56 protein-coding genes and 5 tRNA genes are annotated in these 57,671 nt (G+C 53.7%); 30 read left to right on the top strand and 31 right to left on the bottom strand.

What is annotated here, in order from left to right:
- Nucleotides 1-277 precede the first annotated feature (277 nt).
- From Q7R85_00305 to Q7R85_00280, 6 genes are all read right to left on the bottom strand, one after another.
- Entirely contained in the window at nt 278-958 is a 681-nt protein-coding gene (locus Q7R85_00305; protein ID MDO8584549.1) for a hypothetical protein, read from the bottom strand.
- 156 nt (nt 959-1,114) lie between these two features.
- Nucleotides 1,115-1,735 (bottom strand): hypothetical protein, encoded by a 621-nt coding sequence (locus Q7R85_00300; GenBank protein ID MDO8584548.1) that lies wholly within the window; start codon nt 1,733-1,735, stop codon nt 1,115-1,117.
- Between the two features lie 279 nt (nt 1,736-2,014).
- A complete protein-coding gene (gene upp, locus Q7R85_00295) occupies nt 2,015-2,614 on the bottom strand; it encodes a uracil phosphoribosyltransferase (protein MDO8584547.1) in 600 nt (199 codons plus the stop codon).
- Nucleotides 2,615-2,784: 170 nt separating this feature from the next.
- Nucleotides 2,785-3,138 carry an NUDIX domain-containing protein gene (locus Q7R85_00290; GenBank protein MDO8584546.1) on the bottom strand — a complete coding sequence of 118 codons (354 nt, stop codon included), beginning with the start codon at nt 3,136-3,138 and terminating at the stop codon, nt 2,785-2,787.
- Nucleotides 3,139-3,237: 99 nt separating this feature from the next.
- On the bottom strand, nt 3,238-4,335 hold the full coding sequence (locus tag Q7R85_00285) for a hypothetical protein (protein MDO8584545.1): 1,098 nt from the start codon (nt 4,333-4,335) through the stop codon (nt 3,238-3,240).
- A gap of 91 nt (nt 4,336-4,426) precedes the next feature.
- Nucleotides 4,427-4,744 carry a hypothetical protein gene (locus Q7R85_00280; GenBank protein MDO8584544.1) on the bottom strand — a complete coding sequence of 106 codons (318 nt, stop codon included), beginning with the start codon at nt 4,742-4,744 and terminating at the stop codon, nt 4,427-4,429.
- A 63-nt stretch (nt 4,745-4,807) separates the two neighbouring features.
- On the opposite strand from Q7R85_00280, the gene Q7R85_00275 reads away from it, so the two are divergent.
- From Q7R85_00275 to Q7R85_00265, 3 genes are all read left to right on the top strand, one after another.
- Nucleotides 4,808-4,878 (top strand) — tRNA-Ala (locus Q7R85_00275).
- A 183-nt stretch (nt 4,879-5,061) separates the two neighbouring features.
- The gene (locus Q7R85_00270) at nt 5,062-5,700 is read left to right on the top strand and encodes a hypothetical protein (protein MDO8584543.1); all 639 of its coding nucleotides are present in this window, start codon (nt 5,062-5,064) and stop codon (nt 5,698-5,700) included.
- Nucleotides 5,701-5,827: 127 nt separating this feature from the next.
- On the top strand, nt 5,828-7,153 hold the full coding sequence (locus Q7R85_00265; GenBank protein MDO8584542.1) for an aminotransferase class III-fold pyridoxal phosphate-dependent enzyme: 1,326 nt from the start codon (nt 5,828-5,830) through the stop codon (nt 7,151-7,153).
- A gap of 80 nt (nt 7,154-7,233) precedes the next feature.
- On the opposite strand, the gene Q7R85_00260 is transcribed toward Q7R85_00265, so the two are convergent.
- The 11 genes from Q7R85_00260 to ftsH all read right to left on the bottom strand — a co-directional run bounded on the left by Q7R85_00260 (nt 7,234) and on the right by ftsH (nt 18,975).
- Nucleotides 7,234-8,250: a hypothetical protein gene (locus tag Q7R85_00260; GenBank protein ID MDO8584541.1), complete on the bottom strand. Its 1,017-nt coding sequence runs from the start codon at nt 8,248-8,250 to the stop codon at nt 7,234-7,236.
- Nucleotides 8,251-8,320: 70 nt separating this feature from the next.
- A complete protein-coding gene (locus Q7R85_00255) occupies nt 8,321-8,800 on the bottom strand; it encodes a hypothetical protein (protein MDO8584540.1) in 480 nt (159 codons plus the stop codon).
- A 99-nt stretch (nt 8,801-8,899) separates the two neighbouring features.
- Nucleotides 8,900-9,010, bottom strand: a tRNA-OTHER gene (locus Q7R85_00250).
- A 7-nt stretch (nt 9,011-9,017) separates the two neighbouring features.
- Nucleotides 9,018-9,089 (bottom strand) — tRNA-Gln (locus Q7R85_00245).
- Nucleotides 9,090-9,294: 205 nt separating this feature from the next.
- Nucleotides 9,295-10,020: an RsmE family RNA methyltransferase gene (locus Q7R85_00240; GenBank protein ID MDO8584539.1), complete on the bottom strand. Its 726-nt coding sequence runs from the start codon at nt 10,018-10,020 to the stop codon at nt 9,295-9,297.
- A gap of 56 nt (nt 10,021-10,076) precedes the next feature.
- Complete coding sequence (locus tag Q7R85_00235; protein ID MDO8584538.1) at nt 10,077-13,280, bottom strand: hypothetical protein; 3,204 nt, start codon at nt 13,278-13,280, stop codon at nt 10,077-10,079.
- 126 nt (nt 13,281-13,406) lie between these two features.
- Nucleotides 13,407-14,558 (bottom strand): Glu/Leu/Phe/Val dehydrogenase, encoded by a 1,152-nt coding sequence (locus tag Q7R85_00230; protein ID MDO8584537.1) that lies wholly within the window; start codon nt 14,556-14,558, stop codon nt 13,407-13,409.
- Between the two features lie 139 nt (nt 14,559-14,697).
- Entirely contained in the window at nt 14,698-15,126 is a 429-nt protein-coding gene (locus Q7R85_00225; GenBank protein MDO8584536.1) for a hypothetical protein, read from the bottom strand.
- A gap of 795 nt (nt 15,127-15,921) precedes the next feature.
- Nucleotides 15,922-15,994, bottom strand: a tRNA-Ile gene (locus Q7R85_00220).
- Nucleotides 15,995-16,214: 220 nt separating this feature from the next.
- A complete protein-coding gene (locus Q7R85_00215; GenBank protein ID MDO8584535.1) occupies nt 16,215-16,955 on the bottom strand; it encodes an HAD hydrolase-like protein in 741 nt (246 codons plus the stop codon).
- Nucleotides 16,956-17,139: 184 nt separating this feature from the next.
- A complete protein-coding gene (gene ftsH, locus Q7R85_00210; protein MDO8584534.1) occupies nt 17,140-18,975 on the bottom strand; it encodes an ATP-dependent zinc metalloprotease FtsH in 1,836 nt (611 codons plus the stop codon).
- 208 nt (nt 18,976-19,183) lie between these two features.
- Between ftsH and Q7R85_00205 the strand changes: the two genes are divergently transcribed.
- The gene (locus Q7R85_00205; protein ID MDO8584533.1) at nt 19,184-20,092 is read left to right on the top strand and encodes a tyrosine-type recombinase/integrase; all 909 of its coding nucleotides are present in this window, start codon (nt 19,184-19,186) and stop codon (nt 20,090-20,092) included.
- Nucleotides 20,093-20,097: 5 nt separating this feature from the next.
- On the opposite strand, the gene Q7R85_00200 is transcribed toward Q7R85_00205, so the two are convergent.
- The 9 genes from Q7R85_00200 to Q7R85_00160 all read right to left on the bottom strand — a co-directional run bounded on the left by Q7R85_00200 (nt 20,098) and on the right by Q7R85_00160 (nt 28,573).
- Nucleotides 20,098-21,870 carry an ABC transporter ATP-binding protein gene (locus Q7R85_00200; GenBank protein ID MDO8584532.1) on the bottom strand — a complete coding sequence of 591 codons (1,773 nt, stop codon included), beginning with the start codon at nt 21,868-21,870 and terminating at the stop codon, nt 20,098-20,100.
- A 24-nt stretch (nt 21,871-21,894) separates the two neighbouring features.
- A tRNA-Leu gene (locus Q7R85_00195) sits at nt 21,895-21,980 on the bottom strand.
- Between the two features lie 91 nt (nt 21,981-22,071).
- The gene (locus Q7R85_00190; protein MDO8584531.1) at nt 22,072-22,443 is read right to left on the bottom strand and encodes a hypothetical protein; all 372 of its coding nucleotides are present in this window, start codon (nt 22,441-22,443) and stop codon (nt 22,072-22,074) included.
- A 95-nt stretch (nt 22,444-22,538) separates the two neighbouring features.
- The gene (locus Q7R85_00185; protein MDO8584530.1) at nt 22,539-22,973 is read right to left on the bottom strand and encodes a hypothetical protein; all 435 of its coding nucleotides are present in this window, start codon (nt 22,971-22,973) and stop codon (nt 22,539-22,541) included.
- Nucleotides 22,974-23,027: 54 nt separating this feature from the next.
- Entirely contained in the window at nt 23,028-23,558 is a 531-nt protein-coding gene (locus tag Q7R85_00180; protein ID MDO8584529.1) for a pilin, read from the bottom strand.
- A 90-nt stretch (nt 23,559-23,648) separates the two neighbouring features.
- Nucleotides 23,649-24,938, bottom strand: a complete 1,290-nt coding sequence (locus Q7R85_00175) for an extracellular solute-binding protein (GenBank protein MDO8584528.1) — start codon at nt 24,936-24,938, stop codon at nt 23,649-23,651.
- Between the two features lie 18 nt (nt 24,939-24,956).
- The gene (gene gyrA, locus Q7R85_00170; protein MDO8584527.1) at nt 24,957-27,380 is read right to left on the bottom strand and encodes a DNA gyrase subunit A; all 2,424 of its coding nucleotides are present in this window, start codon (nt 27,378-27,380) and stop codon (nt 24,957-24,959) included.
- A gap of 96 nt (nt 27,381-27,476) precedes the next feature.
- Nucleotides 27,477-27,875 carry a hypothetical protein gene (locus Q7R85_00165; GenBank protein MDO8584526.1) on the bottom strand — a complete coding sequence of 133 codons (399 nt, stop codon included), beginning with the start codon at nt 27,873-27,875 and terminating at the stop codon, nt 27,477-27,479.
- Nucleotides 27,876-27,979: 104 nt separating this feature from the next.
- On the bottom strand, nt 27,980-28,573 hold the full coding sequence (locus Q7R85_00160; GenBank protein ID MDO8584525.1) for an MBL fold metallo-hydrolase: 594 nt from the start codon (nt 28,571-28,573) through the stop codon (nt 27,980-27,982).
- A 200-nt stretch (nt 28,574-28,773) separates the two neighbouring features.
- Between Q7R85_00160 and Q7R85_00155 the strand changes: the two genes are divergently transcribed.
- The 6 genes from Q7R85_00155 (at nt 28,774) to Q7R85_00130 (ending at nt 34,911) form a co-directional block, all read left to right on the top strand.
- Nucleotides 28,774-29,385, top strand: coding sequence for a hypothetical protein (locus Q7R85_00155; protein MDO8584524.1), 612 nt, complete (start codon nt 28,774-28,776; stop codon nt 29,383-29,385).
- A gap of 317 nt (nt 29,386-29,702) precedes the next feature.
- On the top strand, nt 29,703-30,314 hold the full coding sequence (locus Q7R85_00150) for a hypothetical protein (protein MDO8584523.1): 612 nt from the start codon (nt 29,703-29,705) through the stop codon (nt 30,312-30,314).
- Nucleotides 30,315-30,605: 291 nt separating this feature from the next.
- Nucleotides 30,606-31,700: a S1 RNA-binding domain-containing protein gene (locus tag Q7R85_00145; protein ID MDO8584522.1), complete on the top strand. Its 1,095-nt coding sequence runs from the start codon at nt 30,606-30,608 to the stop codon at nt 31,698-31,700.
- A gap of 68 nt (nt 31,701-31,768) precedes the next feature.
- On the top strand, nt 31,769-32,032 hold the full coding sequence (gene rpsO, locus Q7R85_00140) for a 30S ribosomal protein S15 (GenBank protein ID MDO8584521.1): 264 nt from the start codon (nt 31,769-31,771) through the stop codon (nt 32,030-32,032).
- Between the two features lie 36 nt (nt 32,033-32,068).
- Nucleotides 32,069-32,647, top strand: coding sequence for an NYN domain-containing protein (locus Q7R85_00135; protein MDO8584520.1), 579 nt, complete (start codon nt 32,069-32,071; stop codon nt 32,645-32,647).
- Nucleotides 32,648-32,799: 152 nt separating this feature from the next.
- Nucleotides 32,800-34,911, top strand: a complete 2,112-nt coding sequence (locus Q7R85_00130) for a polyribonucleotide nucleotidyltransferase (GenBank protein MDO8584519.1) — start codon at nt 32,800-32,802, stop codon at nt 34,909-34,911.
- A 107-nt stretch (nt 34,912-35,018) separates the two neighbouring features.
- Here Q7R85_00130 and Q7R85_00125 read toward each other — a convergent pair whose 3' ends face one another.
- Nucleotides 35,019-35,363, bottom strand: coding sequence for a hypothetical protein (locus tag Q7R85_00125; protein MDO8584518.1), 345 nt, complete (start codon nt 35,361-35,363; stop codon nt 35,019-35,021).
- A gap of 593 nt (nt 35,364-35,956) precedes the next feature.
- Between Q7R85_00125 and Q7R85_00120 the strand changes: the two genes are divergently transcribed.
- Nucleotides 35,957-37,081, top strand: a complete 1,125-nt coding sequence (locus tag Q7R85_00120; protein ID MDO8584517.1) for a hypothetical protein — start codon at nt 35,957-35,959, stop codon at nt 37,079-37,081.
- Between the two features lie 55 nt (nt 37,082-37,136).
- Here the strand turns inward: Q7R85_00120 and Q7R85_00115 are convergent, their stop codons facing one another.
- Both Q7R85_00115 and Q7R85_00110 read right to left on the bottom strand, forming a co-directional pair.
- Nucleotides 37,137-38,687, bottom strand: coding sequence for a YifB family Mg chelatase-like AAA ATPase (locus Q7R85_00115; GenBank protein ID MDO8584516.1), 1,551 nt, complete (start codon nt 38,685-38,687; stop codon nt 37,137-37,139).
- Between the two features lie 63 nt (nt 38,688-38,750).
- On the bottom strand, nt 38,751-39,095 hold the full coding sequence (locus Q7R85_00110) for a hypothetical protein (protein ID MDO8584515.1): 345 nt from the start codon (nt 39,093-39,095) through the stop codon (nt 38,751-38,753).
- A gap of 139 nt (nt 39,096-39,234) precedes the next feature.
- On the opposite strand from Q7R85_00110, the gene Q7R85_00105 reads away from it, so the two are divergent.
- From Q7R85_00105 to raiA, 6 genes are all read left to right on the top strand, one after another.
- Nucleotides 39,235-39,636: a hypothetical protein gene (locus tag Q7R85_00105; protein ID MDO8584514.1), complete on the top strand. Its 402-nt coding sequence runs from the start codon at nt 39,235-39,237 to the stop codon at nt 39,634-39,636.
- 65 nt (nt 39,637-39,701) lie between these two features.
- Entirely contained in the window at nt 39,702-39,986 is a 285-nt protein-coding gene (locus Q7R85_00100; GenBank protein MDO8584513.1) for a hypothetical protein, read from the top strand.
- A gap of 118 nt (nt 39,987-40,104) precedes the next feature.
- Nucleotides 40,105-40,653: a hypothetical protein gene (locus tag Q7R85_00095; GenBank protein ID MDO8584512.1), complete on the top strand. Its 549-nt coding sequence runs from the start codon at nt 40,105-40,107 to the stop codon at nt 40,651-40,653.
- Between the two features lie 664 nt (nt 40,654-41,317).
- The gene (locus Q7R85_00090; GenBank protein MDO8584511.1) at nt 41,318-41,707 is read left to right on the top strand and encodes a YraN family protein; all 390 of its coding nucleotides are present in this window, start codon (nt 41,318-41,320) and stop codon (nt 41,705-41,707) included.
- A 341-nt stretch (nt 41,708-42,048) separates the two neighbouring features.
- A complete protein-coding gene (murB, locus tag Q7R85_00085) occupies nt 42,049-43,029 on the top strand; it encodes a UDP-N-acetylmuramate dehydrogenase (GenBank protein ID MDO8584510.1) in 981 nt (326 codons plus the stop codon).
- Between the two features lie 61 nt (nt 43,030-43,090).
- Nucleotides 43,091-43,399, top strand: a complete 309-nt coding sequence (raiA, locus tag Q7R85_00080; GenBank protein MDO8584509.1) for a ribosome-associated translation inhibitor RaiA — start codon at nt 43,091-43,093, stop codon at nt 43,397-43,399.
- A 92-nt stretch (nt 43,400-43,491) separates the two neighbouring features.
- Here raiA and Q7R85_00075 read toward each other — a convergent pair whose 3' ends face one another.
- The gene (locus Q7R85_00075) at nt 43,492-44,070 is read right to left on the bottom strand and encodes a hypothetical protein (protein MDO8584508.1); all 579 of its coding nucleotides are present in this window, start codon (nt 44,068-44,070) and stop codon (nt 43,492-43,494) included.
- Between the two features lie 98 nt (nt 44,071-44,168).
- Here Q7R85_00075 and secA point away from each other — a divergent pair, with 98 nt between their 5' ends.
- The 13 genes from secA (at nt 44,169) to Q7R85_00010 (ending at nt 56,971) form a co-directional block, all read left to right on the top strand.
- Nucleotides 44,169-46,652 (top strand): preprotein translocase subunit SecA, encoded by a 2,484-nt coding sequence (gene secA / locus Q7R85_00070; GenBank protein ID MDO8584507.1) that lies wholly within the window; start codon nt 44,169-44,171, stop codon nt 46,650-46,652.
- Nucleotides 46,653-46,905: 253 nt separating this feature from the next.
- On the top strand, nt 46,906-47,148 hold the full coding sequence (locus Q7R85_00065; GenBank protein MDO8584506.1) for a hypothetical protein: 243 nt from the start codon (nt 46,906-46,908) through the stop codon (nt 47,146-47,148).
- Nucleotides 47,149-47,164: 16 nt separating this feature from the next.
- Nucleotides 47,165-47,587 (top strand): NUDIX hydrolase, encoded by a 423-nt coding sequence (locus tag Q7R85_00060; protein ID MDO8584505.1) that lies wholly within the window; start codon nt 47,165-47,167, stop codon nt 47,585-47,587.
- Nucleotides 47,588-47,741: 154 nt separating this feature from the next.
- On the top strand, nt 47,742-48,203 hold the full coding sequence (locus Q7R85_00055) for a four helix bundle protein (protein ID MDO8584504.1): 462 nt from the start codon (nt 47,742-47,744) through the stop codon (nt 48,201-48,203).
- Entirely contained in the window at nt 48,190-48,357 is a 168-nt protein-coding gene (locus tag Q7R85_00050; protein ID MDO8584503.1) for a hypothetical protein, read from the top strand. The genes Q7R85_00055 and Q7R85_00050 overlap by 14 nt, the downstream gene beginning before the upstream one ends.
- A 29-nt stretch (nt 48,358-48,386) precedes the next feature.
- On the top strand, nt 48,387-48,638 hold the full coding sequence (locus Q7R85_00045; protein MDO8584502.1) for a DUF1653 domain-containing protein: 252 nt from the start codon (nt 48,387-48,389) through the stop codon (nt 48,636-48,638).
- A 28-nt stretch (nt 48,639-48,666) separates the two neighbouring features.
- Entirely contained in the window at nt 48,667-49,254 is a 588-nt protein-coding gene (locus tag Q7R85_00040; GenBank protein MDO8584501.1) for an NUDIX hydrolase, read from the top strand.
- Nucleotides 49,255-49,309: 55 nt separating this feature from the next.
- Entirely contained in the window at nt 49,310-50,221 is a 912-nt protein-coding gene (locus Q7R85_00035; GenBank protein MDO8584500.1) for a DMT family transporter, read from the top strand.
- Nucleotides 50,222-50,246: 25 nt separating this feature from the next.
- Nucleotides 50,247-52,871, top strand: a complete 2,625-nt coding sequence (locus tag Q7R85_00030) for a cation-transporting P-type ATPase (GenBank protein MDO8584499.1) — start codon at nt 50,247-50,249, stop codon at nt 52,869-52,871.
- A 1-nt stretch (nt 52,872) separates the two neighbouring features.
- Entirely contained in the window at nt 52,873-53,412 is a 540-nt protein-coding gene (locus Q7R85_00025) for a hypothetical protein (protein ID MDO8584498.1), read from the top strand.
- Between the two features lie 42 nt (nt 53,413-53,454).
- Nucleotides 53,455-54,327 carry an A/G-specific adenine glycosylase gene (locus Q7R85_00020; GenBank protein ID MDO8584497.1) on the top strand — a complete coding sequence of 291 codons (873 nt, stop codon included), beginning with the start codon at nt 53,455-53,457 and terminating at the stop codon, nt 54,325-54,327.
- Between the two features lie 206 nt (nt 54,328-54,533).
- A complete protein-coding gene (locus Q7R85_00015; GenBank protein MDO8584496.1) occupies nt 54,534-55,664 on the top strand; it encodes a hypothetical protein in 1,131 nt (376 codons plus the stop codon).
- 173 nt (nt 55,665-55,837) lie between these two features.
- Entirely contained in the window at nt 55,838-56,971 is a 1,134-nt protein-coding gene (locus tag Q7R85_00010; protein MDO8584495.1) for a hypothetical protein, read from the top strand.
- A 128-nt stretch (nt 56,972-57,099) separates the two neighbouring features.
- Here the strand turns inward: Q7R85_00010 and Q7R85_00005 are convergent.
- On the bottom strand, nt 57,100-57,671 hold a 572-nt coding region (locus tag Q7R85_00005), incomplete at its 5' end, for a sugar transferase (GenBank protein MDO8584494.1).

Genomic DNA, 57,671 nt, shown 5'->3' with positions numbered 1-57,671 from the left:
CTTACAACGACAAAAGCCGCTGTGCGCGGCTCTGGAAATTGTCCTCTTTATGGAGGACTAGGAGCCGCAGGGGTTATGCTTTAAGGTCAACATTTCAGTGTAATCATTAGTATAGCCACCAATGAAAATCTGTCAATAGGGGTGACATGTATAAGGTGTGCATAACCCCGCAAGGTGGGACAAACAAAAACACTCGCCTAGGCGAGTGTTTTTGTTCAATCGTTTGCGCGTGCCGCACCCTCACAGCGCAGCATGCACAAACAATGCAAGCACCATTTTAATGGCGCACTTCGTTTTCCATCTTCGCAATCCAACGCGAGGCCGAGTCTCTGCCGCCAAGGCCAAATGCAAGACCTCCGGCAAGCGCCAGCATCGCGATCATTCCCGTGATAAGCGTATTGATGATCGCCACCGCAATGTTTAATTGCGCAGCAGAGGTGAGAAGTCCAAAGATCATCACCACCCACCATGTCGCTGTTCCCAAGAATTTCGCCGCGTGGAGTTTCGCGCCAAGCACTGATGCAAGCACCAGTCCTTTCAAGAAATTCGCTGCCACCACCGCAACGAGCAGAATGAGCGCCGCGATCAGAACGTTCGGAATGTAGAGGAGCACATCCTGCAAGAATCCGGACAATGCCGTGAAGCTCAAGATGTCTGATGCCGCCAATAAGAAAGCGACAACCATAAACCAATACACAATCTTACCCAAGAAGTGTCCGACGTTCAGCTGGAGATTCGCGCGCTGCAAGTACGCACCGACGCCCATCTTCTCTAGAAGCGCGTCAATGCGGAGATAGAAGACCAATCGCTCTACCAAACGCTCAAGGCCGGCGGCGACAATGAGTCCGATAAGAAGGACCAACAATGCGCCGAGCATGTTCGGAAGGAATCCGATAACCAACGCCCAAAGGTTCTGGAGCGACACCACAATTACATCAACCCATCCTTGTACATACATATATAGTAGTTGAAGAAAATTATTACCTAAAAATCCTCGACCTTTACGGGTTTTCCCCGTACTTTTCTATTATAACAGGCGCCTACTCATTATTGGCTGTGGATAACAAAATGGATCGGGATAGTCACGCATTGCGTGACTATCCCGTGTTCACTTCTACTTCTTGTTCTTCTTGTTGCGCCTGCCTTCGTAGATCTGGGTAGCCGCCTTGCCGAGTTCCCGGCGCACTTCCTTTGACACCTTCGGCTGCGACTTGTGCCGCAGGCAATAGATCGTCCAGTTGAGCTCCTTGAGCTTCGCCTTGTACGCGGCTTCACGCTCCTCGCTGTCGCGCCTGAAAGCATCTACCTTCTGTTCCAACGCGACAATTCCGGCGCCCACCGCCTTCATCACCTCCTTGTCTCGCGCCGCCTTTATGGTGCGCTCATGCTCCGCCTGCGCTTTCCCGTCTTCCACGCCCAACTCGCGAACGTTGAGCAGCAGCCATTCGAGATCGTGCCACACGCCACCCTCGCCATCGATCTTCATCGCGTAGATGCGGCCGAGAAGTTCGCCGGCATATGTATCGCCAGGAATAGTACACCGCACCGTGCAGCGCCTCCCGTCCGGCAATACGTATTCCTTCCCTGCTGCGTACTTTCCGTCCGAATCATGCCGCACATAGACCATGTGCGCCTGCCCGATTTTCTGGTCAGCGATGACCGAGAGCAGCAACCAATTTCCCGCGAACATAAGTCCTCCTTCAAGGAATGTCCAACCACGCACTGCACATAACATAGTATAGAAATCTACAAATGGAAAGGGGCAGGGAACGTTCGCCGTTCCCTGCCCCACCACTTGCTTCCGCGCTATCTATTGCGCGGCTTCGAGTTGATCACCAGCTTCCGCGGCCTCGGCGGATTCAGCTCCACCTTGTAGCGAGTGAGGTCGCCATCCTGCGTGGTGGTAACCTTGCCCAACCGCGGCTTCTCTATCCGAGCCATCTGCTTCCTCCTCTTGGGACTGAGCTTCCCCGTCATGGCGAGGCACAAAGTGAATGCGTTCATGCTGTCCTCCCTACATTGTCCCGCAGTACCGGTCGCCGAAGTCGCCGCAGCCACCGATGATGTAAAACCGCTCATCGAGCTGCGCGCCGTTTGACGCCACCACGATGTTCCCCTCGGGGATTACGTTCTTCAGCCTGTCGAACCCCACCTGCGCCGCGAACATACCGACAAAGAAAACGTTCTTCTCGTCATAGCCCGCGTGCTTCAGGATCTCCACCGTCAGACAGACGCTTCCGCCGGTCGCGAGCATCGGGTCCATGATGACGGCGTAGTGATAAAGCTCCGGCGGCAGCTTCTCGCAGTACACGCTTGCCTCTGCGGTCTTCTCGTCACGCGCCATCCCCAGGTACCCGATCGGCACCCCGGGCAACACATCCATCAACGCGGGAACGAACGCGGTGCCAGCGCGAAGGATAGGCACCCCCATGACGTCGTCGGTGACGTACGCGCCTTGCGCGGCGCCAATCGGCGTCTCAATGGCGCGAGACTTCATAGGAAGCTTCGCCACCACCTTCGGGATCAGCAGTCTTGCCAACCCGTGAGCCGCCCAGCGGAACTCCGCCGTCTTTGTCTCCTTGTCGCGCAGAATCGTGAGGTAAGTTTCCTCCATGATGTTCTCCTTCCTTACATAGAACATTCCGAGTCGTGCTGCACAAAGTATTACGCGGCAACGGAAAAAACGCAAGAAGAAGAAAAACAACCGCAAAAAAATGTTTACATCTTCAGCGCTTAAGCTTTAATAATGTAAACACTTTGCCGGCGCAACAACCCACGAGAGGATTATGAAAGCGGGGGCTGCGCAACAACACTAATCGGATGGCGCACACCGGCAAGCCAATCCTCCAACCGCTTTGCGCTCCGCGCCGAACGCAACGATTCGCGCGGTAATTTTTCAGTTTCTTCGCGCGTGAACCATTTTGCTTCAAGCACATCGTCCGCGAGCGGCGACGTCACCAAACTCTTTGGACGCGCCAAAAAACAGTAGTCAATGATATACTCGTCCGCGCTCGGCCGGTGATACACCGCTTGTATGCCGGTGAGCTCCACGTCGTAACCCGATTCTTCCTTTGCCTCTCTTAACGCACATTCAATAGGAGTCTCTACACCCTCAAGGTGCCCGCGGGAGTATTCCATTTCCCGCGCACGTTCGGGCGAGCCTCTTTAATGAGCAAGAGCTTGCCGTCCCGCTCCAACATAATACTGCACCCGATAGTGACATTGGGTTGAGACATATTAATCCTCTTCTTTAAGGGTTTTTTGGAAATCAACGTATGAAAAGTTAGACTCGCCATCCCACACCTCATCGGGAATAATATTTATCCGCTTCTCGGAACCCAAAAACTCGGCGAGTCCGTTCATGGTGCGGACAAAGTTTATGGTATTCAACACCTCATTCCGCTCCACGTCCGTAATCTCTTCCTTGCGCGCAAGCTTGACAATAGCATTCCGTGCGTCAGCGCTAACATCCACCCCCTCGGGATAAATCGCGTCTACAAACTTATACGTCCAAACCCCTCCCTCCTTCATTATCGCGATGTTATCCTTCCCGACGACGTCAAATATCGCTCCGGTTTTTTCAAAATAAACAATAAGTTTTTCGACGAGATCCTTGAGCATCACGCGAAGCTTGGCGTCCTGTTCCGCGGCCGCGATTAAGTTCTTGAGGTCTCCGCCACCCTCTCCCAGCAATTCCAGCAATGCTTCTTTTCCCGACAATCCCGAATACTCGTCGCCATACAGCAAACACATGGTCGCGGCCTGATAAACTCCGCCGGGTATATCCCTTTGCTCCGGATATCCGTTTGTCGCCAAACTGAAGTGATCCGGCCCCTCCAGCTCGGCGCGCTTCTGAATCATCACCACGCCCCAAACCTCTGCAAGCTCACCGGAAGATTCTTCCCCGATAGCCTTCAATATGTTTTTAGTTATCGGAATCTTCAATAAAAACTTTTTCTGATTCGGCGCGTGTTCAGCGCCAAAATAGGCCCTAACTCCTTGATACTTCTCCGCTTCTTCATGAAGAAAATTATCCATGTATCGCTTCGCGCCATCAGTGAGCGCGTCGGGGCGCTGTAGCGCCCGCCGATTCTCGTGTAAAATCCTGCGCACCGATAGAATGTTCACTTTTGCCACAACGTCGGGATGTTCCGGAATGCTATAAACGATATGCTCGCCGCCCATCGCGATAAATTCCGGCTTAAACTTTTTTACGATCTCATGATCAACGTTTTCGAGATCAAAAAAACTGCGCTCCGCGCCTTTCGCTGCTGCTCCATGCCCTTCTTCTGTGTTCTCCGCGTCGTTTTCTTGTTTTGGATTCTCAGAACTCATACAGATATACGTTCATCACCAATATAGAACGCGCCGGCCGGACGCGCAATTACCACATCGCAAAAACTTCGTGGCGCGGCCGGGGACTGAACTAAAATGCCAGCATCGCCGCCGCAACCACCGCGAGAAAGAACGTGAGCCATACTAACGTGGAGCAAAGAAAAATAAACGCTTCTTTTTTCCGGTGTTCCAGATACAAATAGATTGGTTTCCCGAGCACCAACGATCCGGTAATGGTTGCCGATATAATGAAGAGCAACAGCATAAAGAGCGGCGCAAGAGGGAAAGGCGGGTCCGTGGGACCAAACATTCCTTTCGCGTTGGAGAGTAATCCCACAATCCCAAGGATGTATAAAAATACACCCGAGGCGTGTAGCAAACTTTTTACGATGTGGCTGATTTCTTTCATGCAGATTATAACTGTTGGCAAGACCTTGTCAGTCACGCTGCTTTCCCTTAGTATGTCCTTAATGGGCCCATAGTAAAATGGTATTACGCGGCATTCGCATTGCCGAGGTGGGAGTTCGATTCTCCCTGGGTCCACAAGTTTGTCTGTGGGGTTGCCGAGGCGGAATGCAAGCATATCCCAAAATTTACAAGTTAGACTTTCCGCATCCGATGCGTTACGCATAGGGATACTTCCAACTACACAAATTAAATCGTGGATCTCACATATGGTCGATTAATTCCACAACGAAAGAAATACTAATAAAAAAATAAACTTTTATGACAACGACCTATAACGTCAAACACAAAATCTTAATCAGCGGCATCGCACTTTTAGGTATTGCCTCCCTCTTTTCGGTTTATTCGGTATTCGCAGACACGACCAATGCACTCCTTCCTTCATCCGACGGAACATATCTTCGATGGATGCCAAGCATAAGCACGGCGCGGAGAGGGCATTTCAACAACGTCAATGAGCTGACGTGCGATGGGCTGGCTAGTTACAACTACACGAATGCCGCGGGAAGTCGCGAATCATATGGCATAAGTCTTGCCGCAGTTCCGAACGGTTCCACAATCACAGCAATCACTATCACTCCCTGCGCATCAAAGAACAACAACTACGGGAGTAGCACAACAACACTCGGCGTCTTCTACCGCTATAACAATATGGATAGCACCGTCGCGTGGAATTATAACCTTGCAGGCCTCACCCCGACTCAACTTGCCCCAACGACATTTAACGGATTGTCGCTGGTAAAAAATTCTTCAAGCGTGATTCAAATAGGCGCCGTGATTTCAGTTGGAACTAACGGAGCGCGGCTCAGCCGCATCGCAACCGTCATCACCTACACTCCGCCGGCAACAACAACAGTTGCTACTAGTACAACCACGGTTGCCACCACCACTCCGCGATAATCCGGATACCGGATCAATAAAAATAACCCCGCTTTGTGGGGTTATTTTTATTGATTGACGCACCCCATGGAACCCGTTACCATGGTAGCAGTTCTGAAACGCAAGCGAATACAGATTGGAGGAATAGATGAATAAGTGGAATGATATCGAACGCGCATCGGTGATGCATACATGGACCGCGCAGGAGCAATGGAACGGGCCGACAATTGTCGGGGGGAGTGGCGCCGTGTTTTGGGACACGAACAACAAGCGCTACATTGACATGTCCAGCATGGCGGAATGTTCCAACCTCGGCCATCAGCATCCGGCAGTGGTTGCCGCCATCAAGCGACAGGCCGACAAAATGTGCTTTGTCACCTCCGCGTGGGGGTCTGATCCGCGCGCGGAACTCGCCGCAAAACTACTGGAAGTTTCGGGGTTTGCGGGAGGTCGCGTCTTCTTTACCACCGGCGGAGCCGACGCAAATGAAAACGCGGTGAAAATGGCGCTCTGGGCTTCGGGAAAGACTTCCGGGAAAATCATCACGCGGTACCGCTCCTATCACGGGGCATCATTCGCGACGATGGAGCTTTCCGGCGACGACCGCGGAGCGGAATATCCTCCTGGTGGCCTAAGGGTTGTCCACGTACTGCCGCCCTACTGCTACCGTTGTCCTTTCCACGCGCGGTACAATTCGTGCGGCATCCTCTGCGCCGAGACGATCGATGAAATCATCGCACAAGAAGGGTCGTCTAAAGTTACGGCGGTGCTCATGGAGCCGGCCGCAGGAACAAATGGCATCGCGGCACCTCCGGAGTACTGGCCGAAACTGCGCGAAATCACATCGCGGTACGGCGTCCTGCTCATTGCCGACGAGGTGATGAGCGGATTCGGCCGTGTCGGCGAATGGTTCGCGTGGCAGAAGCATGGAGAGGCCGGACGGCCCGACATCATGACGATTGCGAAGGGTCTGACCGGAGCACATGTTCCGCTAGGCGCCGTTATCGTTTCCAAGGAAGTCGCCGCGTACTTTGATTTCCGCAAGCTCCAAACCGGACTCACCTACAGCGGGCATCCGCTTGCGTGCGCGGCAGGAGTCGCGGCGATAGACGCGTACCGTGACGAACAACTCATCACTCGTTCGCGCGCGCTTGGCGCCAAGATGCACGAAGCCCTGCGCTCACTTGCCACGAAGCACTGTTCCATCGGCGACGTTCGCGGAGAAGGGCTTTTCGCAATTCTTGAACTGGTAAAGAACCGCGAAACCAAGGAACCTCTGTCGACTTGGCCGAAAATCGCGCCGGCGCTGAAGACGCTTGTTGCCGAAGGCCGCAAGCTCGGCGTATCGTTCGCCGTTCGCGGCAACCTCATCGTTATCGCGCCGCCACTCGTGATCAGTACGCCGCAACTGTGCAAAGCGATCGTGACGCTCGATCAGCTACTCGTACTCTGTGACGCGGAAACGCAGCAATAAACACGCCCGCCCGGTTTTCCCAAAAAGGAGAGCTGGGCGGTATTTAATTTCCAACACATACGGAGACGTATCGCTTTCTATTACCTCGTAAAGTATAAAAACTCGAGGATGAGTAGTCCAAACCACCCGACCTGCAAGACGAAAAATAAAATAATTTGGATGAGCTCCAAGAGTTGATGGCGCGTGATACTAAAATTTTCCGCGACGATGGAATACACGTCTTCCAGCGAATCAAGTTTTTCTTTAATATCCGCCTTCCAGGTATCCAGCTTAAACTTTTTCCCGACGAAATCGTACAGGCGCGCCGAATACCAGTCGCCGATGAGTTTGATTTCGCGATCGATGCCCTCAAATTCCGCGACGGAGCGCGAACGCACGGCAATAACGTCGCGAAACGCCTGTGACAGTTCGCGATTGCGGAACATCGTCTTTTTTCCAATGGTCGCCTGCATAAACTTCCCAATTTTCTGAAGACGCGCGTCCAAATCCGAATCCAGAATGCGGTACCGCAATAGCTGCAAGTTGGCGATTTGCAAAAGCTCCACGACCGATTCGTATTCTCCGTTCGGATCAAAAATAAACGCGCCGTCCCAGTCCACGATGACTAAGTCGTCTTTCGCGTATTTCATTTGCGAAGAAAGCGTGTAGGCAACTTCTTTTTCGTCCAGTGGGAGCCGCTCGGATTTCAAAAATCCGGCAATCTTATCGGCGTGCGTAAAAAATTGCTCAGGGTCGCCGGTGTAACCGCCCACCACTGCGACCGAATACTCTTCGCTGAATTCAAATTTTCCCCCACGGCGCTTCGTGATAGCGTGGCACGTATCAATGAGACGCTCGCGGAGTTTAAACGCCTCTTCGCTGAAAATGTCCTCAACTTCGGCTTGTCCTTCCACCAGCAACACGTCCGGACGATATGCCTTCACCTCAAACATCACCTTTTGCCCCTCAACTTCATGTTCTTCTTTATCAAAAAGGACCTGCTTCGGCACCGAGGCGCCGAAATAGTGCGGCGCGCTCTCACTTTGCGGCACCGCGAGCACTTCGCCACCCCTCAAATTTGGCGCTTCGGATAGAATAAATGAGATAATCTTTTGCATACCCTATTATCTTATTCTACCACGAAAAGGATACGGGTCGGTCGCCTGAAGCAACCGACCCGTACTCGCACTAGATCCGTCTCGACGCCTTTTCCCGGCACAATTGCCGGTTCTTCCGGATACACCACCGCTTGTACTCCGTCCAGTCACGGCCCACTTCGGAGAGCTCCATGAAGTACTTGGCTGGCTGGACGTAGATCATGCCGCAACTCCGGCGACTCGGACATCCGTAGACCGCGCGCGGACGACCACGCTCGTAGCACTCGCGCAGCATCTCGAGCAGCGCGCCGCACTTCGGGCAAAAGCGCGGCACACAACGCCGACGCATCCGTTTGCCCGTCCACACATCCCTGCGACGCTTCGCCTCTCCCAATGGCATCACCGGGCTCTTCAGCGTTTCCTTCCACGTACACATGGACTCGCCGAGCTTGAACCGATCATCCATCGTCTTTACGCGTGGCGTGTTCGTGAGGAATGCCCGGTTGCATCGCACACAGCCGAACTCGGAGAATACGACGCCACCCAGAAACACCCTTTCGCGGCTTTCCATCCGGTGTCCACAACGAGGGCAGAACATCATTCGCCTCCTTGCTTGTTACCAAAAAGATCATCGCCCGGAAACCGTGAGGTCCCGGGCGATATCGCGGAAAGCGGGCGGTCGGTCTTGAACCGACATATCTGGGTATCATTACCTTCTCCAGGTCTTAGCTACAAACGAAGAAGGAAGACGCTCAGGTTCTACCAATTGAACTACGCCCGCGGCAGAAAACGCATAGGAGGATTCGAACCTCCATCTCTCCCCGTCAGGAAGGGAGATGCTACCGTTGCACCATATGCGCTCCAAGTAGGACGGTCATGGATCCGGATGGAATTGCACCACCATCCCCTATATGCTTTATACTAGGTACGAATATAGCACTGGTGCTTCGTGGACGTCAAGAGATTAATCTGTCATTCCGGACTTGATCCGGAATCCAGCACGCCAACTCTGGATTCCCGCTGGAGTTTATCCGCCTTCGGCGGGCGGGAATGACACTTAACGTTTTATCGGTTGAGCACTATCCCCGCCGCCACAAGTCCCGCGGTTTCCGCGCGAAGCACGCGTGGACCAAGATTCACAATTTCCAACGGATACCCCTCGCGCATCAGTCCTCGAACCGCCTCAAGCTCTGCCTCATCCCATCCCCCTTCGGGGCCGACAAAAACGTTCAGCGTGTACCGCGTGCGCGCCATTTTTGAGCTTACGATCGATTCACCGCTTGCGTCAAGAATCATCGTCGGCGTATCCGGCGTTACAGCTTTGCGCAGCGCGCTCTCAAATGTTTTTATTTCCGAAAGTTCTGGGATGATCGCGCGCTCGGACTGTTCCGCGGCTTCTTTCAGCACTTTTTTCGCGCGCTCCTCGTTCAAGCCCGTTTTTTCACTGCGCGCGGCTTGCACGGCCACAAAATGCGTAACACCGACTTCGGTGCATTTTTGGAGCACCCATTCAAATTTATCCTTCTTGACCAACGCCTGATATAAAGTAATTTTGAGCTCCGCTTCATTTTTATTCATCTGCCGATGCAAAATTTCTGCCTGCGCTTTCCGCGCGTTCACCTCAACGAGGCGCGCGGCGTATTCAAAACCAAGCCCGTCGAGCAGGATCACTTCATCCCCCGCGCGGAGCCGCAATACTTTGCTTATCTGCCCGCAAACACTTGCGTCCTCAATATACGCAAAGCGTCCTTGAATGGCGCGCGGATCAATAAAAAAACGATGGCGTTTCATAGCCTCTATAATATCTATTTCGCATCAGAATACAAGCTGACCTTTCGCCGCTATCGCTACTGCTCGCCGCCGAAAAGATTACGGATGGCGTTGAGCAACGGACTCACCGGCGCGCCAACCTCGGATGCTTGCCGCAAAATCTGTACCGGACGCGACTGGGACACCATGCGCGATCCCTCTACACTTTCTATAATCGGAGCGGCGTTTTGCGGCGCGATGTAGTTAATGATAAGCGGAGCAAGGTCCAAAATAACCTTTTCAATCACCTCCGGAAAAAGATTTAAATATTTTCCGACTCCAAAAAATGCCGCGCTGGCGCGCGCTTCATTCGCGATCATAACTCCCGTGAAATTACCGAGACCGAATGACGGGTAGCGCGCGCGGATTTCAATATTGGAAAATCCCGCCGCATCCGCCCCGACAAGCATCGGCAATGCGTTTTGCGTATCATACGTCAGCGTGATGCCGCCCGCCTCCGCGCGCATTGTGCCGTCCGGATTTTCTTCAGGCACTACTTCAAGCGGCGTTCCTTGAGGCGCCGCGATCGCGACAATACCGCAAGTTTTTTCGCCTACCTGCGGCGAGGCTTCGCCCGCCTGTGGCGAGGCTTCGCACGAAAGCGCGAATTGTACGCCCGTCCCGTCATCGCGCGCGACGAGCAACTGCACCAACTGCGGAATACTTGCCACTGTACCCTCGACGCTCAATCCTTCCTCGGCGAACGAAAGATTAAGTAGCAATCCGCGCGCGGTGAAATTCGAATAATCAATAACTCCACGCGCTTCCACGTCACCCTCATCGCCCGCGGACGTAACGGTAAACGCGGCAATCGCCGCCTCGCTCCCCGGAATGTTCACCGGCACGTCGCGGATCGCCGCGGTATTTCCAAGTACATCGGCCGCTGAAACGGAAAATGTCGCGGTGCCGCCGCGAAGCGCGTTTAACGCGACGTATTCTTCGCTCCTCAGCCGCTTCAACTCCCCGGTCGCGGAAATGCTTATCTGCGTTATCCCTTCGGTTACGCGCACCGTCGCAATCGCATCTTCCGTTTTCACCGTCACAAATCCGTTGCTGTTTTTCGCAATGGCCGCTCGGTTGATAATATTCCCTTTTTGCGCGGCAACGCTTTTTACCGCGCAGTTACCTCCCCCGGGCGCGCACGCAAAAACAAAATCAAAATGTTCTTCAGCTTTCGCGAGCGCCGCGACAAGTGACACGCGTACCTCAACGGATTTCTCCGTCGAGCGAAACGCGAAGGCGCTTCCTTTACGCTCCGCAATGATGTCTATGCCGGTATTCCCAAGACGATTCGAGGTCGCATCGATTATTGTCCGGAGCGTGCCATCCTCCGCCTCCATGCCGGCCGTAAGTGTCATCGCTTCGCCAAAGGGTTTGAGTGACAGCGGCAGTGTAAGCGGAACACCGAGCACGCCTTTGCCGTTTATGGGAGTCAAGACCATGCGATATTCGCCAGGCGCAAGCATGGTTGCCCACTCGCCGGATCTTTGGAGTAATGTTCCGGGCAAACTCTCCTTCACCGGCACCGGCGACGGAGCTGCTTTTGACGGCACGGAGATTCCGCCACTCCCTGTTTTCGGCGCCGCCTGTATGACGGGAAGTATAGAAATAACATCAAGCGTAGTACGGGGCACGGAAAGTCCACCGGAAGGCGCTGGGGGGGTAATCGCGGTGTTTATGAACGGCGCAACCTGCGTTATTGTCTCGTGCGTACCGATTGTTGTAACGACTTGCGCAAGCGTCGCGGCCGGCACGCGGCCGTTTTTCATGCTCATGGGTTTTACCGCGCCGTTCTCCTCTATCGCAACACGCACGCCGCTCGCATCCACCCCCTCATTCATAAACGGAGGGACTGCCACGCGCACACGATACCGGTCACCCTCAGGCGCGGCGCTTAATTTCACTTTTGCGGCGTCAAGCGACCAGAGCGTCCAGCTTTGGACATTCGCGCAACCCTCACCAGGACTGAACTGCGCGCAAAGCCGTCCGTTTAATGGGCTGTTTTGCGGAAGATTTTTGAGCTCCATAGTGTATGACTTTCCGTTCGCGTACGGCTCGTAGATGCTTCCCAATGTTTTCCCGGATTCATCGATAAACGCGAACGTCATCGGGCGCCCACGATGCACGGAAAGCGCGGCGTATGAAAGCGCGATTGTCGCGCCGCAGGTGCCGTTGCACGGCAATGGCGTCACCACGACATTTGTCGGCGAGGCGGGTGGCGTTGCGCGAGCAAGCGAAAGTCCCCCGTCTTGCCGAGCGGCAAGAAGGAAGCTGCCGGCCGAACTGCCGGTACTCGCCGCTACGACGGAAATGGTATACCGATTGAAATCCGTAGTCGCATTACCGCGGAGCTGATAGAGAAATGTTCCCGATGAATTGGACACATAGGCAAGAGATCCACCTGCGCCGACAGCCGCTGGGGCGACGGTGAGCACCGTCCAGCTGTCGCCGGAGATGCCGTAGCTCCAGAAATCCGTTCGTGGCGTACCGCCCCCTTCACCGCGCAAGGCGTAGATTGTTGACGTGTCGATAGCAACAAGCGAGCCGCCGCCACCAACGGTATCTGGCGCGGCGGTTATGGGTGACCAGTCGTTTTCGGTGATGTGGTAGCGGTAGAATGTTGTGAGGTCACTACCACGGAAAGCGTAAATAAAGTTGCCGCTCCCGGGATATGCAAGTGAGCCGCCACCGGTAACACCCGTCGGCGAGGCAGTCATGGAGTCCCACACATTAGTAGAAATGGTGTAGCGATAAAAAGCAGCCATTGCATCGCCAGGAAGCGCGTATATATAGTCGCTGCCGTCCCATACCGCCGCAGCACCGTTTCCAAAACCAGAAGGCGAGGTTGCGCGCTCCTCCCAATCGGCGCCAGAGATATCATAGCGCACGAAGTCCGTTGTGTCGTTCCCGCCGGGACACGCGGCGTACAAAAATCCGCTATCGCCGCGCACTAAAAATGAGCCGTTGCCGATGCCTGCGCCGCAGTTGTCGGAGGTAAGCGCCGACCACGAATCTCCGGAGATGCTGTAACTATTGAACGTATTATCGTCGCCACGGCGCTGATAGATAAGATTGCCGCTACCCGGGTATGCGAGAAGGCTCGCGGATTGACTCACGCTTGCCGAAACCGCCGCGCGCGAGTCCCACGTGCCGGCGGTCTGGGCGTGCGCAGAGGAAAATAAAAGCAAAGAAGCAAGAAAGCAAAGAAGCAAGAATTTTGACGGACCAAAATATAGCGTCATTGTATTTTCATTATAGCACCACTCCCTGCTTGTCATCCTCGGATGACTTGTCATTCCGGACTCGATCCGGAATCTAGTCCACAAATTCTAGATTCCCGCTTCCGCGGGAATGACAGATGACCAATATTACCGGAACGTCATTTTACGTTTCTTTCCCGCCGCCTCCACTTTCGCCATTGCGAGCTCCACGCCGATGGCACGCGCCGGACGGTGCTCTTTCAAGCTCTTGCCAAGTACTACTTTTGCGGACTTCACAATTTTTCGTTCCACCAACTCAAACATACGCTTCGGGTTATAGCCGCGGTACTCGGCGTATGAAGAAATAACCCCGCCCGCATTTGCCACAAAATCCGGAACAATCATGACGCCTTTGTTAAATAATTCTTCTTCAATGCGTTCCTGCATTGGAATATTCGCGCCTTCCACGATGATTTTCGCTTTGACGGAGTTTTTATTTTTGTCGTTGATGACATCGGTTACCGCCGCGGGAATCAAAATATCCACCGGCAATCCGAAGATTTCGTCATGCGAAATTTTTTCGCCGTTGCCGTAGGCGGCGACGGACTTCCCCGCGTTTTTGAGCGCCATGAGTTTCGCGCCGTCCAAGCCCTTTGGGTTATAGATTGCGCCGTCCTTATCGGAAACCGCGACCACGTTCGCGCCGAGTTCTTTCAAGTACTGAAACGCAAAACTCCCCACGTTGCCGAATCCTTCAATCGCAACGCTCGCTTTTTTGATATCCAAGCCCGCGAGATCCGCCGCCACGCGCGTCGCGTGCACCACACCGAATCCGGTACTGCCGAACTCGTGCGGAATGCCGCACTTTTCTCCTTTCTTCCCGAAGACCGTCATACAATAATTTGCCGGCTTCCCCGTTGCCGTGCGCCAGTTGCCGGTTGCCTCCACAAACCACTGCATTTCGCGCTCGCCGGTGTTCACGTCCGGCCCCGCAATGTACCGCTTCGGCATAAAGGGCTTTAATGCGCGCGCAAAACTTTGAATGAATTGTTTTTTGAGTTCGTCGGAACCACCCGGCCAAACAATCCCGCCCTTCGCGCCGCCGAACGGAATGTCAGCAAGCGCGTTTTTCCACGTCATTGTCCGCGCAAGACGAAACACTTCTTCTACTGTTACATCCGGCGTCATTCGGATGCCTCCCTTTCCGGGACCGATAGCAGTGTTATCAATTACTAAAAATCCTTCCATGCCGATTGCGGCATCATATACACGGAGCACCAACTCGGGACCGAACGTATCTTTTTGTTCAATGAGGGACATGGTTCAATTCCTAATTCCTAATGTCTAATATCTAATTATACCGCGCATACAGCTCATGCCAACTGCATAGCGTAACATTTTTCTAAAAAAGCAACCCAGCGCTCGCCTTTGGCGAGTGCTGGGTCACGCGACTACCGTGTCAAAGAAACCCCGCGGATCGGGAACGAATCGTCGTTCCGGCGAAGAACACCGTGTGGTCGCTCCATCCCTTGAACTCCAGGAGCTCGTAGGTGAAGCCGTCCTCGCCCCCACTCCCTTCCCGCTTGTCCGCCTCGCGCTCTTCGGGAGTCGGCGGGCGCTTCAACACCGCGAACGTGCAGAGCCGCAACTCGCACCCTTGGGGAATGTCGGGAAATTTCTCCTTTGGCAACGGATCGCTCCCCAATATGAGCACCTGCCGCTCCGGGTAACCCGCTCTGCTCGCATCTTTCACGATGCCAAGCACATAGAGCCGCGTATCTTGTCCAAGATAGTAGATCGGCCCATGGAGCCCGCCCGGCTCCAAAAAGTCCTGGGCAAACTGCCGAAGCACCGCAACGGCATGTTTATCCCCGTCGGTGAAACGCATGACGACCTCCGAATTGTCAAAGAACCACAAAATCTGCCCCGAAACGAAAAAGGCCTCCGGTTTCGCGAAGGCCTCTTTCTTGTTTCGTTCGTATGAATCGGCTGCGTTACGAATGAAGAGAAAGCGACCTCCGCGTAAGCGACGTCGTAATCATGACATACGTAAACTGTTGCCGACCATTTTTCATACCATTTATATATAACAAATCGCGACACATAGGCGCAAGAGGGTTTTCCACAGCGCGCCTCCTTCTGGTTTTAAAATTTGTGGGCGTGCCTGGACATCTCACTGCTCAGCCCCGCATTGCGGGGCTTGCGCTTTGAAACCCAGCGGTTCGGACCCTATCGCAATTCTTATCTCTGGCGCGAAGCCGCAGATTGCTAGGCGCAGCGCAAGGCGCGAGGAGTGAAGTGTATCCCCTGGGATACATGAATCGACGAGCAACGTTGCGATGTGCGGCAAGATGCGGCTTCCCGAAGGGTTGCGCACCACGCGCGCGAATCACGGCGTCGCTCCTCCTCGGCGTATGCAAGAGCATACAACCTCGTCGTCGCTTCTTGTGCTCACGCGCGCGGAGCGCAACGCGCCGAGAGCAAGAATTGCGATAGGGTCCACTTCCTCCACGGGAAAACTCCCGTTTTCCCGACCCCTTTCCCATTCGAGTCCGGGCGCAAAATTTTATAATCAACAATTAAGCTGATTATAAAATTTGTGCGCCTGCCTGGACTCGAACCAGGAACCACCGAGGTCCATGCCTTTAGCATGCAATCGGTTCGCTCGGATGTAATAAATTTGTGGGCGTGCCTGGACTCGAACCAGGAACCACCGAGGTATAAGCTCGGTGCTCTAACCATTGAGCTACACGCCCAACGCCACAACTTTACTCCATCCTCGCTGCCGATTGGAAGCTCGGTGCTCTAACCATTGAGCTACAGGCGCATTGCCACAACTTTACTCCATCCTCGCTGCCGATTGGAAGCTCGGTGCTCTAACCATTGAGCTACGGGCGCATTTGCATTCATATCATACTGCTTCGCCGACATATTTTCAAATAGAGCGGACCCGGATGCCTAAGCAAACCGGGTCCATTAGAGATCGTTCAACGCATCAGTGACACACGGGAGCACAAACTGCGCCCCGTGCTCAAAGAAGATGCTCTTGTGCCGCACCGCGCCCGTGAGGACGCCGATGGGCATGAAGTAGTTCTCGCGAGCCGCCACGATATCCGGAATGGAATCGCCGACATGGATGACTTCACCCGGACTCGCACCAAGTTTCGCGATCCACGGGTAAATCGGATCAAATGCCCGCTTATCCGGCTTCGGGAACGCAGCGGATACGTGATGATCGGGCATGTTCCGCATGAGCCACAAGCGCTTCATCCACATAACGCGCCGCGGATGCGGATCGTAGGTCGCGAAGAAATCAAAAAGGTTCAGGTCGAGCCCGGAATTCCAGAACATCCGGAAACCCCGTACCTCCGCCGGACGGTTTGTCATCACTCCGACGCACTTCCCCGCGTCCTTAAGTTTCCGCACGAGTTCGTTCACGCCAGGGAATATCCGCGGACGCCGCTCCTCCTCCATCTTCCGACACTCATTGAGGTACTGCCGGCGCGCGCGGGGCGTTAGCCCTTGCGCTGTAAGCCAAGCCGGAATGGAGCACCCGTCATACGGCGCCGGTGTCGCGAGGCCATACTTCGACGCAAGCTCCGCGTGGATCGGAACCGCGGTTATGCGCGAATCCACCAGTGTTCCGTCGGCATCAAACGAGATAATCTTTGCCTGCCGCACCGCGCGACGAAGCAATCTCCGACGATGCGGACCCACGGGTTACCTCCGTACAAAAACCACCCGAGAAGAACCATATCAAAAGTAACGCAATGCGTTGCGGAAAACAAGCGAGCCATCGATTATGTGTCATTCCCGCCCGCCAAAGGCGGATAAACTCCAGCGGGAATCCAGAGCCTAGCGAGCTGGATTCCGGATCAGGTCCGGAATGACAAAACGCGCACTACACCGTCACCGGCTTCAAGTTAAAAGGCTTAAGCAATGCGTAGAAATCCTCCTGTTCCAAAATTTCCTTTTCCAACAGCCGCTTCGCGATTGCTTCCAGCACTTTCCGGCGCGAGGAGAGAATCTTTTGCGCGGATTTATACGCGCGCGAAATAAACGCGCTCACCTCATCGTCGATTTTTTCCGCGACGGCTTCGGAATAATTTTTCGTGGAAGAGATTTCACGTCCCAAGAATATCAGCTCCTGCATATCTCCGAAGGTCTGTGGCCCGAGCTTTTCGCTCATGCCATACTGCATCACGAGCCGCCGCGCGAGTTCCGACGCCTGCCGCAGGTCACTAGATGCGCCGGTGGACATCTCGCCGAACATCAGTTCCTCGGCGGCATAACCTCCCATCATCATCGCGATATCCGTCAAAAACTGAGTCCTCGTGCGCAAATGCACTTCCTCCAACGGCAACTTCAATGTATATCCGCCGGCATTCCCGCGGCTCACGACAGACACTTTATGCACCGGGTCGGAATCTTTCAAACTCGCGGCGACAAGGGCATGACCCGCTTCGTGATATGCCGTAATCTCTTTTTCTTTTGCAGAAATAACTCGCCCACGCCGTTCAGGCCCCAGCATCACTTTTTCAATGGAATTATACAGTTCGTCCTGCCCGATGATGCGCTTATTTTTCCGTGCCGTGGAAATCGCGGCTTCGTTCACCAAGTTCGCGAGGTCCGCCCCCGAAAATCCCGGCGTGCGGACGGCGATTTTCCGCAAATCCACCATGCGATCCATCGGCTTGTTATTTGAATGGATTTTCAAAATCTGTTCGCGGTCGGCGATGTCCGGCAAGTCCAGCACCACGCGCCGGTCAAATCTACCCGGACGAAGCAGGGCCGAGTCCAGCACGTCAGGCCGGTTGGTTGCCGCAAGCACAATGACTTTTGTGTCTCGGTCAAAACCGTCCATTTCCACAAGAATCTGATTGAGTGTCTGCTCGCGCTCGTCGTGCCCTCCGCCCACGCCCGCGCCGCGTTCGCGCCCAATGGCATCAATTTCATCAATAAACAAAATGGACGGCGCGGCTTTTTTCGCCGTTTCAAACGCGTCACGCGTACGCGCGGCGCCTACGCCAACAAACATCTCCACAAATTCCGAGGCGGAAATATGAAAGAACGGCACACCAGCCTCGCCGCTCACCGCGCGCGCAAGCAACGTTTTTCCTGTGCCTGGAGGGCCCATAAGCAAGACTCCTCTCGGAATCCGCGCGCCAATATCCAAAAACTTTTTCGGATTCTTCAAAAAATCCACGACTTCCTCCAGCTCCTGCTTTGCCTCTTTCAAACCCGCGACATCCTTAAACGTCACGCGATTTTTGAACGGCGAAGATAACCGCAAATTCGCGCGCCCGAAGGTGAACGCCTGGCTTGCTCCCCCTTTCGCCTGGCGGAACATATACCAAAAAATAAACGCGATAATGATGACGGGGAGGAGTGTCGGGATCAAAATGCCCAGCCAAAAACGCGTGCCGGATTCTTCCTGCACCGCGAACGACACACCCTGGAGTGAGCGCGGATCAAGCCCGAAGTTCTTGAGTGTTTCCGTGAGTCCCGCTTCATCTTCTTTGCGCGCCGTCGCTTTGCCTCCGTCTTTTAAATCAACAGCAATATCTTGCCCGTTCACGGTCACCTTCTCCACCGCGCCGGCGTTGAGCTTCGCCACAAGCTGATCCATACTCCACGCGTCCGACTTTTTTCCTGTTTCCGCGAAAAGCGAAAAAACGATCGCGACCGTCAAGAGGGTGGTAATGGACCAGAAGATGTTTTTATAGAGTGAATTCATACGATGACTTCATTATACAACGTGCTTGCGGTATTCCGTAAATTATACGCGATACGCAAAAAGATGCAACTTTGCGAAGTATGCTGTATTGAGTATAGAGAAGACAGTATGCCAAACAAATGCTGAGCGTATGCATCCCATACTCACTTCTCAATACTCGATACTCAATACATGTTCCCCATGTGTCGCACAATGTATACTGAAGATAATGATCGAGATTGAAAAACTTTTAAAAGAATATCTGGACTACCTTGAAGTTGAGAAAAACCGCTCGCCAAAAACGCGCGAGAATTACGAGCGCTATTTGCGTCATTTCATCAAGCAGTCCGGCGTCACGACGTTGCGTAATTTCACCCTTGATAAAATAAAGGATTTTCGCCTCGCGCTCGCCCGCACCAGCGCCCCATCCGGCGAGCCGCTCAAGAAAAGCACCCAAAGCTACTACGTCATCGCTATCCGCAATTTTCTGAAATATCTCGCGAAGCAGGATTACGTTGTTCCCTCTCCCGAAAAAATAGAACTCCCAAAGCTCGGCGACCGGCAAATTGAAATTATTGAATATGCCGAACTGGAACGCCTGCTTGCCGCGCCTTCGGGCACCGATCTCCGCGCGCTCCGCGATCGCGCAATTCTTGAAATGCTTTTCTCCACGGGACTGCGCGTTTCGGAACTTTGCAAATTAAGCCGCTACCTTAACTTCAAGCAAGGTGAAATCACCGTGCGCGGCAAAGGAGACAAGCTACGCGTAGTGTTTATCTCCGACCGCGCAAGGAAAGCCGTTGACACATATCTCGCCGGGCGCGGTGATGCCGACGAAGCGCTGTTTGTCAGCATGAGCAAAGCGAAGCAGCCGAAGGTGTTGGGGCGCATCATTCCGCGCACCGTGCAGCGGCTTATTCATTACTATGGCAAGAAAGCCGGCATTGTCGGGAAGCGACTCACTCCGCATGGCTTGCGCCATCTTTTTGCCACCGACCTCCTCGTGAACGGCGCGGATCTCCGCTCGGTGCAGGAACTCCTCGGACACAGCAATGTTTCAACGACGCAAGTGTATACCCACCTCACCAACAAAGAACTGAAAGAAATTCATAAAAGTTTTCACGGAAGACGGAGATAAGGCGCCTACAACACCGAGGCATCTCTCGTACGGATGTATTGTTCCCACAACTCCTGAAACTCGAGCGATGATTTTTTCAGCTCCTCAAATGAACCCGCAGCGATGATTTTTCCGTCCCGCAAAAAGTAGACGGAGTTGAAAAGCGACAGCAAATGCAGGCGATGCACGGAGGAAATAATCGTTTTATTTGGGAACGCGCTAAATATGTTCTCGTAGATTTGGAGCTCATTATGAAAATCAACGCTGCTCGTCGGTTCATCCAGCAGCACAATATCTTTGTCAACGGACGCCAAAAGTCCGCGCGTCAGTGCAAGGCGCTGTTTCTCACCTCCGGACAAGTTCACCCCCTTCTCCACGATTGACGACTCCAGCCCTTTCGGAAGACGCCTGACCACGTCAGTAAATGCGGCCATGTCGGTGAACGCGCCGACGTGTTCATCCGTGTAATCAACGCCCAACGTAATATTTTCCCGTATGGTGGTTGCGAATATTTCCGGATCTTGCGGAATAAGGGAGATTGAGTCGCTAATCGCGAGAAACCCTTCGGGCATCGGTGTTCCATCCACCGTTAGCGCAAGCGTCCTCGGGTGGTAAAGGTCGCGCATGACCTTGAGGAACGTACTTTTTCCTCCGCCGCTTTCACCGATAAACGCAATGCGTTCTCCCTTGCGCACACTCAAGGAGACGTTATCCAAGTGAAGGGTTGCGCCATCTTCCGCATGGTATGAGAACGATAATCCGTCGACCGCGATAACCGACCATTCTCCAGGAAGTTGTCTTCCCGCGGACACGCCGGCGTCGCGAAAATTTTCCGAAAGCTCTTCGGCGTTACTGACCGATGTCCGATAACGGACAATGTCGTTATAGAGAAATGAAAATTTGAAGAATGCCTCGCGTATCTGATTTGCATAACCATAGAGAATGTAAATCGTGCCGATAAGAATGCTCCCCGTCCCGAGACGCGAAAAGAGATACAGACCGACCACTACAACAACCGCCATCCGCCCGAGGAATGCCGCGGAAAACCATTTCCATTCGTTCAATTTGCTGTTGATATTATACTGCGCGAACGGTTTCCGGATGAATGTGTCGATGGATGCGAGGACAAGCGATTCGACGCGAAGGATAATCACGGTCGTCACGTTACTCAAGACATCAAAAACTTTCTCGGAAATAGTGTTCCCCATACGGTTCACGCGTTTGTATCCCGGCACAAGTTTCCTGTCAAAAAGTGCAATGATATAAAACGTCAGCGCACTAATCGTGAGCGCCACAATTCCCGCGACGCGGTCGTAGAAGAACAGCACGCCAAACGAAACGATTAACATAATAATCGTTTGCAGCACTTCAAACGTCCGTTCTGAAAAACCGAATAGCGCCTCAGTTCCTTTATCAATCTTATCAATCGTATCTCCGGAATGATGGTCGGTATGCCACTCAATGGGCAGAGCGATGACGCCGCGCAAAAGATAGTTTTTATAATTCGCGCGAACAATGAAGGCGTTCCTATTCTCAATCGTTCTCGCCGGTCCGTGCAAAGACCAGAATGTTACTTCAAGAAGCGGGAGCAAGCAAAGGAGAAGAAAAAGGTGTGGGACATTCTCCGCGCGCACTCCCTCCGACTGAACGGCATTCAGAAATACGCCGACGATAAGCGGTTCAAGAGCGCTTATAAGATTCGCCAGCACAAACATGGAGATATACAACACCACGTTGCGCCGGTTATCTTCGGCGTATCGCCACATTTTTCTAAAAAGATAAATCAATGGGATGTTCATATAACGAACGTGTTCTTGGTTTATTGGTGCCCTCGGGAGGATTTGAACCTCCAACCCTTTAGGGGACAGCGTCCTAAGCGCTGCGTGTCTGCCAGTTGCACCACGAGGGCATGCTTTCCCCGCCATCATAACATAATATCACTAAAATCAAAAACTCCCCCGATGAACATCAAGGGAGTTTTTGATTTGCAACACTTGCTACTAAAGGATTCCTGCGCCTCCTTGCCCTTGGCTTCCGAGCAAGTTCTCCACCAACGGTTGAATACCTTTTGCGAGTAACGCGATTGCGATGGCAATCGCTGCCGCGATAAGACGCTTTTTCGCCTCTTCAATTTCCGCCTCTTCTCCTTTCAAGTACAAATACGCCGCGTAGAGAATGTACACCACCGCGACGGCAAGGAAAATGGCGAATATCCAGTTGGCAATCGTGCCAATGAGAGTCGTTACCTTTCCGAGAGTGAGATCAGCCGACGGGAGCGTCGGGTTGACGCCGACAATCGCGAAGCTCGCGAGCGGAGCAAGCGCCATCACCACCACCCCCGCGACAGCCAATTTATTTAATGTATTTTTCATGTTGAATGTTGTGAATAATCGACCTTTCGGTAAAATGCTATGGTTTCAATATAACATATCCGTTTCTAAAAAACAGCGAAAGTGCCCGGGATGCGTTATAAACGCAATGTAGAACGCTCATCTAATGACGGTATTGGGAAGTCATTACCCCACAACGGATTACGTTCCGGAACGATGGGAACGGGGATATTTTGTGTCGGCGCGCCCCGTCCGCAGCTGAAGATTCCCGTTTGTATTCCGGCGTCACCTAAAATATTTCCTACCAGCGAAACAATGCCGCTCGCAAGAAGTACCACCGCGAGACCGATCGCGGCGTAAATAATGGTGTGCCTGCCTTCCTCGAACTTTTTTGGTTCTCCTCCGGCGGTCAAAATCTGGAACGCGCCGTAGAGCACCATAATCACCGCTATAGCTCCGGCAATCACCGCCAACGCGGCAGCGATGCCGCAAATAAGATCGGAAATCGTATTGTATCCCAACGGGTTAGCGATAGTAATCGCGTGCGCAGTTTTGACGAGAAGATTAAGCATGATTTATTTTACCCTAACACATTGTTCTGCCGCCGTTAAGCAAGCGTGCGGGCTTTACAAACTCCCGCCGCCCCCGGGCGCGCGAAAACGCTGATTGATTTCGTCGTTCGGGTTAGTCATGAGATCGCTCGATGGACCCTGAGGCTCCAACGCGCCGGACGCCCCAACCACCGGCGGCGCCGACATCGTATTCACTACTCCGGGCAATCCGCAATCATCGGGAATATCATTCCATGGCCGCGGTGACGGCGACTTAATGAGAATCTGAAACATGGTATTGATAAGCACCCAACCCGAGAGCACGATGCCCAGTCCCACTACCGCGTACCATACAATTTTTCTCCCTTGCGTCACTTTTTCTTCCGAACCGCCGGCGGTAATCAGATAATAGCCACCAAGCACCACCATTCCCACGGCGAGCGCGAACGAAAGTTGAATAGCATACTGAATCACGTTATGCGCGAGCTTAATGAGATCGCAGATGGAGCAGGTGACGCCTTCGCACTGCGGAACGATTCCGGCAGCGGACACGATTGACGTGTTTGCGAGAAAGGCGATGCTTGATGTGATAAAAAATTTTTTCATAAATATACGCATGCTGTGTCATCCTGAGCGGAGCGAAGGATCTCTGAGATTCTTCAGCCGATGGCTATCGGCTTCAGAATGACAAGGGGATTACTTCGCCCGTTCCCTAATCAGCGTCGTTATCGCATCCTCTGCCTGCCGCAAAGCCCGGTCCTTCGGAAGTTTTCCGTAAATGGCGTTCTCAATCAACTCGCCCATGACGCGCTCCACTTCGGTATTGTCAATTTGCGGATATGACCGCGCGGTCAATGCCTGCCTCGCGAACACGCCGGCGTCGGACTCATCGCTCTGCGCGTCAATAAGCACACGAAGCGCCGGCGCATGGCCGTTTGCCCGAAGATACGCCGCGGAAACATTTTCGTTTGTCGTCAAAAACTTGATGAAATCCCACGCCGCGGCTGCGTTGCGGCTACGTCCCGAAACCGCAAGCCCAAAGTAGTTCGCGTAATCAACGCGATTCGCGGCGGTGCGTGGCTGCGGCATTCCGGCGACGCCGAACATCAAAAACGGATTTTTCTGCTTCAACGCGGCGATGTTGTACTGATAGTTAAACATCATCGCCACGCTCCCCTCCGCGAATGCGTCCAGTGAATAGTGCAGTTGGTCATTCCATGTGTAGAGCGGGCTTTTTGGATCAACAAACTGCGTATAGAAATCCAACCCAGCCGCCCCTTTCACGGCAAACTGCGCGCCGCCGAAACCCTCGGAGACCATCGGCGCGCCGCCCTGCATCATAATAAGCGAAAGCAGATCCGTCGCGCGGTTGATGCTCTTAGGCGAACCGCCGATAGCAACCGCGGCTTTCGTAATTTTTCCGCTCCGGTCAATGGCGCGGAGTTTGGGAATCAAGGCATTTACTTGTTCCCAATTTTTCGGCGGCACGGCACGGCCCGCGTTATCAAACGCGTCCTTATTATAGAAGAGCGCCAGAGAGTCTACATATAAAGGAAGGGCATAGATGAGGCCGTCCGGCGCGAAGTCCTGCTCCACGACACGCGGGAACAGATTCCGAAATGTCGCGATGGGTAGCGATTCGCCGGTCAGCGGAAGCATTTTGTCATAGTGTTTCGGGAGCCAGGTGTTATGCGCCATGAACATATCCGGCCCCTTCCCCGCCGCCAACGCATTCACCAGTTCACGCTCATAATCCTCCGGAGCAAATTGCTTGTACGCGATTGACACATTCGGCGCTTGCGCTTTATACGCGTTTATTACCGCGCTGAATGCATCCGGCGCGTCAAACACGCCCCACATGGAAAGCGCGACTTTATTCGCGGTGATGTCCTTTCGGAGACCGGGGATGACTCCGGTAAACACCAATACAAAAAGGACGACGATGAGCGCCAAAACTCCCAATGTAATCAAAAGCCGACGAGACATACTACAATATTACCACAACTAAAGGCAGATGACTCCTATCAAATGATCTCCCGCGTTCAAGCTCATAATCCGGACGCCTTGCGTGGCGCGGCCGGCTTGGCGGACGCTTTCCAATGACGTGCGAATGATTTGTCCTTTTGCTGAAAGTACTAAAAGTTCCGTTTCGTCTGAAACAAGATGCGCGGAAATCAGCGGTCCGGTTTTTGCCGTAATTTTCGCGGCGCGGACACCCGATCCTCCGCGATTCTGCGTTTTATATTCCTTCACCTCCGTTTGCTTGCCATAGCCGTTTGCCATGACGGTTAAGAGACGCGCGTCTTTTGTTTCTTTCTTCACAATTTCCAATCCGCTCACGTGGTCGCTCCCCTTGAGGCGGATACCGCGAACGCCGCTTGCCGTACGGCTCATCGGCCGGGTTTGTGATTCTTTGAAACGAATACCCTGACCATTCGCGGTTGTGATCAGCAACTCATCACCACCCGACGAAAGCATAACCCAATTCAACTCATCGCCTTTTTTGAGGCGAATCGCGATGATGCCGGTGCGGCGGACATTGCCGAAATCAGTAAGCGCGGTCTTTTTGACCATGCCGTTTTTCGTCGCCATTACCAGGTAGCCCTTGTCGTCGTTGGTGTAACTGATGACCGCGCTGATTTTTTCTTCCGGAGAAATTTCCAAAAAGTTATGCACGGACTTTCCCTTTGACGTGCGCGAACCCTCAGGAATTTCATACGCTTTTGTCTGAAATACTCTTCCGCGATCCGTGAAAAAGAGCATGTTGTCGTGCGTGTTCGCGGAAATAAAATGCTGGAGGAAATCTTCCTCGGCAACGTCCGATCCGATGAGTCCCTTGCCCCCGCGGTGCTGGCTCTTAAACGCCTCCGGCAGCACGCGCTTGATGTAGCCGCCATGAGAAAGCGTAATCACCACGTCTTCCTGCGGCACGAGGTCTTCCTGACGGAATTCTTTGAGTCCCCCGACCACCACTTTCGTGCGCCGTTCGTCGCCGTATTTTTCCCTCAACTCGGTCAATTCTTTTTTAATGACGCCCAAAATTTTTGCCGCGCTTTTTAGGAGAAGTTGCAGTTCCGCGATAAGCGCTTTCTTTTCTTTCAGTTCGGCATCAAGTTTTTCCCGTTCCAACGCGGCCAGCGTCTGCAAACGCATTTCCAAAATCGCGTTCGCCTGAATCTCTGAAAACTTAAACTTTTTCATCAGGTTCGCGTGCGCGGCGTTCCGATCTTCGGATTTCTTGATGGTGTTAATCACCGCGTCAATGTCGTCCAACGCCTTCACGAGACCGGTCAAAATATGCGCGCGCTCCTCGGCTTTCCGCAAATCAAACTCCGCGCGGCGGCGCACCATGTTTTTCCGGTGAGCAATGTATGCCGCGATGACGTCCTTGATGGACATGACCCGCGGTTGCAGGCCGTCCGCTAAGGCCAAGAGGTTCAAATGGAAATCTTTTTGCAGGTCGGTGTATTGATAGAGCTGGTTTAATACCTTTTGCGGAGGTACGTCGTTTTTCAATTCAACAATAATGGACATACCGTCCTTGTCGGACTCGTCGCGGATGTCGCGGATACCGTCAATTTTTTTCTCAGTCACGAGTTCCGCCATCTTTACGATAAGCTCGGATTTATTCACCTGGTACGGAATCTCCGTGATTTCAATGTTGTACTGCTCGCCTTTCGCGCCTTTGCGCTCCTTTACTTCCGCAAGCGCGCGGATGGTCATGGCACCCCGGCCGGCGATGTAAGCGGCGGTGATTGCTTTGCGGTCGTAAATAATTCCGCCCGTCGGAAAATCCGGCCCTTTCACAAAGTTCATCAGGTCTTCAGCGGTGGCATCGGGATTATCAATCGTGTGCAGCGTCGCGTCCACCACTTCCGTCAAATTGTGCGGGGGGATGTTGGTTGCCATGCCGACGGCAATACCAACGGCGCCGTTTAACAGCATGTTCGGCAATCTCGCCGGAAAATATTTCGGCTCCATGCGCACGCCGTCATAGTTTTGCTGCCAGTCCACGGTTTCTTTATCAATATCGGTAAGCAATTCGTCCGCGATTTTGGAAAGTTTCGCCTCAGTGTAACGTTCAGCCGCCGGCGGATCGCCGTCGATCGATCCAAAATTTCCCTGGCCGATAATCAGCGGGTAACGCAGCGAAAAATCCTGCGCCATGCGCGCCAAGGCGTCGTAGACCGCGACCGTGCCGTGCGGGTGGTAGTTGCCGGTCGTGTCGCCGCTGATTTTCGCGCACTTTCTGAACTTCGCGGTGGAGGTAAGTCCCAGCTCGTGCATGGTGTACAAAATACGCCGCTGTACGGGCTTCAAACCGTCGCGCACATCCGGCAGCGCGCGCGACACAATGACCGACATCGCGTAATCCAAATACGAATCGCGAAGCTCCTGGGTTATTTCTCGTTTTTCTACGTTGTCCATGAGTTTAAGTTGGATGACGGATGTTCGATCGCTGCGCTTGACCGAAGACGAGGCGGCTGACTCGGCTGCCGGTCTTCGGACGTCCGACTACGGACATTACGGAAACTCCGTCTCCGGCACAGCTTCCACGCCTTTCAGTATAAAATCTTGTTTTACTCCGCGCACCTCGATGGTGTTTGAGGGACCAAGAATCCCTTTCACCATCGCGATGCCGCGACTCAACCGCAAACCGATGCCGTCCGCGATGGCACCCGCTCCCGCCGTAAATGTTTCCGTGACGCCCGCTGTTTTAGGCGGGGCGGTTATTGTCCGCGCCGCTATTCCCGCGTTCGCAAGTAATCTCGCTTTCGGTTGCGTGATGTCCGGAACTTGCAAGGCAACGTATCCCATCCACAATGCCACAACGATGCTTGATGTCGCAACCGTAAACCCAATAACCCAGCGCTGCTTTGTCGCCTCATCGGAATTTCTTATGTCTTCTATCCAACGCCTCATGTTATTGTATTCCTTCGATTCCACTCAGGAAATATTTATGTGCTGAGCCCGTCGAAGCGCTACCGTAATTAGAAATTAGTTATTAGGAATTAGACATTTCATTGCTATAGCTTCATAGCAATGAGCCGCAACCCCTCGCCGATTTCTTTCGCTTTGATGGTCAGCTTATCAACAATTTCAAATTTTTGCCCCATCGATTTTTCAAGCTCTTTCAAATCTTCGGCCTTGCGCTTTAACTCCGGAATCCTGAAAAATGACGCGATGACGATTTTCGGCTCAAGTTTTTTGATGAGCGTCGCGACATCCTTCGCTTCCAGCTGCGGAGAACCTCCCGCGGGAACAAATAGTATATGCGCGCCGATGAGCTGCTCCTGGACGTCGGCGGTAAGTTCGGCTGACAGTCCACCAAGAAACACAAGGCGCATTTCTTCCATGCGTACCATATATACTGCGCCCACCCCTGATGGGTAGCCGGAAACCTCAATCCCCTTCACCTCGTATTCGCCAGGGCCTGAAACCAACCGTGCTTCCGCGTCTTTTTCCGACGCGTACGCGCCGTAGCCGCCGGTCTTCAACACCAAGTCGGTCTTAAACCGCGGCGGTGTTAATCCGTTACCGGATTCAAAGGGATCGGAAACCAGCGTCAGCGGGCCGCTCGCAACCTTGAAACATCCTTCACCGTACCAGTTGATGACCATATATATAGAAGCCACTAGCGACTAGGGTTTAGCCACTAGTATATATGGAAGAGTAGCAAAATTTTTTCGATTAAGCAACGCACGCAATGCGAGATTTCACGGCGCTTGACAAATCAATATATTGCGTGCTATTATGCCAGCATCGTTAGATGTTCTAACGAGGCGCATTTGGGAAGACCCTCTTTTGAGGAGATCTGGCGATGAGTGAGAACAAATCCGCTGACATCATCGCAGTCAGCTTCGCTGAGATGAAAGAGTTCGGCTGTCCCTACTGCGGCTACCGTTCCGGCTACAGCATGGCGTCCGGCGGTGGCGCGGCAACGTGGAACTGCGGGGAGTGCGAGAAGGGTTGTGTCATTCTGGGGGAAGGCATCACGAAGTCGCCCATCGGATTCGGCAACGACGCCGAAAAGACAATCTACCCCGAACTCCAGCCGCATCCGCGTCGCGGCACCCCTTCCCACGGCAAGCCGGACAAGCGGCCGGATGGCGAAGGCGAGTTCTTCTGGGTGAGAGGCATCGGCCTCGACCAGACCCCGGGTTGCTTCGTCTGCGGCGGACCGGAAAACCTCTACAACAACATCGCCGCGTTCGTCCAGTGCAAGGCGGCGGGCGAACGCGTCGTCGCGATGTTCAAGAGCGGTGCCCGGCTGGACTACCGCAGTTACGAACCCGACCGCATACAAGCGAAGATCGGCGGCTGCGACCAGCACAAGGGTAGCCTCGATCAGCTCTTGGATGCCGTCGAGGGAGCGAAGGGCATCATCACCACACAGATGATCGAGAAGATCGTCGGCAACGCGCAGTCATAGTGCGCAACGCGCACGACGCAAGCACCGTGGCCGCAGGTTCCTGAAACCTGCGGCCGCTTCCTTTTATATACGATTCCTTTCTGATGCCGACCCTGCCGCTTGTGGGGCAAAAGGTACACTAAGAAGCCGCTTAGTTCCTCAATTTTTAACGGCTCAACGGGGCATACGCCGTTGAGCCGTTAGCGCGACGCCTATGGGGGCTTGACTTTTTCCGGCGAAAGAGTATACTGTATCTAATTTCGCGTTAGTATCCGTCGTTCGGCGGGTTGCGCGAAAGATCTGGTTTCACCCATTTTGGTGGAAAGGAGCGGGTCGTGATGAAGAGTTTGGTTGGACGGTTCCTAGTGGTGGAGACGGGCTGGTGCGAGGCCCACAAGCAGTACGAGGGCGGCCGGTTGCTGCAGTTTGTGCCCACGATGACCATCGAGAATCCCGCGCACAAGTACGTGCCGGGGAGCGAGATCACGATGCTCGACGGGAAGAAGGCGAAGGTCATCCGCCAGGTCGGCGACTACAACGGTCTCCTCTCCTGGCTCATGAGCCAGACGATCAACACCAACACGGGAGAGGTCCCGGCCATGCAGAGCCTGTGGGACGTCATGGACGAGGCCTACCAGCACGGCAAGGACGACCAGCGGCTGAAAGCGCAGCAGACGATTCAGGCGCTGAAGGACACGAACTTGCGAGCGGAGGACGACTTGAAGAACAACCTCAGCGAGGCGCGCAGGAAGCTCGCCGAGGCGAACGGACGCGCGGCGAACGCGCAGAAGACCATCAAGGCGCTCCAGGCGCAGATCGCGGCGGCAACGCAGCCGCCCACGACCACGCCGGCGGCGGAACCGGCTCTGGCGACGACCGAGCCGGCACTCGAGCCCGTGACCGCGGCGACGAGCGGCGGGAACGGTGAGTCCGGCAACAACGGCCAGTAGAACAGCAACGGGGGCGGGTGAGTATAATGCTCACCCGCCCCTAATCCATTTTTAGGGTTTTTATAATGTAAGATTGCCACAGGGCCGATGGCTATCGGCCCTTCGCAATGACAGAGTACGCGCTTGCATTTTTGAGCGGACTCCGCTATCATTTGGAGTAATTGCGGATCGGCTGCCGGGGATGCGCCGAAAAGCGACATTATAAGTAAATTTCATCCTCACGGTTGTAGTGGTTCGACAAGCTCACCAACTATATAGTTCCTGAGCAAAGTCGAAGGACTACATATATATATGCCCATTACCATTCCGAAGAAGTTGAATTCGCCCATTACGCAGCTCTTGAAAGGCGATTCTGGCCTGCTCGCTACATTAAAGCACGGCGACCTCGTTGAAGCAGTATTTTTAAGCAAAGGAACCAAGTCCGCCTATTTTGATCTCGGCAGGTTCGGCACCGGCATTGTGTACGGCGCCGAATATTCCAACGCCGCGGAAGCCGTGAAAGCACTGAAGCCGGGCGATAAAGTCAGCGCGAAGGTCGTTGATCCGGAAAATGACGACGGCTATATCGAACTCTCGCTCGCCGAAGCCGGCAAGCAACGCGCGTGGCAGGACATCAAGAATCTGTTGGAGCGCGGGGAAATTGTTACCGTCAAAATTACGGCGGCGAATTCCGGCGGACTCATTGCCCCCATCGGCGACGTCAAAGCGTTTTTGCCGGTGTCGCAATTGACCCCGGACCACTATCCGCACATTGAGGACGGCGACAAAGGCAAGATTCTTGAGGAACTCAAAAAATTCATCGGTCAGGAATTGAAGGTGAAAATCATTGACCTCAATCCCCGCACCAACAAGCTCATCATCTCCGAGCGCGAGACTATGAGCACGAATGTGAAGGAGCTTTTGGAGAAGTATAAGGTGGGCGACATGGTGGAAGGCATTGTTTCGGGAGTCGCGGACTTCGGCGCGTTTGTACGCTTCGCGGACAACCCGGACATTGAAGGCCTTATCCACATTTCGGAATTAAGCCATCGCCTCATTGAAAACCCGAAAGAAATCGTGAAAGTGAATGATTCCATCAAAGCGAAAATCCTTGAAATCAAGGACGGCCGCGTTTCGCTTTCACTCAAAGCCCTTCAGGAAGACCCGTGGCTCAAGGTGCCGGAGAAATACAAAGATGACACCGATGTGCAAGGCACCGTCACGAAGTTCAATCCGTTCGGCGCGTTTGTTGCGCTGGATGCGGATATCCAGGGCCTTATCCACGTGTCGGAGTTCGGAGGCGTTGATGAAATGAAAAAGCAACTTGAATTGGGCAAGTCGTACACGTTCCATATTGCAACAGTGAAACCCGCCGAGAAACGCATTATTCTTAAACTTAAAAAGTAGAGTATTCCTTCGACAAGCTCAGGAAATATTTATTTGGTGAGCACAGTCGAACCATTACCAAAACTCATATGTTAACTCCAAGAAAAAAGAAAATCATCGTAAAAGAGCATGCCATACACGACACTGATACCGGTTCTTCCGGCGTGCAGATCGGCATTCTCTCCCGCCGTATTGACGAACTCGTGGCGCACTTGAAAAAGAATCCGAAAGATAACACCTCCCGCCGCGGACTCCTGCAGATGGTCGGCAAGCGCCGCCGCCTTTTGGCCTATCTCGCAAAAAATGATGCCAAAGCGCACACTGCGACAGTAAAGAAGCTGGGGCTTAAATAAGAAATAAGACGTAAGAAGTAGGACGTAAGAAATTTTATGGCAGCAATCAAAAATAAAGAGCAGCGCGTCGGAATCTTTATTGATATCCAGAACCTTTATCACTCGGCGAAGAATCTTTACAGCTCACGCGTGAATTATAAGGAGCTCTTAAAGACGCTGCTTGCCGGGCGGAAACTCATCCGCGCCATCGCCTACGTGGTGAAATCCGACGTGGAAGGCGGACACGACTCGCATCCCGTGCAAGCTCCAGCGGAGGGACGAGGCAGCTCCGGACTCACCCCCGAGGCGTCGTTTTTTGACGCGCTCCGCCGTGTGGGCATTGAGCTGCGCATGAAAGACATCCAAATTTTTGCCTCCGGCGCGAAAAAAGCGGATTGGGACGTTGGCATGGCGGTGGATGCCATTCGCATGGCGGAATTTTTGGACGCAGTGGTGCTTGTGACCGGTGATGGCGATTTTGTGCCGCTCGTGGAATACTTAAAGTGGGGCAAAGGACGCACGGTGGAGGTTGCCGCATTCAGCCGCAGTACAAATGCGAGAATAAAAGAGGTAGCGGATGAGTTTATCGCCCTTGAGGACATTCCGAAGATATTATTAAAAAAAGGTCAGGTATAGGTCATACATTAAAAAATTAAAAAATAACTGCGCGAGCGGAATTGCCGAGATAGCAACGGTCGGAGCCAGGAATAAGTAATCGATTGTGAATTGATTCTTTATTCTTGATTCTTGACCTGCGAGATCCGGTGAGACGCCAACGCGCTCAAACCATGGATCTCAATAAAAAATCGTTCACGATAGATTTTCAGGGCCGACCGCTCACGCTTGAAGTTTCACGGCTCGCGGAGCAGACAAACGCCGCGGTCATTTGCCACTATGGCGACACCGCCGTTTTGGCGACCGCTGTTATGAGTAAAAATTCCTCAAAAGGAGATTATTTGCCGCTCACCGTTGACTACGAACAGCGTTTTTATGCCGTCGGGAAAATTCTCGGTAGCCGCTTTATGCGCCGCGAAGGCAGGGCGCCGGACGATGCCATTTTGGCCGGCCGTCTCGTTGACCGCACTATCCGCCCGTTGTTTGACCAACGTATCCGCCGTGAAATCCAGGTGATTCTCACCGTGCTTTCTTTTGACGGAGAAAACGACCATCCCTTCGCGGCGCTCATGGCCGCGTCTGCCGCGCTCGCCATTTCGGATATTCCGTGGGGCGGACCGGTCGCGGGAGTAAACATCGCGCGTCTTGGCGGCGCCTTGCAGGTCAACCCAAAGCTCCCCGACGTGATTGAGCCGGAATTTGATGCATTTGTTGCGGGAACGAAAGACCGCATCAACATGATTGAGCTTGAAGGCCGCGAAGCATCGGAAGACGCGACCGTGGAAGGATTCACCCTCGCGCAAAAAGAAATCGCGAAGCTTGTCGCGCTGCAGGAAAAAATGGTGAAAGAAATCGGCAAACCGAAAGCGGCGCTTCCGCTCGTGGAACCGGACGAGGAGTTGAAAAAGAAAGTCGCGGCATACCTGAAAGATAAAATTGAAACCGCGGTATACACCAAAGAAAAGGTTGCCCGCCAGGAGCAAATGGCGACTGTGCACGACGGACTCATGGAGCATTTGAAAGAAGGCGAGGCGGACGCTGCGGCGCTCGGCATGGCGGAGCACTTGTTTGAGGACATGGTTGATGTACTTGTCCATGAACAGATTTTGACCAAAGAGCGCCGTCCGGACGGCCGCAAACTGGACGAGGTGCGCGAACTCTACACCGAGACACACGTGCTTGAACGCCTCCACGGTAGCGCGCTCTTCATCCGCGGCAACACACAGGCATTGGCGGTTGTGACGCTTGCGCCGCCGTCCGGCGAGCAGCTTGTTGAGACGATGGATTTCTCCGGAAAGAAGCGCTTCCTTTTGCACTACAACTTCCCGAAATATTCCGTCGGCGAAACGGGCCCCATGCGCGGACCTGGACGGCGCGAAATCGGGCACGCCGCGTTGGCGGAAAAAGCCATCGTGAATTTGCTTCCGTCAAAGGAAACATTTCCGTACGCCATCCGTTTGGTTTCGGAAATTCTTTCGTCCAACGGCTCATCGTCCATGGCAACGGTCTGCGCCGGCTCAATGGCCTTAATGGACGCGGGTGTGCCGATGAAAAAACTCGCGGCGGGTATCGCGATGGGACTCATGACCGGAGCGAACGGCGAATATAAAGTGCTGACGGACATCCAGGGGCCGGAGGACCACTATGGCGACATGGATTTCAAAATCGCTGGTACACGCGACGGCGTGAACGCCATTCAGCTTGATGTGAAAATCCAGGGACTCACGGTGGAGATGGCGGCGAAGACCTTGGCGCAAGCAAAAGCCGCGCGCTTGCACATCTTAAGCGCGATGGAGAAGACAATTGCGGCGCCACGCGCCACGCTTTCCAAGTACGCGCCGGCAATCATCATCATGCCGATGGATCCGGAGAAGTTCGGGCTCATCATAGGGCCTGGCGGCAAAATGATTAACGGCATCATCGCCAAGACCGGCGTCATGTCTATTGACATTGACCAGACCGGATTCGTGTACATCACTGGTGCTTCCAGCGAAATCGCCGAAGCCGCGAAGCGCGAAATTGAAGGCATCACCAAGGAATATAAAGTCGGTGATATCGTGGAAGGCAACGTGGTGCGGATTCTGGAATTCGGCGCGATTGTGGATTTGGGTGGTGACCAGGACGGCATGATTCACGTCTCCGAATTGAAAGAGGGGTTCGTGAAAACAGTGACGGAGGTATTGAAACTTGGCGACCACGTGCGCGTGAAAGTTGTCCGCTCCGAACATGGGAAGATCGGGTTATCCTTGAAAGCCATGGGGCAGGAAGAGAAATCGCGGGGATAGCGCGTGGATGACAGCCCTAGTTGATCCGTAAAACGTAGAAGGCCTCGATGGATTTACCACCGGGGCCTTTGCGTTTTCGCGTTGTACTACTACCAACCGTCGGCTGCCTACGGACAGAGGATCTTCGCCTGGCGGTCGGCTTCAGGAGGAGAGATCTCCACCTCACCACCACCAAAATGAAATAGCACCGATCCGTCTTCCTTCTTCTCCGGGTCGCCGACGACCTGGAAGATGGGGTCGTCCAGGTTACCGCCCCTTTCCTCGCCCACCTTCCGCCACGGCGCTGTCACGTCCCAGCGCATAGCGGTGAGGCGCCAGTACACAGAGACGACCCCGGTCCTGGCGTAGTAGATGATGTTGTCGATGCACCCGCGTTCGCCAGACCCGACACCCCATCGGATCTCGGCCTCGCGCCCTTTGAGATCCGGCTTCAGAAATTCTTCCCACGTCATCGCTCACCTCCCGTTGCTGCCTGCACTGCATAATAATATAAAGGAATAGAGGGTTGGCGTCAATTAGAACCCATCTCAAAATATCCCTGAGCCGCGTTGCGAGGAGTTTTTGCACGATGCAAGGCGCGACGAAGGAGTTTGTAGCCCCAGCGCTACAACTCCGAGGAGTAACGCCGCATCGTGCAAAAACTACCGCAACCCTTCGGGATACGGCCAATTTCGCCCGTCGCAGTGTCGCAACGGACTCGGAGTATCACAGTGGATACACTCTCGTCCTCGCTCCTTGCGACGGGCGAAATTGACCAGTATCGCGGCCAGGCATATTTTGAGATGGGTTCTATGTTACAATAAAAAATATGCCCCGTGCGACAACTTCGATCGTAGGGCACGCCAAGGCGATATTTTGGGATTTATAACAAAGCGTTGATATCTCAAAAATGCTTGAAGTATATTACAAACTTAAACCCTGTGCCACAACAAATCATACGTGATTGAGGAAATGGCCATTGCGAACGCCTCAATAGGTAAGGTATCTTCCAAAAATTGCGTATGTAAGTTGTGGCACAGGGTAAATCGAAGTTGTAGCACAGGGTATGGACAACCTCCCATCAAATCTTAATAATCTTCCGCCGAAGTCATTAGCAAATAATCAGCCGTCTTTCCCGCCTCGTCCTATTCCGCCTCCGCTGGTTCCTCCGCGACCCACTCCGCCTCCGCCGCCGCCGATGACGCGCGACTTTCAGCACGTGGCACCCGTTGCCCCGTCCGGAATGCCTTCAACTGTTCCGACGCCGATGGCGCCGTCTGAAATGAAAACCCCTCCCCCGCCGGGACCGGAAGTACGCATTCGTTCGCTCACCTCGGACGCGGAAACGCTTTCGGCATCAGGAGGTGCCGGAGCTGAAGCAAAAAAAATCCGATTGGAAGACCTGGACGATGAAACGCCCGTGTTTGCGCCGGGAACCATTGGTCAACTTCCCGATGGCGTTGCGATCTCAGGGAACCCATCCGGAAAACTTATCGCCATTATCGGCGGAAGTATTGTTGGCGTCGTCGTGCTGGGACTCTTGGGTTATTACGTCGTCTACCCGCTTATATTCACTCCGCAAGCGCCGGAACCCGAGCCCGTTGTGACGCCGAGGGTTTCAGCGCCACAACCGCTGCCGCATGTTTCCCTTTTTCCCAATCCGCTACCATCACAAGCACAGCTCGACCTTCCTTCAATAACCGCCGAGGCAATTATGGCGGCGACAGTCCGCGAGGTGACGAATCACACCGCACCGCACGTGATGGACGAACTCGCTGTTTTTTCAAATGGCGGCCAAGTTCCGTTCGGTGATTTCTTGAACGCGCTCGTACCCGAACTTGCCGCCAACACCATCAAAGATCTTATCGCCGACGATTTCTCCGGCTTCGCGTATTTTGACAACAACGGCCATTGGCCGGGGTACGTTGCCGCGCTGAAGCCCTCGGCAATCCCGAGCGACGCGCAAACCACCTTTGCCCGGCTTGAATCGGCTAACCTTGCTCCTTTCTACATTGAAGATCCGGGCGCGAAAGGCGAATTCAAGGCCGGGCAAGTAAATGGTGTTCCTACGCGCTATGCAACATTCACAAAACCCGGAGCGTCATTCAACTACGGCATCTTCGGCAACTACCTCATCATCTCCACATCATTCAACGGACTGAAAGCAATTCTGCCGTTTTTGGGAATGTAGGTAATGTTATACATCAAATCAAAAAGCCCCCGATAAAACATCGGGGGCTTTTTGATTACATCTCCTGATTCCGTAGCCGGTACCCGAATGCCTCCGCGAGGTGTGCATCGGAAACTTTCTCAGCGTTTTCCAAGTCCGCGATGGTTTGCGCCACCTTCAGCACGCGGAAATATCCCCGGGCGGAAAGCTGGGCGCCTTTGAGCGCGGTGTTTAAAAACTTTTCCGCTTCGGCGGTAAATACAATATAGTCGTCGCACTGTTTTGAAGTCATCTCCGCGTTCACGCGAGGGCGGTGTTTTGCCTTCACTGCCAGCCGCGCAAACCGTTCAGCTTGCACTCCGCGCGCGGCAATGACTTTTGCGCGGACCTCCGCGCTTGTTTCGCCGGACACAAGTTTTGCGCGCAGCTCCTCCGGTTTCACTCTCGGCACGCGGATTTGGATGTCAATGCGGTCAAGCAATGGACCGGATACTTTTTTCTGATAGCGGAGCACTTCATGCGCGCCGCAAGTACACGCCTTTTCTTCGTCGCCATGGTAGCCGCAAGGACATGGGTTCATTGCCGCGGCAAGCGTGAACCGCGCCGGAAACACGGTGTTGCCGTTGGCGCGGGCAATATGCGCTTTTCCGGATTCCAGCGGCTGGCGCAATGCCTCCAACAAGTCACGGCGGAACTCCGGAATCTCATCAAGAAAAAGCACGCCGCGATGCGCCAAGCTGATTTCACCCGGGCGTGGGTTCGTTCCCCCGCCGATGACAGCCACGGGAGATGCCGTGTGATGCGGCGAGCGGAACGGCCGCGCGGAAATGTATGGCGCCTCACGAAGCATGCCGGCGGCGCTGTATATTTGCGTCACCTCCAGCGCCTCCTCGGTCGTGAGCGGAGGCAAAATTCCGGCGAACGCTTCCGCGAGCATGGTCTTTCCCCCACCGGGAGCGCCGACCATAAAAATATTGTGTCCACCGGCCGCGGCAATGGTCAACGCGCGCTTACCGTACGCTTGGCCTTTAATTTCCGCGAAGTCCACCATACCCGTGGTCGCGTCCATGATTTCGGTTTTCGGCTGCGCCTCAATCCCCGCCTTCCCTTCAAGATGCGAAACGAGCTCGCGCAAGGCAACAACAGGGTACACGGCGATGCCTTCCACAATCGCCGCTTCGCGGGCATTCGCGCTTGGCACAAAAACTTCATCAAACCCTTTCGCTGCTGCCGCGCGCACCATGTTCAGCACCCCGCCGACCGGCCGAAGATTTCCTTCAAGTGAAAGTTCGCCAAGAAAAAGTTTGCTCTTCGTATCAACGGGCGCAATCTGACCGGTAGCCAAAAGATACCCAAGGGCGATCGCAAGGTCGTAGTGCGAACCGACTTTTTTTACATCCGCCGGCGCGAGGTTCACAACGATTTTCCGATTTTCGCGGTTCGGAGCTTTGGCACCGATATTTTTTAACGCGGAGTTCACACGCTCTTTTGCCTCAGAAATGGATTTATCCGCGAGTCCGACGATGGCAAAACTATGGAGCCCCACATTCACGTCTGTCTCCACTTCAATCAGCCGCGCGTCAATGCCGTCAAGTTCCGCGGAATACAGTTTTGAAAAGTTTTTCATCTTCTTGTATAGAAAAAACGAAAGGCGTTTTGCACCTTTCGTTTTCTCCTATAATTTTTAAAGCTATTTCGCGCCCTCCTTACAATGCTTGCAAAGTCGCGATTCAGGGTCGGCCATGAGCACGTCCATGCCGATGTCCATGCCACACTTCTCGCATTTCCCATATTTCCCTTCAGCCATTTTCTGGAGCGCGACTTCAACATTCTCGCGACGATCCTTTAATCCACCCGCAATCGCAACGTTTACGGAAAACTCCTCGGCCTCATCCTCTTCTTCTTCAAGATGATCGTTGTCACTGCCCATATCCGTCACTTTCCCATCAACGCCTTTCAGCTCGTCTTTAATATCGGCAAGCGTCTCCTCCAACTTCAACCGTAAAATTGCAAATTGTTCTTTAGTGAATGCCATATATCGTTTATATTATTGTCCACGCCAAGCGAAGTCAATATTGACAAAATGCTAATGAATTGCTATACTACTTCCTAGTAATCGGTTGGCTTGTGTAAGCTGACTATAAACAGCAGGTTCTCATTTCAGGGGAATCGCGATGATGCAACGGATTACCGGAGCTGTCGCGATTTGCGTACAGCTCAACAGGGATGTGGTGACCGACAATGGGCCGCAGCACCACGCAACGAAGGGCATCCTGCGGCGCACGTTCACCGTGGAACGTCACCGCGGTGATGCACACCGGTGCGTACTCTACCTTGACGTCGTTGGGGTAAATCCCACTACGCTCAGTGAGAAGCTGGCGTGGGACGCAACTCGGGAGGCATGGCAGCTGCTCCTGAGGGTCTTCCACGACCTGAACGAAAACCTCAGCGCCGACTGGAGCTTCAACGAAGTGCGCTTCGACATCCCATTCGCACTGGAGAATGTCTACGGCTTCCTCAAGGATGCCGAGAGCATCGTGAACCTCGTGGCGCCGGATGTTACTGCGGTCGCCTAACAGAAAGGAGTAAACAGAACTGTCCGGAGTCCTCCGCCATTCGGTTTGTCAGAAGGAGAAATGGGATGCCCAGAAACGCCGTTCCTAACCCGACCAAGATCGGCCAGAGCATCTTCACCTGGCGCGGAGTACGGGAGCGTCTGAAGGACGGGCTGACGCTCGTGGAGCACGAGCGGTTCAACCTCCCTCCCGGTCAGTGCAGCAGGGCGCTCCTTGCCCAGTGCAAGTTCCAGGAGCGCGCCGCGTGGCTTGTGGAGAAAGGGTTCCTCCCCTGCTTCCATCCCGCGGATGGCGCCATCGTCATCTACAAGCTGGAGCCGCTGACGAAGTGGTCGCCCAGCGGACGCTAGCACCCCACGAACGCACCGATCGCCGACTCCCCTTCCCGGGAGCCGGCGATTTTCTTTTTTTAAATAATAGCGTTATACTGTAATCAGTTATTCACCGCCATTCCATTACGGAGGTCACATGGATACCTTGTATCGGCTCCTCACACCGTTCGGACAGACGGTCGTCGGGCTCGCACTGCTCGTGCTCGCGATGAGCGGTATCTACTACTGGTGCCAACGCGCTCACTGGTGGCTGTACAAACGGCAGAATTCGCTCCAGCACATGACACACGAGGAACTTCATGCGTACGTCGGAAATATCATGTCGCCGCCGGATGTCCTCCTCAAAGGCGCGCAGCTGCAGGGAGACCTTGACGCGATTGCGTGTGTCCACAATCTGCGCATCGGCACGATGCTGGAATCATCCATCTGTGCCTATGGCGGTGTAGACGAAAAGGATGCGAGCGTTGTCGCAGATATGATTGCCGGAGCGCTACGCGTCAAAACGATCGCCGTCGAAGAGTTTGACGGCGAAACACGCCGAGAGCTCATCGCCGCGTTAAAGCGCATCCTGGACTGCCGGCCCGGCGGCAGCGACGATACCGCGGAACTCATGCAGTATTGGCTTTCCATCCTTGCTGCCGCCGAACGGCTCGAGCAGCACCGCATCGCGAACAGCAAGAAGTGATCTACACGACGGCCAGCCCGACAACCTCGAGCTGGCCGTTACACTTTACATATCTGTCGCACAATATTGTTTTACAGTATAATTTGTTTCACGGGTGTTTTTTAATCCAATCGGTTGATTAAACCTATCCGATTGACTTATTTACATGGCGTTAAACAATCTGTTAAACATTTTATAGCCTACTTTCTAGGCAATTTCTCCATAATCCAATCGGTTGATTAAACCTACACTTTTGTCATTTTTACCAAAACAATTGTTTGACGGCAAACACTTTATCACGTTTTTTCGATGTCCTCCACCCAAGACAATTGTTTACCGTCAAACAATTGTTTGACGGCAAACATCTGTCGCTTCTTTGATTTATTGCTTTATTGTTTTCTTGTCTGCGTGTTTGACGTGAAACAATTTCACCGAAAATATAAAACAAATACGGCAAAGTAGCATGTTTTGCCGTATTAACAGTACTCTTGCCGTATTTTTAGTGGCTTTTGATACATTTCAAATGTTTGCCGGCAAACATCCTCGCCTGAAACAATGTTTGACGGTAAACATTGTTTGACGGTAAACATTGTGTTGCTTTTTTGATTCATTGCTTTATTGTTTTATTTATCCTGAGCTTGTCGAAGGATTGTACGAGTGTTTGCCGTCAAACACTGTAACGCATATGACATCAACCAAAACCATCGGTGATCTCGGCGAGGAGCTTGCCGTAGAGCACCTCGTAAAAAGTGGCTGCAAAATCATCGCAAGAAACTACCGGCAAAAATTCGGTGAAATCGACATCGTTGCAAAGGCGAAAGATGGGTTGCTTCTATTTATAGAGGTAAAGACCTTGCTTACTGGCGGGGGAGCCGCGTTAAAGCCGGAGGACAATATGACCTCGGCGAAGGTAAAGAAGTTCAAAAAGATCGCGGAATTCTACGCATTAAAGTACCCGGAGCAAGTAGGGGAGAGGGGATGGAGGGCGGACGTCGCCGCTGTTCAGCTTTTTCCGGAGTACTTGACAGAGTTGGGAAATAATTTTCTAATAAATTATTACGAGAATATTTTCTAGCTATTGACAATGCACCCCTTCCTCTGCTATAGTACTTTTGAATGAGTGTCGTGTTCCCAGGCGATGATATCAACTCGGGAATCGCACCAATCTATTTGGCTAAAAACCTGTCGCAAGACAGGTTTTTAGTTTGCTTCGCACGGTGTTCGTGCATTATAATATAAATGAACGCATTGCGTTCTTGATTCCGTCTCCCGAGCGATTGCCGGCTGCGCACTCGTTCAACACAAATAGAATTGGAGGTCACCACTGGCAGTCGCTCAGGGCATAGAATCAACGCGCGTACATTGTAACTGTCGCACGAAGGAAGCCAGTGCTTCTTTTTCTTTTTTATTTCAATCATGTTCCGTCACGACGTAAAATTAAGCCTCTATAGTAATTACAAAATCGGCGGCATCGCGCGGTACTTTTGTGAACCGGCATCGGCCGATGAAATTATTGCCGCGCTCAAAGAATGGAGAAAAATCAAGAGAAAAAAACGCGACATTTTTATCCTCGGTGGGGGAACAAACCTGCTCATCAATGACGGAGGATTCGATGGCTTGGTCATCAAGCCCGCCGTTGGGCACATCTCCGCCGATGAAACAAAAATCCGTGTCGGCGCGGGTGTCCTCATGCGCGAACTTGTAGACTTCGCTGCCATCCACGGACTCGCCGGGTTGGAGTGGGCGGGCGGGCTTCCCGGCACCGTTGGCGGCGCCATCCGAGGAAACGCCGGCGCATTTGGCGGGGAAACAAAAGATGCGGTGTTTGAAGTCGCGAGTTTGAACATTGCAAAAAAAGAACCGCGCCTCATGAACCGCATGGCAAATGAATGTGCCTTTGGCTACCGCAACAGCATCTTCAAAATTAACGACGGCGAAGAAATAATTTTGGAAGCAACGCTGCAAATGAAGACGGGGGACCCGGCTGTCATCGCAAGGACAGTTGCCGAAAAAATCCGCTACCGCGAAGAGCGGCATCCGATGGATTATCCGAACATCGGCAGTATATTCAAAAATGTCCCAGTGACGCAGATTTACGCGGAACGCACGCGGAACTACGCGGAAGCTCTGCGTAAGTCAGCGTTTAGTCTGCGTGGGTCGGCGATTCCAGTAAAGAATGATCCGTTTCCTGTAGTACCTGCCGCGTATCTCATTGCAGCCAGCGGCGTCAAAGGCGTAAGCTATGGCGGCGCGATGATTTCACCCAAACATCCGAACTTTATCGTGAACGTGCTGGACGCTTCGGCAAGCGATGTGAAGTCGCTGATTAAACTTGTAAAGTCGCAAGTAAAGAAAAAATTTGGTATAGTTCTTGAGGAAGAAGTCATTTACGTATAGTGTTCGCGAATATCGCGAATTGGACGATAAAAATAACGCGAATAAAAGCACCCACCACTCCATGAAAATAAACATCAAAGCAACCAACCTTGACCTCACGCCCGCGATGATCGAGTACATCAACGAAAAAATCGGGTCGCTTGATAAGTTCGTGCAACGGCACGAGCGCAACGGCACGAGCGTGATTGCGATTGTTGAAATCGCGCGCACCACAAAACATCACACGAAGGGCCCGGTGTATCGCGCGGAGGTGAATCTGGACGCGACGAGTAAAAACATCGCGCGCGCCGAGCATGAAGATTGGGACATCCGTGTCGCGGTCACCGAAGTAAAGGATAAGTTGAAAAATATACTTTCTAAACAGAAATAATCCCGTAGGGGATTACGCGAAAATGAGTAACGGGAGTGGTCGCCTGAGGCGACCACTCCCGTTTCAGTTTCTTGCCCCGTCTGACAGGGGCGCTAACTGTGCGGATGCCAGTTCCATTCTTCCTCGGTCTTCGGAAGGCCGTAGGTCTCCAGACCATACCCTCCGTCTTCCTTCTTCCAGATCCGCAGCGTGCGGGCAGGACCGAAGAACACCGCGAGCACCCGCCAGCTCTTATTCAGCGCGAACTTCCGGAGGTTGTATTCCAGCACGTCGACGCCAGAAGAAGACAGAAGCTCAACCTCAAATCTCAGCTTCCGCGTCCTACCCACGAACCAATCCGGCCGTTCGTCGTTCATCGGCTCACCGTAGGCGATGTACTCGCCATCACATCCCACGTGCCGACGCAGCTTCAACGTGATAGGGCCGAAGACGATGTGCGGAGCGGGGAGCTCGTCGAAGTTGCCGGCGAGCAAGTTGTCCAGAAAATAGACAATGGCATGCTTCAGGCCGTATTCGCCCCACTCTCCGTAGAGTCCACACCCCGGGCGCGAGCGGTCTTCACCGTTGACCTTCACGAGCCGCGGCGGCTCGTCCAGCTTCGGCCGCGTCATGGCCATCTCCTCCGGTTGTGTCACCGCGCCTTCCGGCGTCATAGGTGTTTCCTCTGCCATGATGTCCTCCCGAACATAGCCAATACTAAGGAACATATTATACCAACAAAACCTCACCGTCAATAGCAAAATCGCCTTTTTAGTGTTAAGCTCGTGCTATGAACTTTTTTGGTTTGTTTAGCCCAATAAAAAAACTCAAAAAAACCGTTGCGGAAATCAACGCGCTGGAAGCGGAGATCGCTCCGCTCGGTGATGAGTTTCTGTTGAATGAAAGCAAAAAACTTCGAGAACGCGCCCGGAAAGGAGAACCCATAGAGGCACTTCTACCCCGCGCGTTCGCGCTTGTGCGCGAAACCGCAAAGCGCGCATTGAAACAGCGCCATTATGACGCGCAGCTCATGGGCGGCATCGCGCTTGCCCAGGGAAAAATTGTTGAGATGCGCACCGGTGAAGGAAAAACTTTGGCCGCAACCGCACCCGCGTATCTGCACGCGCTAAAAGGGGAGGGCGTGCATGTCGTTACCGTCAACGAATACCTCGCAAAACGCGACGCCGTTTGGATGGGACAGATTTATCGTGCGCTCGGAATGAGTGTCGCGTGTCTTATTCACGAAGGCGCCGTGATATACGACCCCACATATTTGCACGCAAAATCCGAAATCCGAAATCCGAAATCCGAAACAAATTCAAATGATCAGAAACACGAACACGCGGAGTCGGCCTTGTTAGATAAAGAACGCGACGTAACCGGCGCGTACTTGGTGCAAGAGGCATATCTCCGGCCGATTTCACGGCGTGAAGCATATGCCGCCGACATTACCTACGGCACCAACCACGAATTCGGTTTTGACTATCTCCGCGATAATCTGGAAAACAACCTTTTGCGGCAGGTGCAGCGCGGCTGGCACTACGCCATTATCGACGAAGTGGACAGCATTTTAATTGACGAGGCGCGCACTCCGCTTATTATTTCCGCGCCCGACAGCGAATCAAGCGAGCTTTACAAAACATTCGCGCGCGTTGTCGCACGCCTCGAAAAAGGCGTGGACTACCTTGTTGACGAGAAAATGCACTCCGCCGACATCACCGATGCCGGCATCGACAAGGTGGAGCAGGTGATGAATATCAAAAATATCTACGCGCCCGAAAACCTCCGCCTCACGCACTACTTGCAAGAAAGCTTAAAAGCGTACGGCCTTTACCTTCGCGACCGTGACTATGTTTCAAAAGACGGAGAAATTATCATCGTTGACCAGTTCACCGGACGGCTCATGCAAGGACGGCGTTTTTCCGGCGGATTGCACCAGGCAATAGAGGCGAAGGAAGGCGTACGCGTGAACCAGGAATCACGCACCTATGCGCAGATTTCCATTCAAAACTATTTCCGTTTGTACAACAAACTCGGCGGCATGACCGGTACCGCACAAACATCCGCCGAAGAATTTGATAAGGTGTATAAACTGGAAGTGGTCACCATTCCGACCAATCGCGAAATGATACGCAATGACGAGGCGGACCTTATTTACAAAACCGTTGAAGCGAAACACGATGCGATTATCGCCGACATCAAAGCGCGCCACGAAAAAGGCCAGCCGGTATTGATCGGCACAGTCTCCATTGAAAAGAACGAGGAGCTCTCACGCCGCCTGAAGCGCGCCGGCATTAGCCACGAAATGCTGAACGCCAAAAATAACGAGCGTGAGGGCGCCATCATCGCGCAAGCGGGACGGCTCGGAGCAGTTACGGTTGCAACAAACATGGCCGGCCGTGGTGTGGACATTATTCTGGGCGGAAACCCGCCGGAGATTTTAGAAGCGCAGAAAGCGCGCGACGCGGGGGGGTTGCACGTCATCGGCACCGAACGGCACGAAGCGCGCCGCATTGATAACCAGCTCCGTGGACGCGCCGGCCGGCAAGGGGACCCGGGCTCCTCACAATTTTTCCTTTCACTGGAAGATGACCTGATGCGCATTTTTGCCGGCGACCGCTTGAAGCGCCTTATGGAACGCCTCAGCGTTCCCGATGATATGCCCATCAGCGCAGGGCTTATCTCCCGAGCCATCGGCGAGGCGCAATCCCGCGTTGAAGGATTTCACTTTGATTCCCGCAAACACTTGCTGGAGTACGACGACGTCCTAAACCGCCAGCGGCTTACTATATATAGGAAGAGGCAGGAGATGCTGGAGAAGCATGAATTAGGAATTATAAATCACGACAGCGAAACGCCCGCGGCTCCTGATTCATTATTCAAAATTCCTGATTCCGCATTGCCAACCGTGTTGGCAATGCTGGACATGATTTGGATGAACCATCTCTCCGACATGGAAGCATTGGGCGACGCCGTGCGTCTCCGTGCCTACGGTCAGCACGACCCACTTGTTGAATACAAACGGGAGGGGCACATTATGTTCAAACAGCTGCTCGCCACGTTTGAGGAGTGGGTGAGTGCGAATAGAGAGCGTTTAGCGTCTAGCGTTGAGGGTATAGTAGAAAAAAAGATTCAGAGCCCTGCAGTTATCCCAAACGCTAAACCCTATACGCTCAACCCTGGTCAGAAAATCGGGAGAAATGACCCGTGCCCGTGCGGAGCGAAGGATGCGAGCGAACATCCTATTAAATATAAGAAGTGTCATGGGAAATAGAAACGGTTACCTTGTCTTTCGACTCGGCAACCGTTCTGCTTGGGATCAAGTCGCCCGGGATTGAGCACCCAAGCGTGGGAACGTCTGGAAGGGCTGAGTTCCCCGCATCAAGCGGTGTCCATTGCGCACGTTGCGCAACCTCCGGATTTGGCCCAATAGCCAACGCTTGAATCAATGGTATTATAGCAAGTATATTGAGCCCGTCAAGTTCACGTTGATGGAAAGGAATATAAAAAATACCACGGAAAATAATATGGAAAACGAACCAAAATTCGAGCAAGAAGGCGAAACAAAGATTGTTGAAGGCATAACGTACCGCAAGGTCTTTTCCGGCTACACGTTACGGCAATTTTATTCTCATGAGACGCCCGAAAAAGGGCCCGGCCCCGGATGGGATACAAGATGGGGCATCCTTGAAAAGTATAATGTCAGACACCCCTCCGAGTTGCCCGACGAACCATATTACCAATGGGAACCGGTTGAAGACAGGAGCTAGTACGACAAGTAAAATTATGGACAGTGAACTCATCGCAATTGCGTTAATAAAGAATGACCGTGGGGAAGTACTCATCCAGAAAAGAAGGGATGACGAGTTCCCTTTGGAGGATGGCCTGTGGGAGCTGCCCGGCGGCCACGTGGACGAAGGAGAAAGTTTGGAGGATGCCGTGCGGCGTGAATGCAAAGAAGAAGTCGGTTTAGACGTCGCCGTGCTGGAAGAACTCCCGTGGGTGTCCGAGGTGACGAATGTCAATAAAAACGGCAAAAAAATCCATTTTGTCGTGCATTGTTTTCTGTGCGTCATAAAAAGCGGGGAGGCGAAGCCGTCCAATGCAGAGGTTGCGGAAGTCCGATGGGTGAACGACTCCGGACTCAGCGCATTTCAAATTTATGGAAGCAATAAAAAGTTTTTGCGCCTCGGCGGGTTTCAATGCTAATCGAAATCAGTTTAGGCGACTTTGACGAGGACGACATCGTTCGCCACGAGGATGATTATGGGAGAGTGTGAGTTAGTATTACTTGTTGCGCTTGAGCTTGAGAATGTTTAAACCTTTTCAAGTGTTTAAATATTGAAATATTTAAATATTTCCCATGGCTACCATCCAACAATTTGAGGACCTACTCTGCTGGCAACGCGCGCGAGCGCTCACAAAAGGAGTTTATGCTGCTTTGAGGCAATGCAACGACCGCGGCTTTACGGACCAAATCCAGCGCGCGGCGGTATCGGTGATGAGTAATGTAGCGGAGGGGTTTGAGCGGGGGACAAAAGCAGAACTACTCAACTATCTTTTTATCGCCAAGGGCTCGGCAGGGGAAGTGCGCGCGCAACTCTACGCAGGGTTAGATGTCGGGTATTTAAATATTGAAACTTTTAAACATTTAAACGGTTTAGCCGTTGAATGTTCGTGCCTGCTCCAGAGTTTTGCCGAAAAAGTCCGGGGTGGCGCACGGGCCGGTTCGCAATTTAAGCCCGCACCACAGAAAGATTCCTATCAAGAATTTCTCAAAACAAACTACCCGCATCTGCATGCGCAAATCAATGAAAAAACATAGCATGAAGCCGACGCGTTCCGTTGAGGAGCTTCATCACTTTTCCTGCGCCGCGTGTAAAAAATGGTGGACGGTGGCTGATGCTCCAGAAAATAAGCGCGAATGGTTTTGCCCGTGGTGTGGAAACGTGCAACAATTTGAGAGTAATCGCGAATAATGCGAATTGGGCTCGGTAATAATGCGAATATGAACTGCGACGAAGAAACTTTATCCGCCGACGCGCTGTCGCTTAAGCCCGGCATCTATGAACATTTCAAAGGCAATCGCTATGAAGTGTTGGGTGTTGCGCGGCACAGCGAAACGCTTGAGGAGCTTGTGGTGTACCGCGCGCTTTATGGCGATCATGCCTTATGGACTCGTCCGCTCGCTATGTTTTTAGAAAACGTTGAACGTGATGGAAAAACTGTGCCAAGATTCAGATATGCGGGAGAGAAGTAGGACGTAAGAAATAAGAAGTAAGATTTATATGAAAAAACTCCCGAGACCAAAATCGCAACGTCCGGTGCCAGACAACGCCAAATGCGTTTTTCGCGGCGCGTTGTTTGACGTCTACCAATGGAAGCAAAAACTTTTTGACGGAACGTTCGCGACGTTTGAAAAAGTGAAACGCCGCGAAGACACGGTGACGATTATTCCCATTACCACCGACGGGAAAATTATCTCAACGCGCGAGGAACAGCCCGGGTCCGAAGTTTTTGTGAGCGTTCCGGCAGGGCGAATGTATGCGACCGAGGACCCGCGCGATGCCGCAAAACGCGAACTGCTTGAAGAAACCGGCTACGCGCCAAAAAAACTCGTGCTTTGGGATTCGCTCCAACCATCACGGCACATTGACTGGGCGCACTACATCTTCATCGCGCATGGCTGCGAGAAAATCCGCCCACAACATTTGGACGCCGGCGAGAAAATAGAAACGCGCAATATTTCATTCGCGCAATTCCTCCGCCTTGCCGCGCGCGACGACTTCCGTGCGAAAGATGTGGCGTTGAAAGTTTTCCGGACGCTCACATCGCCGAAAGGGGAGCAGAAGCTCCGGAGGATGTTCGGCATCTAGCGATTCTGCATTCGCATTATTACCGAGCCCAATTCGCATTATTCGCGATTACTCCATGTCCTGGTTCTACCTCGCCCTTATCCCTCCCGCGCTCTACGCGGCGGTAAATCATTTAGACAAGTACCTCGTCAGCCGCTATTTCGCGAATGCCGGCGCGGGTTCGCTGCTTATTTTTTCATCACTCATCGGCGCGGTGCTTTTTCCGTTAGTGTATCTGTTTCATCCTGAAGTACTCGCCGTCCCGCCGCTCGCGGCGCTTATCATGATTGGAAACGGCATTCTGTATATTGTCGCCTTGCTCCCCTACCTTGCGGCGATACAGCGCGAAGAAACCTCGGTTGCGACACCGCTATTCCAGACCATTCCCGTATTCGGCTATGTCCTCGGTTACGTTTTTCTCGGCGAAACACTCACGACTCCGCAGCTTTTCGGTTCTCTGCTCATCATCTTCGGCGCGCTGATTATTTCGCTGAACCTCACGCCGGGACAGTACGGTGTGAAACGCACCGTGCTTGGCCTCATGATCCTTTCGTCGTTCCTCATCGCCGTTATGGGCGTTGTGTTTAAGTTCGTCGCCTTGCAAGAAAGTTTTTGGGCCGCGACGTTCTGGAGCTATGTCGGCCTCGCGCTCACCGCGCTGTTTACACTCATCGCAATTCCTTCCGCGCGAAGGGAATTTATCGCCTCCATCCGCGCCAATGGCGCGCGCTTTGTCGCGCAAAATGCCGCCGGAGAAATAATGAATATATGCGCCGTGCTTATCTCAACCTATGCGACACTGCTCGCGCCTATCGCGCTCGTCTGGGCGGTCAGCGGCTTTCAGCCGGTGTTCACTCTCGCCTTTGGCGTTCTTTTAACGCTCTTTATTCCTCGCTGGGGAAAAGAACGCATCGGATCCCGCGACCTCACGCAGAAAGCGCTTGCGATTGCCCTTATGATTCTCGGCACTTATTTCATTCAGCGCTAGCAAATGGCGTGATACAATTGCAGTAATGCCTCAACAACGCCAACAACTTACGCGCGCGATACTCAACCAGCCGTTTTGGACATTGACACCCGAGGAAACACTTACGGCGCTCACTACTTCCTCCGAGGGCCTCTCGACCGATGAAGCCGCAAAACGTCGCGCGATGTTCGGCGAGAATGTTTTAAACGAACACGCGCGGACTCCTCGCTTACATGTCCTACTCAACCAATTCCGGAGCCCGCTCATCCTCATCCTCATCGTCGCGGGCGTCATCACGGCGTTCCTCGGCGAGCGCATTGAAACGGCCGCGATTTTCACCGCTGTCGTCATCAATGCCGCGCTCGGTTTTTATCAGGAGAACAAGGCGGAAAACGCGCTGGAGCTTTTGACCGCCTACGTGCGCACGTTCACGCGGGTTCGCCGCGACGGCCGTGAAGTTGAAATTGACGCGTCGTGGCTTGTTCCGGGCGACATCATCCGCATCCGCCAAGGGGACCGCATTCCGGCCGACGCACGTCTCGTGTTCACCAACAATCTGGAAGTGGACGAGTCGCCGCTTACCGGAGAATCGCTTCCAATCGCGAAAGACCCGAAGCCGCTCCACGCAAGCGCGTCACTTCCGGAGCGTACCTCAATGGTGTTTGCCGGCACACTTTCCGTGCAGGGATTCGCGGACGCGATCGTCGTGGCAACCGACGCGGACACGGAGTTCGGAAAAATCGCCCGGCTTGTCGGCGGCATGGAACGCGAAGAGACGCCGCTACAACTCGCCATTAAAACATTGGCGCGCTGGATCAGCGCGGCCGCGGTTGTACTCGCTGTTGGACTTTTCGCCTTAGGTATTTCCGCCGGATACGGCGCGGCTGAGATGTTTGTCATGACTGTCGCCGTCGCCGTTTCCGCGGTGCCGGAAGGATTGCCAATCGCCTTGACCGTCGTCCTCGCCATCGGCGTACAACGGCTTGCCGCAAAAAAAGGCGTGGTGCGGAAACTGCTCGCCGCGGAAACGCTCGGTTCCACAACGCTCATCTTAACCGACAAAACCGGCACGCTCACGCAAGCAAATATGGAACTTGTGCGCGTACTGCCGCAAGACGGTGCTGCCGCCTCTGAACACCGGCTGTTGCGCCTCGCGCTCGCTAACACCGATGTTATTGTAGAAAATCCCGGAGACACGCCGGAGGAGTGGAAGATGTTTGGCCGTCCGCTTGAAGTCGCGCTCACGCGCGGCGCGGCAAAACGCGGCGTTATGCCGACCCATCACAAAGAGGCAATGCGCGACCGCCTGCCGTTCACTTCGGAACGGAAATTCTCCGCGGTGTTGCTCGCGCCTGCCGAAGGCCCTTCCCAACTTGTGTTTCTCGGTGCTCCGGACATATTGCTCCGCCACACCACACTTCCGGAGCATGAGCGCATCGCTCTCGCCGAACACATCAACACGCTCGCGTTGAACGGCGAACGCGTGCTTGGTGTCGCGACGCGGATCCTTGAAGCGGAAGGCGACAAGCGGCTTTCTCCGTCATCATTTTCGGCGACCATGCTCGCGCATCTTACCTTTGAAGGACTCATCGCGTTCCGCGACCCGTTGCGACCCACGGTGAAAGATGCCATCCGCCGCGTCGCTAACGCGGGAGTAAGGACCGTCATCGTCACCGGCGACCACCGCGGCACCGCGGAAGCGGTCGCGCGAGAGCTCGGGCTTATTGAGGGAAGTAACGCAGTGCTTGACGGCGAGGACCTGCAACACCTTACGCCCAGTGAACTCGCCTCGCGCGCGAAGCAAATTTCCGTCTATGCCCGTGTTACTCCGGAACAGAAAATGATGTTGGTGCAGATGTACCGCCGCCAAGGCGAAGTGGTGGCTGTGACCGGCGACGGCATCAACGACGCGCCGGCGCTCAAGGAAGCGGACATCGGCGTCGCCGTCGGCTCCGGAACCGATGTCGCGAAAAGCGCCGCGGATCTCATTATTCTGGACGACAACTTTGAAACCATTGTTGCCGCCATTGAAGAGGGGCGGCGCATTGTGGAGAACATCCGGAAAATCATCGTATACTTTTTCTCCGGCATTCTTGACGAGCTCATTCTTGTCGGCGGTTCATTTCTCGCCGGCTTCGCGCTCCCTATTAATGCCCTGCAAATTCTTTTCATCAACTTTATCTCCGACAGCTTGCCCGCGGTCGCCTTCGCTTTTGAGCATCGTGCCGATGGCACCTCTGCGAAACCTAAGAACATCCGCCGGCATATGTTTGATAAGAAAATACGCTTTCTCATTCTCACGACCGGCGTCCTTACTTCGCTCGCGCTATTCCTCCTTTACGCAATTCTTCTTCGCCTTGATGTTGCCGAGGATGTTGTACGGACATTTATTTTTGCCTCATTTTCCACATATACCTTATTCCTCGCCTTCGCGCTGCGCAGTCTGGAAAAAAGCATCTTCAGCTACAACCCTTTCTCCAACCATTATCTGAACATCGGCGTCGGCGTCGGCATCGCGCTGACACTCGCGATGCTCTATATCCCCGCGGCAAATGGCATCTTCCACACCGTCCCGTTGCCGCTGCCGTGGCTACTTGGTGTTTTCGTTGTAGGGTTACTGAATATCACGGCGGCTGAGCTTGGAAAGTGGCTCTTCCGGCGCGAGGGGTAATATGAAGCACAGTATCGCTCACGACATCGGCATTATTGCATTAAGCATTATGGTTGCGGCGCTTTTGGCGAGTACCGGCGCATTGCAAACGCTATTGACATCAACAAAAGAAGTTGAGTTTTTGGGAAGTTTTATCGCCGGCATATTTTTTACCTCTATTTTTACGACCGCGCCCGCGATGGTGGTGCTGGGACAAATCGCGCAGGCGAACTCGCCCTTACTTGTTGCCTTGTTTGGTGGACTCGGCGCTCTCCTCGGCGATCTCATCATTTTCCGTTTCATAAAGGACCGTTTGTCGGAGGATATTTTAGCCCTTCTTCATGAACGCCGGCGCATCCGCGCCATCCTTCATCGCCGCGCATTCCGCTATCTCACCATGTTTTTGGGCGCCGCTATCATCGCTTCACCGTTGCCCGACGAGCTTGGCCTTGCGCTCCTGGGATTTTCAAAAATTCGTATGTCGCTTTTTGTGCCATTCTCGTTTTTTGCAAACGCCGCCGGCATCTACATCATCGGGCTTGTTGCGCGTGCGCTACTCTAGAACGTGATCTTATTTAGTGCCTGAGCTTGTCGAAGGCCCACCATGATTCCAAAAAGGAAGTTTAATGCCGTTCTCTTTCGCTGGTACAAAAAATATGGCCGGCATGATTTGCCGTGGCGACACACGAAAAATCCCTATCATATTTTAGTTTCAGAGATGATGCTCCAGCAAACGCAGGTGAGCCGCGCGCTCCTTAAATATCGTGAGTTTTTGCGCCGATTCCCGACCGTCGCCGCGCTTGCGAATGCGCCGCTGGGCGACGTGCTTCGCACATGGTCGGGGCTTGGATATAACCGCCGCGCGCGCTATCTTCATGATTGCGCGAAAGCCATTGTCGCGCGCGCCAGTGTCTGGCCAAAAACCTTTAGCGAACTGCTTGAGCTTCCGGGGGTGGGTCCATCCACCGCCGCGGCAATTTCATCATTTGCTTTCGGCGCCGATGAACCGATGATTGATACAAACATTCGCCGGATTATTGCCAGAGTGTTTTTTCGCCCCCTTGTCATTGCGAGCGAAGCGCGGCAATCTTACAAACTCCCTAGCGATAAAACAATCTACGCGCTCGCCAAAACCCTCATCCCACGCGAAAAAGGGCGTGAATGGAACTGGGCGATGATGGATGTGGGCGCCTTGCTCTGCAAAGCGCGCATGCACAATGCGCGGTGCCCATTCCAAATACTGCACGGGCCAGTAGCAGATTTCGTCTACAAAAAACCGCAGACAAAATTCGCGGGGTCAGATCGTTACTACCGTGGACGCATTTTGGCGCAACTCGTCGCGACGCCTAAAGGGCTGCCAACCGCGACACTTCGGCGCATGCTCGCATTGCCGCAAAAAAAGCTTACTGCGCTCATCGCACTATTGATGCGCGAATCGCTCCTAAAAAAATCCGGCAGGCGATTTTTACTTCCATAGCCATCACTTCAGTCTATTTGTCATTCCGGGTTAAACCCGGAATCCAGTTGCATACCTGGATTCCCGCATACGCCGGGAATGACAATGTTACCTCTTGCGCTATCCAAAATTTTTTCATATACTTTTCCCTAGTATATCCGAGCTTCCACTTGTGTGAGCGGAAAGCCTCGGGTGGTTGAAATTGTTCCAATAAAAGGAGGTGCGCAATGACCTGCGGCGATGGCATGGCCGAAGGGTTGGGACGGGTACTTAAGGTGGCGGCAATTCCGCCAACGCCCGCAACCAACGATCCCGAAGAACCATTCGATCCTACGATCTCGGACATCTACCGCATGGAGGATCTGGTGAGGCCGAAGAGTCTCGAGAATCTCCCGATGCAGATCGTGGAGCCGCGCGAAGAAGAGCGGTCGAAACTGCCATGGACGGAGCACAACCCGGCGTCGGCAGGCACTATGCCCACCGACAACATCACGGCATCGGAGGCGGAGATCGCCTTCGCAGTCAAGGAGAAGTCCATGAAGTGGTCAATCGGCGTCATGTTCGCGGCGCTCGTCGTCGCGGTCGGATTCCTTGGGTACGACAAGCACCAGGCCGACCAGACGCAGGTGGAGATGACCAAGAAGATCGATGGCCTCACCACCTACTTCATCCAGAAGGAGTTCGGGAACCCCGAGGCGCTGAAGGGCAAGACCTACCTCGAGGTGACACCGGAGATGCGGGAGATCGGGATGGACAAGTTCGCCCCGATCGCGGAGCGGCTGCCATACGCGCCGGCCGAAACCATCAAGGGGCTCCTCACCGGTGGCGTGAACAGCGTTGCGCGGGCGTGGAACCTGATGCCCTACAACAACCGCGCCGTCGTTTGGCTGGAGAGTGCCGAGGGCGCGATTCCGCACTGGTCCGTGCTCGTACACATACACCCGACCTCGGTCTGTGCGTACATGGATGCGGCGACGAACCCCTACGACAACGAGGTCTACCACCACTCCTTCAGCTACCGCGAGGATTACTTGCTCGGAGACGAGAATCATCGCTTAGTCGCCTACGCGGCGACCATGCCCACGCTGAAGCGCGAGGAGCTCATGGAACTCGGCGACATGAACATCCTGGAGAAGTACGACGCCGAGCGGGTGCTCTTCCTCGTCGGGGAGTATGGCGTAGGCGAACGGTTCATCCACTTGAGCGATGAGGACTACAACGTGCTCGCGCTGGGCAGGAACCACTCCTCGTATGCTGGCCTGCTGAGCCCGCTGGAGGTTGCGAACTACACCTGGTGGCGCAAAAACGTCAAGGACTACGCCGAGAAGATGGAGCGGGAAAGCACGGCGAAGAAGTAGCCCCGCGCCAAAGCTCACGCGTTGGCACAGGGCAAGTCCCGCACACAACGCAAACGATCGCCCCGGTATCCCAAAAGGATGGCGGGGCGATTACATTTCTAGTGCTTGATTTTTATGAAGTTATTTTATATACTTGTCGCTAGTATACCCAAACCAACAAAAGGAGGTGCCCAATGGTGGATGTGGAGCGGTTGCTCAAGGGACAGGCGTCATTGCCGCCGGCTCCCGCGGCCGCCGATGAACCGTTCGATCCGACAATCTCGGATGTCTGGCGCGCAGAGGACCTGGGCGTCCAAAGTCCCGAGAACGTACCGTGCGAGGCCGTGAACAACACGGTGTCTCGCGCACTCCCAGCTGTGGAAACCCCGTGCCAAAGCTCATGCGTTGGCATAGGGCAGGCCCGGCAACTCGCCGTTTGTTGCGGCGGGTCCATACAGCAACAGAAGGCCCCGGAGGCGAAACCTGCCTCCGCAGTCAAGGAGAAATCCATGAAGTGGCAGAAGTGCTCCATCGCGATGCTCTGCATCGCGACCATGATCATGGGCTACACCGGCGTCCAGATGGACAAGCAGGTGAACTCACTCACGAGCTACTACCTCGAGAAGGAGTACGGCCCGAACGCCATGAACGGCAAGACCTACGTGGAAGTGACGCCGCAGGTGGAGGGCATCGGCACGGACAAGTTCGTGCCTATCGTGGCGCGACTCCCGTATACCGACTCCGCGACCCTGGAGCGCCTCTTCAATGAAGAGGACTGGGTCGTCGCGAAGACATGGGGTGAGGGCGCGGGTACCGTGGTGCAAATGAGCAACTGGTACTACGACTTCCTCGGATGTCTGGACAAGGAGATGGCGGGACTCAACAACGAGAATCGGCCGTCGCGTTCGGTACTCATCCATCCGAACCCCGCGTCCCTCAAGGTGTACACGGACGCGAAGGAGTGTGCGTTCCAAGGCCGCATCAACGCCGAGGACTTCGCCGAACGCAAGCACTATGCCGTCGCCGGAATTGACCGCCTCATCGCGGCCGCGGCAATGCAGCCCCCCGCGACGTACGAAGAACTCGCAACGCTCGGCGACATGTACGTCATGAACTGGGACGGCAGTAGCCATGTGCTGCACCTCGTCAACGCGTACGGCAGCGGCGAGCGGTTCGTGCATCTCTCCGGCGATGACTACCTCGCCGCGCGTGCCGAAACACTGTCGGACAACGACGCGGAGACGCTGAAGAGAGTGATGAGCTACACCTGGTGGTATGACCACATCGCGAAGCGTGCCACGAAGGAGGAACAGACGGCGGTGAAGTAATCCTTCCCACCAACAACGCGAACGATCGCCCTGATATCCGAAAGGATGTCGGGGCGATTACATTTTTAAATAGCGGTAACCCTTCGACTTCGGTCCGACGGACATCGGACCTTCGCTCAGGGAATAAACTACACAGCGTTTGGATCGGTAAAAAGGATGCGCGCAGTTTTCAAAAGAATTTTTGCATCGGCGACCAGTGACGGTGTTTGAATGTAGGCATAATCAAGCTCCACTTCTTTTAAAAACGGCAAACCCGATGCGCCGCTTACCTGCGAAAGGCCTGTGACGCCGGCTTTCACGAGCATCAACGGCTTATATGGCTCGGGATACATCACCACTTCTTCGGGTTCGTGCGGACGCGGACCAACGAGTGAGAGGTCGCCGAGCAGTACATTCACCAACTGCGGGAATTCGTCCAACCGAAACTTGCGGAGTACTTTGCCGACTCGTGTGAGCCGCGGGTCGTTTTTGATTTTGAAAAATGGGCCATCCGCGCGTTCGTTCAAATGCGCATGTTCCCATTTTTTCGCGTGCGCACCCGCGACCATTGACCGAAACTTCCACACATACACAATTTTCCCTCCGGAAACGCGCGGCAAGCGCACCAACACCGGTCCGTGGCTTTCTAATTTAATAGCAAGAGCAATCAACGGCGCGAATGGAGCAATAAGTAAAAGTCCCACCGTGGCGCCCAACATAT

Source organism: bacterium (genome assembly GCA_030649055.1).
Lineage (GTDB): Bacteria > Patescibacteriota > Minisyncoccia > UBA6257 > JAUSGH01 > JAUSGH01.
This window is presented reverse-complemented; position numbering and strand designations above follow the sequence as displayed.

Bases quoted from the DNA above. Each gene is read 5' to 3' on its own strand.
- Q7R85_00145 (MDO8584522.1), top strand. From the start codon at position 30,606: ATGCCCATTACCATTCCGAAGAAGTTGAATTCGCCCATTACGCAGCTC.
- Q7R85_00280 (MDO8584544.1), bottom strand. From the start codon at position 4,744: ATGAAAGAAATCAGCCACATCGTAAAAAGTTTGCTACACGCCTCGGGT.
- ftsH (MDO8584534.1), bottom strand. From the start codon at position 18,975: ATGAATTCACTCTATAAAAACATCTTCTGGTCCATTACCACCCTCTTG.
- gyrA (MDO8584527.1), bottom strand. From the start codon at position 27,380: ATGGACAACGTAGAAAAACGAGAAATAACCCAGGAGCTTCGCGATTCG.
- Q7R85_00305 (MDO8584549.1), bottom strand. From the start codon at position 958: ATGTATGTACAAGGATGGGTTGATGTAATTGTGGTGTCGCTCCAGAAC.
- Q7R85_00095 (MDO8584512.1), top strand. From the start codon at position 40,105: ATGGATACCTTGTATCGGCTCCTCACACCGTTCGGACAGACGGTCGTC.
- Q7R85_00060 (MDO8584505.1), top strand. From the start codon at position 47,165: ATGGACAGTGAACTCATCGCAATTGCGTTAATAAAGAATGACCGTGGG.
- Q7R85_00260 (MDO8584541.1), bottom strand. From the start codon at position 8,250: ATGCAAAAGATTATCTCATTTATTCTATCCGAAGCGCCAAATTTGAGG.
- Q7R85_00035 (MDO8584500.1), top strand. From the start codon at position 49,310: ATGTCCTGGTTCTACCTCGCCCTTATCCCTCCCGCGCTCTACGCGGCG.
- Q7R85_00100 (MDO8584513.1), top strand. From the start codon at position 39,702: ATGCCCAGAAACGCCGTTCCTAACCCGACCAAGATCGGCCAGAGCATC.
- Q7R85_00165 (MDO8584526.1), bottom strand. From the start codon at position 27,875: ATGAGGCGTTGGATAGAAGACATAAGAAATTCCGATGAGGCGACAAAG.
- Q7R85_00020 (MDO8584497.1), top strand. From the start codon at position 53,455: ATGATTCCAAAAAGGAAGTTTAATGCCGTTCTCTTTCGCTGGTACAAA.
- upp (MDO8584547.1), bottom strand. From the start codon at position 2,614: ATGGAGGAAACTTACCTCACGATTCTGCGCGACAAGGAGACAAAGACG.
- Q7R85_00110 (MDO8584515.1), bottom strand. From the start codon at position 39,095: ATGGCATTCACTAAAGAACAATTTGCAATTTTACGGTTGAAGTTGGAG.
- Q7R85_00290 (MDO8584546.1), bottom strand. From the start codon at position 3,138: ATGGAATACTCCCGCGGGCACCTTGAGGGTGTAGAGACTCCTATTGAA.
- Q7R85_00105 (MDO8584514.1), top strand. From the start codon at position 39,235: ATGATGCAACGGATTACCGGAGCTGTCGCGATTTGCGTACAGCTCAAC.
- Q7R85_00130 (MDO8584519.1), top strand. From the start codon at position 32,800: ATGGATCTCAATAAAAAATCGTTCACGATAGATTTTCAGGGCCGACCG.
- Q7R85_00150 (MDO8584523.1), top strand. From the start codon at position 29,703: ATGAAGAGTTTGGTTGGACGGTTCCTAGTGGTGGAGACGGGCTGGTGC.
- Q7R85_00190 (MDO8584531.1), bottom strand. From the start codon at position 22,443: ATGAAAAATACATTAAATAAATTGGCTGTCGCGGGGGTGGTGGTGATG.
- Q7R85_00160 (MDO8584525.1), bottom strand. From the start codon at position 28,573: ATGGTCATCAACTGGTACGGTGAAGGATGTTTCAAGGTTGCGAGCGGC.
- secA (MDO8584507.1), top strand. From the start codon at position 44,169: ATGAACTTTTTTGGTTTGTTTAGCCCAATAAAAAAACTCAAAAAAACC.
- Q7R85_00025 (MDO8584498.1), top strand. From the start codon at position 52,873: ATGAAGCACAGTATCGCTCACGACATCGGCATTATTGCATTAAGCATT.
- Q7R85_00040 (MDO8584501.1), top strand. From the start codon at position 48,667: ATGAAAAAACTCCCGAGACCAAAATCGCAACGTCCGGTGCCAGACAAC.
- Q7R85_00015 (MDO8584496.1), top strand. From the start codon at position 54,534: ATGACCTGCGGCGATGGCATGGCCGAAGGGTTGGGACGGGTACTTAAG.
- Q7R85_00125 (MDO8584518.1), bottom strand. From the start codon at position 35,363: ATGACGTGGGAAGAATTTCTGAAGCCGGATCTCAAAGGGCGCGAGGCC.
- rpsO (MDO8584521.1), top strand. From the start codon at position 31,769: ATGTTAACTCCAAGAAAAAAGAAAATCATCGTAAAAGAGCATGCCATA.
- Q7R85_00185 (MDO8584530.1), bottom strand. From the start codon at position 22,973: ATGCTTAATCTTCTCGTCAAAACTGCGCACGCGATTACTATCGCTAAC.
- Q7R85_00075 (MDO8584508.1), bottom strand. From the start codon at position 44,070: ATGGCAGAGGAAACACCTATGACGCCGGAAGGCGCGGTGACACAACCG.
- murB (MDO8584510.1), top strand. From the start codon at position 42,049: ATGTTCCGTCACGACGTAAAATTAAGCCTCTATAGTAATTACAAAATC.
- Q7R85_00200 (MDO8584532.1), bottom strand. From the start codon at position 21,870: ATGAACATCCCATTGATTTATCTTTTTAGAAAAATGTGGCGATACGCC.
- Q7R85_00230 (MDO8584537.1), bottom strand. From the start codon at position 14,558: ATGTCCCTCATTGAACAAAAAGATACGTTCGGTCCCGAGTTGGTGCTC.
- Q7R85_00155 (MDO8584524.1), top strand. From the start codon at position 28,774: ATGAGTGAGAACAAATCCGCTGACATCATCGCAGTCAGCTTCGCTGAG.
- Q7R85_00205 (MDO8584533.1), top strand. From the start codon at position 19,184: ATGATCGAGATTGAAAAACTTTTAAAAGAATATCTGGACTACCTTGAA.
- Q7R85_00055 (MDO8584504.1), top strand. From the start codon at position 47,742: ATGGCTACCATCCAACAATTTGAGGACCTACTCTGCTGGCAACGCGCG.
- Q7R85_00300 (MDO8584548.1), bottom strand. From the start codon at position 1,735: ATGTTATGTGCAGTGCGTGGTTGGACATTCCTTGAAGGAGGACTTATG.
- Q7R85_00180 (MDO8584529.1), bottom strand. From the start codon at position 23,558: ATGAAAAAATTTTTTATCACATCAAGCATCGCCTTTCTCGCAAACACG.
- Q7R85_00090 (MDO8584511.1), top strand. From the start codon at position 41,318: ATGACATCAACCAAAACCATCGGTGATCTCGGCGAGGAGCTTGCCGTA.
- Q7R85_00265 (MDO8584542.1), top strand. From the start codon at position 5,828: ATGAATAAGTGGAATGATATCGAACGCGCATCGGTGATGCATACATGG.
- Q7R85_00115 (MDO8584516.1), bottom strand. From the start codon at position 38,687: ATGAAAAACTTTTCAAAACTGTATTCCGCGGAACTTGACGGCATTGAC.
- Q7R85_00045 (MDO8584502.1), top strand. From the start codon at position 48,387: ATGAACTGCGACGAAGAAACTTTATCCGCCGACGCGCTGTCGCTTAAG.
- Q7R85_00135 (MDO8584520.1), top strand. From the start codon at position 32,069: ATGGCAGCAATCAAAAATAAAGAGCAGCGCGTCGGAATCTTTATTGAT.
- Q7R85_00120 (MDO8584517.1), top strand. From the start codon at position 35,957: ATGGACAACCTCCCATCAAATCTTAATAATCTTCCGCCGAAGTCATTA.
- raiA (MDO8584509.1), top strand. From the start codon at position 43,091: ATGAAAATAAACATCAAAGCAACCAACCTTGACCTCACGCCCGCGATG.
- Q7R85_00270 (MDO8584543.1), top strand. From the start codon at position 5,062: ATGACAACGACCTATAACGTCAAACACAAAATCTTAATCAGCGGCATC.
- Q7R85_00285 (MDO8584545.1), bottom strand. From the start codon at position 4,335: ATGAGTTCTGAGAATCCAAAACAAGAAAACGACGCGGAGAACACAGAA.
- Q7R85_00030 (MDO8584499.1), top strand. From the start codon at position 50,247: ATGCCTCAACAACGCCAACAACTTACGCGCGCGATACTCAACCAGCCG.
- Q7R85_00050 (MDO8584503.1), top strand. From the start codon at position 48,190: ATGAAAAAACATAGCATGAAGCCGACGCGTTCCGTTGAGGAGCTTCAT.
- Q7R85_00255 (MDO8584540.1), bottom strand. From the start codon at position 8,800: ATGGAAAGCCGCGAAAGGGTGTTTCTGGGTGGCGTCGTATTCTCCGAG.
- Q7R85_00010 (MDO8584495.1), top strand. From the start codon at position 55,838: ATGGTGGATGTGGAGCGGTTGCTCAAGGGACAGGCGTCATTGCCGCCG.
- Q7R85_00065 (MDO8584506.1), top strand. From the start codon at position 46,906: ATGGAAAACGAACCAAAATTCGAGCAAGAAGGCGAAACAAAGATTGTT.
- Q7R85_00225 (MDO8584536.1), bottom strand. From the start codon at position 15,126: ATGCGTTTCACCGACGGGGATAAACATGCCGTTGCGGTGCTTCGGCAG.
- Q7R85_00235 (MDO8584538.1), bottom strand. From the start codon at position 13,280: ATGACGCTATATTTTGGTCCGTCAAAATTCTTGCTTCTTTGCTTTCTT.
- Q7R85_00175 (MDO8584528.1), bottom strand. From the start codon at position 24,938: ATGTCTCGTCGGCTTTTGATTACATTGGGAGTTTTGGCGCTCATCGTC.
- Q7R85_00240 (MDO8584539.1), bottom strand. From the start codon at position 10,020: ATGAAACGCCATCGTTTTTTTATTGATCCGCGCGCCATTCAAGGACGC.